Consider the following 43761-nt stretch of genomic DNA (forward strand, 5'->3'; position numbering starts at 1 on the left):
CGGTTTGCAAACCCCACTTCCGATACGTTCATGGTTGCAAAAGTGGATTACGCCACGTCGGCTGGGTCGTGAGTGGCAAATCGTGTTCTAACCCGAATCGCCACTCACCACCCGCTCGACCCACCACGAGCGTGCCGCGAAAGCCACTTTCGGGACACGTGACGTCCCGAAAGTGGCTTTCGCGACGTGGTCGAGACGCAGCGCCTCGTGAGTGGTTGCTGAAGGACTCTTTCCCCTCATCAGACGCGGTGAAAGCTCCCTTCACCGCGTCGCATGCGGTGAAGGGCCCCTTCAGCCCGGCTCGGGCGGCTGACGTGACAATCATCGGAGCTCCACCTCCGCGCCGCGGTACAGCGGTCCCACCAGCAGGCTCCCCCAGTTCGGCACCTGGTCCGGCGTCGTGCCCATCGCCGGCGACACGAGCAGGTCGATCAGCCGTTGTTCGTCCGGCGTGTTCACCACCGAGCCGCCCGCGTTCCCGCCCGCCGGAATGGTCCCGTTCGAGGGCAGCCTTCCGTCCGGGTCACGCGGAGGAGCGGGCTTCGAGGACCCGTCGTCGATCGCGCCGTCCGGCGGATACTGCGGCCAGCGGCCCGGCGGCGGAACCTCCGGATAACACCTCGGGCCACGTTTGTCGTTGTACTTGGGCTCGTCGACGCCGGGCAGGTATTTGCCGCGGCTCGGCGTGAACTCGATGGTCACCCGGCTGACCTCGGGATGTGCGGTGCCCTTGCCGAACGCGAGTTCCGCGCGGGGCACCGACCCGGCGAGCTGCTTGAGCAGGCACGGGTACTCCGGCGCGTACTTCGCGAGGACGTCCAGCGTGGGCTGGAGGTTGGTGGTGAGGCGGATCAGGTTGTCCTGGTTCACTTTCAGGAAGCTCGTCAGGTCGAGCGACGCGGCGGTCACGGTCGAGTAGACGTCGGCGAGCCCGCGCTGGCTCTCGACGAGCGTCTTGCTCGTGGTGGTCAGATCCGACAACGCGGCCAGCAGATCCGGCGCGGCCTTGTCGTAGATCTCGGCGGCGTCGGCCAGCCCGGAGATGTCGGCCTTGAGGTCGGGCAGCGACGGGTTCACCTTCCCGAGATAGTCCGAAAGTCCCGCCATCGTCGCGCCGAGCTGCTTGCCCTGACCGTCCAAAGCGGACGCGACGGCGTTCAGCGTGCTGGCCATCTTCTCCGGCTGGACGGCCTGCAGCAACGGCATCACGTTCCCGAGCACGGTTTCCAGCTCGATCGCGCTGCTGCTGCGGTCCTGCGGGATGACGTCGCCCTCGCCGATGTGCCGCTCGGGCCGCTCGGGGATCTGCAAGGCGACATATCGCTCACCGAACAACGTCTTCGGCAGCAGCCTCGCGGACACGTTCGACGGGATGACCTTGGTCTTGTCCGGTTGCAGCGCCAGGTCCATCGTCGCGTGGTCACCGTGGGCCTGGATCGACCGCACCTCACCGACGACCATCCCGCGCACCTTGACGTCCGCGCCCTCGCGCATCTGGTTGCCGATGCGGTCGGTCTCCAGTTTCACCAGGGTCACCGTGGTGAAGGCCTTCTGGTAGAAGGCGATGGTCGTGACGAAGAACAGCACGACCACCACGAGGAAGACCAGCCCCAGCACCTGATGCCGGAGCCGCCGCAGCAAAATCCCCCTGTTCACCCGGAAATCCTCACCGTCGTCGTCGCGCCCCAGATCGCGAGGCTCAGGAAGAAGTCGAGAACCGAGATCAGCACGATCGACGTCCGCACCGCGCGGCCGACGGCGATCCCCACCCCGGCGGGCCCACCGCTGGCGGTATAGCCGTAATAGCAATGGGAAAGGATGACGAGCACGCTGAAGATGATCACCTTGACGAACGACCAGAGCACGTCCTCGGGCGGCAGGAACAGCGTGAAGTAATGGTCGTAGGTGCCCGCCGACTGGCCGTAGAGCCAGATGGTGATCTGCCGCGAGGCCAGATAGGACGAGAGCAGGCCGACGGCGTAGAGCGGGATGACCGCGCTGACCCCGGCGATCACCCGCGTCGTCACGAGGTAGGGCAGGCTCGGCACACCCATCACTTCGAGCGCGTCGATCTCCTCGGAGATCTTCATCGCGCCGAGCTGCGCGGTGAACCCGCAGCCGACGGTGGCCGAGAGCGCGAGCCCCGCCGAAAGCGGCGCGACCTCGCGGGTGTTGAAGTAGGCGGAGATGAACCCGGTCAGCGCGGCCGTGCCGAGCTGGTTCAGCGCCGAGTAGCCCTGCATGCCGACGATGAGCCCGGTGAACAGCGTCATCCCGATCATCACGCCGAGCGTCCCGCCGATCACCGCGAGCGCACCGGTGCCGAAGCTGACTTCGGTCAGCAGCCGGAAGATCTCGCGGCCGTAGCGCCGGATCGTGCGCGGTGCCCAGGCCAGCGCCCGGAAGTAGAACGACAGCTGGCCGCCGAAGCCTTCCATCATCGCGCCGGGACGCGCGATGATCTCGAGCGTCCGGTCCGAAACAGCGGGTTCGCTCGCCATGTCACATCGCCTTCGGCGGCACGATCCGCAGGTAGATCGCGGTCAGCACGACGTTGATCAGGAACAGCAGCAGGAACGTGATGACCACGGCCTGGTTCACCGCGTCGCCGACGCCCTTCGGCCCGCCCGCCGGGTTCAGCCCGCGGAAGGCCGCGACCACCCCGGCGACGAAACCGTAGAGGAGCGCCTTGATCTCGCTGACCCACAGGTCCGGCACCTGCGCGAGCGCGTTGAAGCTGGCGAGGTACGCGCCCGGGGTGCCGCCCTGCATGACGACGTTGAAGAAGTAGCCGCCGAGCACGCCGACGACGCTGACCAAACCGTTCAGCAGCACCGAAACCACGATGGCGGCCAGGACCCGGGGCACGATCAGGCGCTGGATCGGGTTGACCCCGAGGACCTCCATCGCGTCGATCTCTTCGCGGATCTTGCGGGCGCCGATGTCTGCACAGACCGCGCTGCCGCCCGCGCCCGCCACCAGCAGCGCGGTGATCAGCGGGCTCGCCTGCTGCACGATCGCGAGCGCGCTCGCCGCGCCGGTGAACGACTGCGCGCCGATCTGCTGGGTCAGCGATCCGAGTTGCAGGGCGATGACCGCGCCGAACGGGATCGCCACCAGCGCCGTCGGCAGGATGGTGACGCTGGCGAAGAACCAGCACTGCTGGATCCATTCGCGGAATTGGAACGGGCGTTTGAAGATCGCCCGCAGGACCTCCCACGACAGGGTCGCGAGCCTGCCGACCTGTGTGAGCGCACCCATACCCGGGACGGACACCGTCGCTCCCACAGAACCTCCCAGTCGCCTGCCCGAGTTTCTACTCCACCTGTCAACGCCCCATTGCGTCGGCGGTGTTCACCTTGCTCTCGGCACCTCCGCGCTAAATCTTGAGGGCGTGCGTCGCGGTCGCGCCGCCGTCGGCGACGAACTCCGAGCCCGTGCTGTACGAACTGTCGTCACTGGCCAGGAACAGCACGAGTTTCGCGATGTCCTCCGGCCGCCCGACGCGGCCCAAGGCGACCTTCTTGCCAACCCACGACATGTCGATCTTCTGCCCACCGGCCGCCGCGGCGACCATCGGCGTGTCGATCGCGCCGGGATGGACCGAATTGACCCGGATGTTCTTCGCGCCGAGTTCGAGCGCGGCGACCTTGGTCATCCCGCGGATCGCGAACTTGCTCGCGGTGTAGGCGACGAGATACGGCATCCCGGCGAGTCCTTCCACAGAGGACACGTTGACGATGGAGCCGCCTCCGGCCCCGGTCATCGGTTCAACGACCGAGCGCATGCCGAGAAACGCCCCGATCTGATTGACCCGCATGACGCGTTCGTAGTCGGCGAGCGTGGTCTTCCCGAGTTCCGAGAAGTGCAGGATGCCGGCGTTGTTGACCAGCACCGTCGGCGGCCCGAACTCGGACCGCGTCCGCTGGATCGCGGCGTCCCATTCGGCCTCGTCACCGACGTCGAGATGCTGGTAGACGGCCGTTTCGCCGAGTTCGGCGGCGAGTTTCTTGCCGTCGAGGTCGTTGATGTCGGCGATCACCACGCGCGCGCCCTCGGCGACGAACAGCCGCGCGGCCGCCTCGCCTTGCCCGCGGGCACCGCCGGTGATCAGGGCTACCTTGCCGTCGAGCCTGCCCATCGTCATCTCCTCACGGCAGCGACATGATTTCGGATGCGGAGAACATGCGTTCCGGGTCGCGGTCGGCGAAGTAGCCGCCCACGCTTCCGGCGAGCTCGTCGACCGTCCAGGTCCCGTTGACCGTGTCGAACCGCTGCTCCACCGACGGCGGCCGCATGAGCGCGACCATCCCGCCGTAGACGAGGAAGACCTGACCGTTGACGCGGTCGGACTCGGGCGAGCAGAGGAAGGAGACGAACGGCGCGACGTGGTCGACCGAAAGCGGGTCGATCCCTTCCGGCGCGTCGGCGCCGAAGACGGCTTCGGTCATCGCGGTGCGGGCGCGCGGGCAGATCGCGTTGGCGCGGACGCCGTAGCGGGAAAGGCCGCGCGCGGTGGAGACGGTGAGCGCGGCGATGCCCGCCTTGGCCGCGCCGTAGTTCGGCTGGCCGGGGGCGCCGAGCAGGAACGACTCCGACGCGGTGTTGACCACGCGGCCGTACACCGGCGCGCCGTCCACTTTGGACTTTTCACGCCAGTACGCCCCGGCGTTGCGGGAAAGCAGGAAGTGCCCGCGAAGGTGGACCCGAAGCACCGTGTCCCATTCTTCGTCGGACATCGAGAAGAGCATCCGGTCGCGCAGCACGCCCGCGTTGTTGACCAGGACGTGGAGTCCGCCGAAGTGGTCGACGGCGGCGGAGAGCAGCGCGTCCGCGGTCGAGGACTCCGACACGTCGCCGGTGACCGCGACGGCCTTGCCGCCTTCGGCCTCGATCTCGTCGGCGACCACCTGCGCGGCGGTCGACACGTCGTTGACCACCACCGACGCCCCCGCCGCGGCCAGCGCCAGCGCCTCGGCCCGGCCGAGTCCCGCGCCGGCCCCGGTCACGATGGCCGTCTTGCCGTCCAAACTCACTCCAGGCCTCCTTGCCTCTCCGCACACACTAGAATCTGTTCTCGCTACATGCAAGGTCCAAATTAACGGTGCTAACCGCGTATGAGCAGGGCGTTTTTCGGACAGCTCGCTACGGCTTGAGTAACACGTTCTACTTGATTCTGCGGAACTTCGGCCGATTCGAGGACAAGCTCCTCGTCGTCGTCGAGATCGAAGACCTCGGGCGCGAAGCCGACACAGATCGCGTTCGCCTCGCAGAGCGAGCGATCGACGTCGATCTCCATATTCCCTCCTCGCCGCCACACCTGGTACAACTAGAACAGGTTCTACCCTACCGCCGCGAGCGGCCATGGCACCAGTAACGAGCACCGACGGCAGAGGTGACGGATGCGGATCGACTACACGCCGGAGCAACGGGCACTGGCCGGGGAACTCCGGGAGTACTTCGCCGGACTGATGACCCCCGAACGCCGTGAAGCCCTGGCCGACGACGGCGGCGAGTACGGCGACGGATTGGTGTACAAGGAAATCGTCCGGGACCTGGGCAGTGCGGGCTGGCTCGCGATCGGCTGGCCCCGCGAGTACGGCGGGCAGGACCGGCCGATGCTCGATCAGCTCATCTTCACCGACGAAGCGGCCGCGGCGGGGGTGCCCGTCCCGTTCCTCACGGTGAACACCGTCGGGCCGACGATCATGCGGTACGGCACCGAAGAACAGAAGGCGTTCTACCTGCCGAAGATCGCCGCCGGCGAGCTGCACTTCGCGATCGGCTACTCAGAGCCGGGCGCGGGCACCGACCTGGCGTCCCTGCGCACTCGCGCGGTCCGCGACGGCGACGACTACGTCATCAACGGCCAGAAGATGTGGACGAGCCTGATCGAGTACGCCGACTACATCTGGCTGGCCGCCCGCACCGACCCCGAGGCCCGCAAGCACAAGGGCCTGAGCATGCTGATCGTGCCGACGTCGGCGCCCGGTTTCTCCTGGACGAAGGTGCGCACGGTCGCCGGGCCCGGCACGAGCGCGACCTACTACGACGACGTGCGCGTGCCGGTGACCTCGCGGGTCGCCGGGGAGAACGAGGGCTGGCCGCTCATCACGAACCAGCTCAACCACGAACGGGTCGCGCTGACCTCGGCCGCGCCGATCCAGACGTCGTTGCGCGACGTGCGGACCTGGGCGCAGACGACCAAGCTGCCCGACGGCTCCCGCGTCATCGACCAGCCGTGGGTCCGGCTGCACCTGGCGCGGATCCACACGCACGCCGAGTACCTGAAACTGCGGAACTGGCGGATCGCCTGGGCGGCCGCGAGCAGCGACCTCGGCCCGGCGGAGGCTTCGGCGACCAAGGTGTTCGGCACGGAGTTCGCGACCGAGGCGTACCGGCTGATGATGGAGATCCTGGGTGCCGGCGCCGTGGTCCGCGAGGGCTCCCCCGGTGCCCTGCTGCGCGGCCGGATCGAACGGCTGCACCGTTCGTCGCTGATCCTCACCTTCGGCGGCGGCACCAACGAGATCCAGCGGGACATGATCGCCGCGACCGCCCTCGGCCTGCCCGTCACGCGCTAGGAGACACGATGGACTTCACGCTCACCGAAGCGCAGCAGGATCTCGCGTCGCTCACGCGCCGGATCCTGACGGACAAGGTCACGCCCGACGTGCTGGGGCCGCACGGTTCCGGCGGGTTCGACGCTCCACTGTGGACTTCCCTGGCCCAGGCCGGAGTGATCGACGCCGCCCTGCCACAGTCGGTCGGCGGCGGCGGGTTCGGGCCGCTGGAGCAGTGTTCGGTACTGGCCGAGATCGGCCGCGCGGTCGCGCCGGTCCCCTATCTCACGTCGGTCGTGATGGGCGCCGCGGCGGTCGCCGAATTCGGTGACGGGCGGCTTGCCGAGCGCTGGGTCGTCCCGGTGCTGCGCGGCGACCACGTCCTCGCGGTGGCGCTGCCGGACTACGGCGTGCCGTGCGGGTTCACCGCCGAGGCCGACGGCGACGGCTGGCGGCTGACCGGCGCGCAGACCGCGGTGGCCTCGGGCGCGTTCGCGCACGGGTTCCTCGTCGAAGCCGCCATCGACGGCGGCCGTCAGGTGTTCCTGCTGGACCGGGACGCGGTGACCGTCTCGGCGCAGCGGACCGTCGACCACGCCGACGCGGCGCTCGTCGAACTGTCCGGTGCCAAGGCCGAGGTCTCCTTGGGCGACATCGGCGAATGGCTGCGTCTGCGCGGCACGATCGGTGCCTGCGCGCAGCAGCTCGGCGTCGTCGAGCGGGCACTGGAGCTGACCGCGGAGTACGCGCGGGAACGCAAGCAGTTCGACCACCTCATCGGGAGCTTCCAGGCGGTGCGGCAGCGGCTCGCCGACGCCTACGTCGACGTCGAAGCCGTCCGGCTGACGTTGTGGCAGGCCGTCTGGCGGCTGAGCGAGGGCCTGCCGTCGGCCGAAGAGGTCGCGACGGCGAAGTTCTGGGCGGCGGAGGCGGGTCACCGCGTGGCGCACACCGCCGTGCACATCCACGGCGGGGTCGGCATCGACGTCGACCACACGCTGCACCGCTACTTCGTCGCGGCGAAACGGCTCGAGTTCACCTGGGGTGGCGCGACCGCGCAGCTGCGAGGTCTCGGCGACCTCCTGGCCGCGGACCCGGCATGACCCCCACGGTCACGGAGCTCCTGCTCGCCAGAGCGGAGGACCGCTCGACCGGGCTGCTGTTCGAGGACCGGCGATGGACCTGGGCCGAACACGTCCGGGCCTGCGCCGGACACGCGGCCGCGCTGAACGGGATCCTGCGGCCCGGCGGGCATTTCGGGCTGCTGGCCGACAACATCCCCGAGTTCTCGTTCCTGCTCGGCGGTGCCGCGCTCTCGGGGCACGTGCTGGTCGGCTTGAACCCGACTCGCCGGGGCGCGGCGCTGGCCCGCGACGTCACGCTGGCCGACTGCGAGCTCGTGTTCGCCGAGGAGAAGTACCTTCCCCTGCTGTCCGAGGCAGGCGTCCCGGTGCGGCCGCTGAGCGAGCTCGAACCCTCGCCCGAGACGGTCGTTCCCGTGGCCGCGAAGCCCGAAGACCTGCTCATGCTGATCTTCACCTCCGGCACCAGCGGCGATCCGAAGGCCGTCCGGTGCACCCACGACAAGGTCGCCTACCCCGGCGAGATGCTGGCCTCCCGCTTCGGTCTGTCCACAGAGGACACCGCGTACGTGGCGATGCCGATGTTCCATTCCAACGCCATCATGGCGGGCTGGTCGGTCGGGCTCTCCTCGGGCGCGGGGATCGCGCTGCGGCGCCGGTTCTCCGCCTCCGGTTTCCTTCCCGACGTCCGGAAGTTCGGGGCGACCTACGCCAACTACGTCGGCAAGCCGCTGTCCTACGTGCTCACCACTCCCGAGCGGGACGACGACGCCGACAACCCGCTGAAACTGGTCTACGGCAACGAAGGCGCGGAGGCCGACCTCGCCGTTTTCGCCAAGCGCTTCGGCTGTCACGTGGTCGACGCGTTCGGCTCGACCGAGGGCGGCGTGAACTTCGGCCGGGACGCCACCACCCCGCCCGGCTCACTCGGCCGGCTGCTCGACGGCGTCGCCGTACTCGATCCGGAGACCGGGGAACCCTGTCCCCCGGCGGAATTCGACGCGGCCGGGAAGCTGCTCAACGCCGCCGAGGCGGTCGGCGAACTGGTCAACACCGGCGGGCCGGGCTTCTTCGCCGGGTACTACGGCGATCCGGCCGCCGAAGCCGACCGGATGCGCGACGGGATGTACCACACCGGCGACCTGGCCTACCTCGACGCGGACGGCTACTGCTACTTCGCGGGACGGCTCGGCGACTGGCTTCGCGTCGACGGCGAGAACCTCGGCACCGCCCCGATCGAACGCGCGCTCCTGCGGCATCCCGCCGTCCGCGAAGCCGCCGTGTACGCGGTGCCGGATCCGCGCGTGGGCGACCAGGTGATGGCCGCGCTGGTCTGCCGGTCTCCGGTCGACGCCGGTGAGCTCGCCGCTTTCGTCGCGGCGCAAGGCGACCTCGGGCCGAAACAGCGCCCTCGGTTCGTTCGGGTGATCGAAGAGCTGCCACGCACGGCGACGCACAAGGTGCTCAAACGGGAACTGGCCGCGGACGGCGCCGGAGACGCCTGGGAGCTCCGCTACCCCCGGGACTGATCCCAGGGTCGGCACCGGTGATCTTCCCGATGCCCGGACAGCTGATCGCTCCCTAAGTTCGTTGCCATGAAACGAATTCCACAGAGGATGGGTGTACTGGCCACGGCTCTCGCCCTCCCCGCCGTCCTTCTCGCACCGACCGCTTCGGCGGCCCCTGTCCGCTTGAGCCTGCCGGCGCCGACCGGCCCGTACGCGGTCGGCAGTACCGACCTGCACCTGATCGACCACTCCCGCCAGGACCCGTGGGTTCCCGGCACCGTCAGGGAACTGATGGTCACCGTGCGGTACCCGGCTCTGCCGAGCGGGAAACCGAAGGCGCCGTACATGGCGCCGGGAGTCGCGAAGGTCGTGGCCGAGGGCGACGCCGTCGAACTGGGCGTCGAGGCGGACACCCTCGACTACCGCTTTCCCACGAATTCCCGGCTCGGCGCGCCCGCCATCGTCGGGAAGCGGCCTGTCGTGCTGTATTCACCCGGCGGCACCTTGTCCCGTTCGCACGGCACCGTCCTGCAGGAACAGCTCGCGAGTGAGGGGTACGTCGTCGTGGCGATCAACCACACCCACGAGGCGGAAGCGGTCGAGTTCCCCGGTGGACGCGTCGAGAAGAAAGCCCTGCCGCCGTCGAGCGTCGAGGTGTCGAAGCGCGTGATGGAGACCCGTGTCCAGGACACGCGGTTCGTCCTCGACAGGCTTCGGCTTTCCCGGGTCGGCATGTTCGGCCACTCCGCGGGCGGGTTCACCGCGGGCGAGACGATGGTGGAGGACCCGCGCGTCGTCGCCGGGGCGGATCTCGACGGCAGCATGGCGCACTCGCAGTCGCGGCGGATCTTCGGCCGCGTCGCCGACGAAGGTCTCGACCGGCCGTTCCTGCTGATGAGCGCGGGTGACCACAGCGCGGCGTCGGACGCGTCCTGGCAGGAGTTCCAGCGCAACCAGCGCGGCTGGACCCGCGAGACGCGCCTGCCGGACGGCGAGCACTTCAGCTTCACCGACTACCAGACCCTGTTGCCCCAGCTGGGCAACGCCCCGGCCGCGTTCGTCGGCACCATCGACCCGGCGCGGAGCGTCGCGGTTCAGCGAGCCGAACTGAGCGCGTTCTTCGACAGGTACCTGCGTCACCGAAGCAGCGACACGAGCGTCCGCTTCCTGCTAAACAAGGGGACAGACGTCAGAAGGGAGGACAGCGATGACCACCGAGGAGATCATCACGTCGCTGGAACGCGCCTGGAACGCCGGTGACGGTGAGGCGTGGGCCGCGAACTTCGCCGAGGACGTGGATTTCGTCGACGTCGTCGGCCGCATCCAGCGCGGCCGCGCGACGATCGCCCGCGAAAGCCAGAAGATCTTCGACACCATCTACCGGGGCAGCAGGCTGGAACTCCGCCAGGTGTCGAGCCGCCCGCTCGGCGGCGGATTCGACCTCGTGCACTCCGAGACGGTGATGTCCATCCCGGCGGGTCCCCTCGCCGGGGAGCAGCGCGCGGTGCAGACGATGCTCGTCCACGACGGGCGGGTCGCCGCCTTCCACAACACGATCAAGGGTGATATAGCGTCGTTCACCGGCCACGACCCGGATCTCGCCGCTCGCTCGCCCCAGGAGTGGGATTCCTGACCGGCGCCGTTCCCGGCAGACTGACGGTGTGACGCGCCTGAGGAAGCACTGGCGGACACCGGCGAGTTCGGGGTGTGGCCGGTGCTGAGCGGGGCGTCGGCGGTGCTGTTCGCCTTCCCGTCACGGCGGCGTTCGGGATCCTCGCGCCACTGGCCGTGAGCGTGTTCGGCGTGGTGCTGCCCGGACTCAAGCAGGGGCGTTGATCGGCCTCAGCCGTCGCGGTCCGGTGTCGGGGCGGGTCGGCGGCGGGCCCAGCACGATCCGGGCGTTGGCGACGAAGGCGCCGTCCGGCGAGGCCAGGATCGGGTCGAGCGTCATCGAGCGGACCTCGGGGTTGTCCTCGGCGAGCGCCGCGACGCGCAGCACCATGTCCTGGAGCGCGGCCAGATCCGCCGGTTCGTCACCGCGGTACCCGGTGAGCAACGGCGAGGTCCGCGGTTCGCGCAGCAGGGTGGCGGCGTCGACGTCGGTGAGCGGGACGGCGCGGTAGGCCCGGTCCCCCAGCAGCGTGCTGACCAGCCCGGAGAGCCCGAACGACACGAGCGAACCGAACGACGGGTCGTCCTGCAGCCCGATCACGCACGACAGGCCCTTGGGCGCCATCCGCTGGACGTAGACCTCGTCGTCGCCGGAGATCTCGCGCAGATCGAGGTACGCCCGGCGCACACCGTCCGAAGAGGACAGATCGAGCCGCACCCCGGCGAGGTCCGGCCTGCCGCGCAGCCGCTCGTCGACTGCCTTGAGGGTGACCGGGAACCCGAGGTCCTCGGCCGCTTTCACCGCCTCTTCCGCGGAGGTCACGACCTGGAACGGGACGACGTCGATGCCGTAGCAGCCCAGGAGCCGGACCACGTCGTCGTCCGACAGCAGCGTCGTCTTGCCGTCCTCGCCCGCCAGGAGTTCACCGACGATGACCTGTGCCTGTTCGGCGTGCAGACCGGCGGGCCGCACCAGGTTGCCCTGCGGTCGCTGCCGCCACGCGGCGTAGCGCACGACTCGCGCCAGCGCGTTCACCGCGCGTTCGGGGCTGGGGTACGACGGGACCGAACCCCGCGTCGGCACGCCGTCCTCGGACAGCACGGCCAATTCGTCCGGGACACCCTCGACGGCGAGGAAGGTCGACACGATCGGCTTGTTCTTGTCCATCTCGACGACGGCTTCCCGCAGCGCGCGGGCGTACGCGGTGCCCGGGATCGCGAGCGGGGGCACGAAGACCACCACGAGCGCGTCGGTCTCCGGGGAGTTGAGGGCTTCGCGCACGGCGGCGGCGAATTCCTCCGGGCTCGCCTGCGGCCCGACGTCGACCGGGTCCGAGGTCAGCCGGAGACCGTGCGCCCGCGCGGTGTCGGCGGCGAGCAACCCGATGGCGCTGGAGTTGCCCACGATGGCGATCCGCGGCCCGGCGGGCAGCGGCTGGTGGGCGAAGACCAGGGCGGTGTCGAAGAGTTGCGCGAGCGTGTCGACGCGGACGACGCCCGCCTGCTCGAACAGGGCCTGGACGCTGGACTCGTCGACCTCCGCCGAGGTCGCGGCGAGCTGCGGGCGGACCGCGTGCCTGCCGGATTTCACCGCCACGACCGGTTTCGTCCGCGCCAGCCGCCGGGCGAGCCGCGCGAACTTGCGCGGGTTGCCGAACGATTCCAGGTACAGCAGGACGAGGTCGGTCGCCGGGTCGGTCTCCCAGTACTGGAGCAGGTCGTTGCCGGAGACGTCGGCCCGGTTGCCCGCCGAGACGAACGTCGAAAGCCCGAGGCCGCGTGCCTCGGCGTCGGCGAGGATCGCGGTGCCCAGCGCGCCGGACTGGCAGAAGAACCCGGTGTGGCCGCGGGCGGGCAGGCGGGGTGCGAGGGTGGCGTTGAGCCGGACCGAGGCGTCGGTGTTGAGCACGCCCAGCGCGTTCGGGCCGACGACGCGCATCCCGTGCGCCCTGGCTTCCCCGACCAGCCTCAGCTCGGCGTGCAGCCCGTGCGGTCCGGCTTCGGCGAACCCGCCGGAGACGATCAAGAGAGTCTTGACGCCCTTGGCCAGCGCACCGTCCAAAACGGACTCGACGGCCTCGGCCGGGACGGCCACCACCGCGAGGTCGACGGCGTCGGGAATGTCCACGACGGACGGATACGCGCGGACGCCGCGCACGGACTTGTGCTCGGGGTTGACCGGGTAGACGGTGCCGGCGAAGTCGGCGCTCAGCAGGTTCGTGAGGGCGACGTAGCCGATCTTCGTCGGGTCGGTGGACGCGCCGATCACCGCGACGGACTTCGGATGCAGCAGGTTGTGCACGCTGCGCGCCTCGGCGGCCTGCTCCCGGGACCGGGCGACCGCGAGGGACTCCTCGGTCGGGTCGATGTCGAATTCCAGATGGAGCACGCCCTCTTCGATCTCGCGGCTGACCTGGTAGCCCGCGTCGCGGAACACGCGGACCATCGCCGCGTTCTCGGCGAGCACTTCGGCGACGAAACGGCGCAGCCCGGATTCCGAAGCGGCGGCGGCCAGGTGTTCCAGCAGGATCGACCCGAGCCCGCGGCCCTGGTGGGCGTCGTCGACGACGAACGCGACCTCGGCCGACGGCCCTTGGTCGAGCCGCTCGTAGCGGCCGACCGCGACGATGTCGTCGCCCAGCAGCGCGACGAAGGCGACCCTGTCGTGGTGGTCGACGACGGAGAACCGTTCGAGGTCCCGCTGCGGGATCCGCGGATAGGCGCCGAAGTACCGGAAGTACCGGGTGCGTTCGGACAACCGGCCGTGGAAGGCGACGAGGCCTTCGGCGTCGCTGGGGATCACCGGGCGCAGGTGCACCGTGCCGCCGTCGGAGAGCAGGACGTCGGCCTCCCACTCGCGCGGGAAGTCGTACGGGTCGCGCTTGGCATCCGCGGTGTTTCCAGTGGCCATGTCAGTCCCTCGGATCGTCCGGATCGAGGCCGTGCAGCGGGAAGATCGCGCGGCGGGTGTCGCGGATGGCGATGTCGACCGGTTCGTCCGCCCCGTCCCCCCACGGGACGAAGGTGGTGTCACGGCCGTCGGACATGCCGGGCGGGATCTCGGCTTTCGGCGCCGCCCGGGAGATCGACGCGACCCAGTCCGGCGGCAACGCCGTCGCCGGGTCGACGTCGCGATCGAGCACGGTGGCGAGCAGATGGGTCCAGGACCGCGGCACCACCCGGATCAGCTGGTAACCCCCGCCGCCCACGGCGATCCAGCGGCCACCGGCGTGCGCTTCGGACAGTTCCCGCAGCCGCCGGTAGATGGCGCGATGACCGTCCACCGAGAGCGAGAGATCCGCCAGCGGGTCTTCCTCGTGCGAGTCGACGCCGCACTGGGTGACGAGGATCTGCGGCTGGAACTGCTCCAGCAGCGACGGCACCACCGCCTCGAACGCCCTCAGCCAGCCGCCGTCGCGGGTACCGGGCGGCAGCGGGAGATTGACGGCGGTGCCCTCGGCCCCGCCCTTGCCGATCTCCGCCGAATAGCCCGTGCCCGGCCACAGCGTGAACGGGTGCTGGTGCAGCGAAACGGTCAGCACCCGGGGGTCGTCGTAGAACGCCGTCTGCACGCCGTCGCCGTGGTGGACGTCGGTGTCGACGTAGGCCACGCGGTCGAAGCCGTGGTCCAGCAGCCACGAGATCGCCACCGAGCAGTCGTTGTAGACGCAGAAGCCCGACGCCTTGCCCGGCATCGCGTGGTGCAGCCCGCCGGCGATGTTCACCGCCCTGGTCGCCTCGCCGTCGGCGATCTTGCGCGCGGCCAGCAGCGTCGAGCCGACGACCAGCGCGGAAGCCTCGTGCATGCCGGTGAAAACCGGGTTGTCCTCGGTGCCGAGCCCGTGCGCGAAATCGGCACCGGTCATCGGCGCCCGCCGCACGGCCTCGATGTACTCGTCCAGGTGGACACGGCGCAGCTCGTCTTCGCCCGCGGCGTCGGGGACGAGCAGCTCGACCCCGTCGAGCACGCCGAGTCCGGTGGCGAGCCGGATGGTCAGTTCGAGCCGCACCGGGTTGAACGGATGCTCGCCGCCGAGGTCGTAACCCAGCAGCGAGGAGTCCCATACGACGGCCGGTGCTCGCATGGTGCGAACTCTAGTGCCCGATCGCGGCCAGTGCCCCCGTTCCAGACGCCGCGGGTCAGCCGGGGAGGTCCCCCGTGGCCACCGGGCGCTCCGGATCGCGGGACCAGTGCGACCACGAACCCGCGTACAGCGCCGCGGGCTCCGGGTGACCGGAGACCTCGAGCGCGAGCACGACGGACGACGCGGTGACGCCCGATCCACAGTAGACACCGACCGGCGTCTCCGGTGTCACGCCGAATCCTTCGAACCGCTCGGCCAGTTCCGAGGCGTCGCGCCAGCGGCCGTCCTCCGCGAGATGCCCGGAGAAGGGGGCGTTGACCGCGCCGGGGATGTGCCCGGCGCGGGGGTCGATCGGCTCGGTCTCCCCCGCGTACCTCGGCTTCGCCCTGGCGTCGAAGAGCAGCCCGTCCCTGGCGAGCGTGGCGGCCCCGGTCGCGTCCAGCACCGGCATGCCACCGGGTTCGACGACGAGGTCCCCTTCCTCGGGCGAGGGGACCTCGGTGGTGAGCGGGCGCTCTTCCTCGGCCCAGGCGGCGAACCCGCCGTCCAGCACGGCGACCTCGGCGTGCCCGGCCCAGCGCAGCAGCCACCACGCCCGGGCCGCGACCGACCCGTCGGAGTCGTCGTAGACCACGACCGGGTGCCCGGCGCGGACCCCCGCCGCCCTCAGATGCCGCTGCAGGGTCTCCGCTTCGGGCAGCGGATGACGTCCGCCGTCACCCGGCTCTCCGGCGAGCGCCTTGTCGAGGTCGACGTACACCGCTCCCGGGAGATGCGCCTCACGATAGGAATCGGCGCCGGGCGGGCCCGCGAGCCGCCAGCGGACGTCGAGGACTACGGAGCGTGCAGAATCCGGGCCGGAGAGCTGCGCGGCGAGTTCGCTGGTGGTGATCATGGGGCGCATGCGGCCATCTTCCCGCGACTGACGGCTCCGCGCCCAGCTTGGGGGACTTTTCCCGGCACGGCGCTTGTTGTCCCCACGCCTGCGTCGCTGTCAGTGCCAGCGACTACGATGAGCAACGCGGACGAAGGGGACAGCGTGAACGATCTCATCGACACCACAGAGATGTACTTGCGTACGATCTACGAGCTCGAAGAAGAAGGTGTCGTCCCGCTGCGGGCCCGGATCGCGGAGCGGCTGCAGCAGAGCGGCCCGACCGTGAGCCAGACCGTCGCGCGGATGGAACGGGACGGGCTGGTCGTCGTCGCGGACGACAGGCACCTCCAGCTGACCGAGCACGGGCGCGAGCTCGCCATCGCGGTCATGCGCAAGCACCGGCTGGCCGAGCGCCTCCTGGTCGATGTCATCGGCCTGGAATGGGAGCACGTCCACAACGAGGCCTGCCGCTGGGAACACGTGATGAGCGAGGCCGTCGAGCGCAAGCTGGTCAAGCTGCTCGACCACCCCACCACCTCGCCCTACGGCAACCCGATCCCGGGACTGGACAAGCTCGGCGACGGCGATCCCGCCCCGCCGGCCGAAGCCGACCTCGTGCGGCTCGACGAATTCGCCCGGATGGGTGGCGGCGAAGTCGAGATCCGCCGCATCGCCGAGCACGTTCAGCTGGACGAGACGCTGATGACCGAGCTCAAGTCGGTCGGCATCGTGCCCGGCAGCCGGGTCAAGGTCGGCAAGGCGGCTCCCGGCGGGACCATCGAGGTCACCGGTGGCAGCAACACCGCCCTGGTGGCCACTTCGGCCCTGCACGCCGTGCTGGCGCAGGCCCGGTGAGCGCCGCGTCCGACGCCGCGGCGACCTTCCGGACCCTCCACGGCCGGGCTCCGGCCGGGGTCTGGTCGGCGCCTGGCAGGGTGAACCTGATCGGCGAGCACACCGACTACAACGACGGGTTCGTGCTGCCGTTCGCCCTCCCGCACCGGCTCGCCGCCGCGGCGACCCCGCGCGAGGACGGCGTGCTCACCGTGGCCACGCTCGGCTCGGACGGCCGGGTCCAGGAATCGGGCCCGCTCACCATCGGCGATCTGAAGCCCGGCTCGGTCGAGGGGTGGGCCGCGTACCCGGCGGGTGTCGCCTGGGTGCTGCGAGACCAGGGCCTCGGCGCCGGCGCGGACGTGGCGATCGCGGGGGACGTGCCCTCGGGGGCGGGACTGTCCTCCTCCCACGCTCTCGAATGCGCTGTCGCTCTCGCCCTCCTCGGGCTGGCGGGCATCACCCCGGGGACCGGCGCGGGGGCGCCGAGCCTGCACGAGGTGGCCCGCTGGGTGCAGCGTTCGGAGAACGACTTCGTCGGGGCGCCGACCGGCCTGCTCGATCAGACCGCGTCCCTGTGCTGCACGGAATCGAACGTGCTTTTCCTCGACGTCCGTTCCGGCGAGCTGGAACAGGTGCCGTTCCCGCTGGAGGAGTCCGGCGTCCGGATCCTGATCATGGACACCCGCACGAAGCACTCGCACGCCGAGGGCGGCTACGGCGAACGCCGGCGGGGCTGTGAACGCGCCGCGGAACTGCTCGAAGTGAAAGCGCTGAGGGACATCGGCGTCGACGGGCTCGACACCGCGCTCGCGAAGCTGCCGGACGAGCTGGTGCCGCTGGTGCGCCACGTGGTGACGGAGAACCAGCGGGTCCTCGACACCGTGGACCTGCTGCGCGCCGGCCGGATCACCGAGATCGGCCCCCAGCTGGACGCCTCGCACGTCAGCATGCGCGACGACTACCGGATCTCCACCCGCGAACTCGACCTCGCCGTCGATTCGGCCCGCGAGGCCGGGGCGCTCGGCGCGCGGATGACCGGCGGCGGTTTCGGCGGCTCGGCGATCGCCCTCGTCCGGGAGTCCGATGTGGACGTCGTCGGACGCGCGGTGAAGGCGGCGTACGAGGCGGCGGATCTGCGCCACCCCAGGCTTTTCACCGCGGTGCCCTCGCGCGGCGCGGGCCGCGACGAGCTGTAGGGCTCGCGGTCGCGAGACCCCCGGGCGTGCCGTGTGCCCGGGGGCGAGGACACTGGGCCGCGACCGGATCCGCAGTAGAAAGGCGCCAACGTGACCGACGAACCGACCAAGACCCTGAAGCTGATGGTGACGGGCGGAGCCGGTTATGTGGGCAGTGTCTGCGCGGCCCGTCTCATCGAGGCCGGGCACGACGTCACCGTGGTCGACGACCTCTCCACCGGGCACGCCGACGCGGTGCACCCGGACGCCACCTTCATCGAGGGTGACGCCGCCGAGGTCGCTCGGCGCCTCCTCGGCGACGGTTTCGACGGCGTCCTGCACTTCGCCGCCAAGTCGCTGGTCGGCGAGTCGATGACGGATCCGGCGAAGTACTGGGAGGGCAACGTCCTGACCACGCTTCGCCTGCTCGAAGCGATGCGCGACCACGGCACGAAGCGGCTGGTGTTCTCCTCCACCGCGGCCACCTACGGCGAGCCCGAGTCCTCCCCCATCCCGGAGACGGCGCCGACGCGGCCGACGAACACCTACGGCGCGACGAAGCTGGCCATCGACCACGCGATCACCTCGTTCTCTCGTGCCCACGGCATCGCCGCCGTCAGCCTGCGCTACTTCAACGTCGCCGGCGCCTACGGCTCCTTCGGCGAGCGGCACACCACCGAAACCCACCTGATCCCCCTCGTGCTCCAGGTCGCCACCGGGGACCGCGAGCGGATCCAGGTCTTCGGTGACGACTACCCGACGGCGGACGGCACCGCCATCCGCGACTACATCCACGTGGTCGACCTCGCCGACGCGCACCTGCTGGCCCTGCAGCACGCCGTCGACGGCGAGCACCGCATCTACAACCTCGGCAGCGGCACCGGCTTCTCCGTGCTCGAGGTGATCGAGGCGTGCCGCCGCACCACCGGTCACGAGATCCCCGCCGCGGTCGCGCCGCGCCGCGAGGGTGACCCGTCGGTGCTGGTGGCCTCCAGCGAGCGGGCGGGCGAAGAACTCGGCTGGAAGCCGGAGCGCACCGACCTCGACGGCATCGTGGCCGACGCGTGGGCGTTCACTCAGTCCCGCCAGGCGGTCTGAGCCAGAACGCGGGCGGCTCTTCGTCCTGTCGCCGCAGCACCATTTCGGCCACTTCGGACGGAGGCAGCATCCCGTCCAGAGCGGCTGTCAGCAGTCTGACCATCCGGTGTTCCGGATCGACTTCGCGGGCCCTGGCCAGCGCCATGTTGGCGATGGTCAGGTCACCGCGGACGTAGGCCGCGTGCCCCTTCAGGCACAGTGCCTCGGCGGATTCCGGTTCGGGCAGCTCGCGTGCGAGACGGAGCCAGAGGTCCTCCGCGGCGCGCGCCAAGGGTGAGCCCACAGGGGCCGCGGTGAGCAGGCAGGCGTCCCGGACCTCGACGAGGGAGAGCGCCCACGCCAGCCGGACGGCCTGCTCGTCGGTGATCACCTCGTCGCCCCGCCCGGCACGGGCCAGCGCGGCGCTCACCTCGGCGAGCCCCGCCTCGACGAGGTCGTCCTTTCCCCAGGGCGGATCGGCCATCCTGCTCAGGATGTCGCCACGGCGCGCGAGCGTCTCCGGTGGACCGGCCGCGAAAAGGCGCTCCAGATCCGCCCTGCTCTCGTGGGTGACCTGGCCTTCGCTGGTGGTGACCGCGGCGGCCATCGACTTGCGAGGGTCGGGCAGGACGCCGCCGCAGTCCGTGTCGCGATAGCACCGCCATCGCGCGCCCTCGGTGATGGACGGTGCCCACAGCGAGTGCAACAACGGGATGCCATATTCGGCGAGCGAGGATTCCAGGCGACGGAGGAAACGGCGGCGAGGTGGCCGCCCGGACGGGTTCGGGGAACCGCCGCCGACGACGGCCACCGTGGCACCGGTGTGATCGGTGACGGCGAGCCGGACAGCGAGGTCTCGCGCCTGGTCTCTCTCCAGGCCGGGCGGTGGAAGGTCCACGCGCATCGTGAGGCCTTGGCTCTTGCGGTCCGGCCCCTTCTGCCCGAAGACGACGACGGAGTTCTCGGGGTGGAACCCGAGGATGTACGGGATCGCGGCGAGCAGGTCCGCCGGATCCTTCAGATCGACCTTGGTCCTGCCGGTCGTGGTGGTTGTGGTCATGCCCCCACCCTGCGGCGGGAATGGGGCCGCTGGGTGGGGGCGGGACACATCTGTGGACAGCCGGGACCGTTGTGGACAACCGCCACCGGGACCGGCCCCGGGGGCGCCGGATTGTCGGTGGGGTGATCTACAGTGCCCGGCCCCGCGGGGTCAGTCGCAGTGTTCGAACGGGCTCTCGTAGGCGTTCGCCCCGACCGAGCCGCCCCACTTGACGCAGGTCGAGGCGGCCGTCTTCTTCACGGGTCCGGCGTAGTAGGTGAAGCTGCCGGAGTCGGTGGTGCGAGCCGAACCTTGGACTTCGAGGAAGGCCGACACCGGCGACGCGGTGCCGAGCGAAACCGCCTTCAACGTGGTCACGCAGTTGGACTTGGTCGAAGCGTTGTAGAGCAGGTACGCGGTGCCGGAGCCACCGGCGAGCGCCTGCGAGTCGACGACGGAGAACCCGCTGCCGCACACCTCGGTGGCCTCGTACGGGTTGCCGCCGCACGAGTTCTTGCTGGTGAAGTTGGTGTGGCCGTAGTAAGGCACCGCGACGCCGTTCAGCTTCGCCTTCTGGGCGACACCGTTGAGCCGCTCTTCGAAGTGCAGGTGCGGACCGGTCACACCGCCGGTGGCGCCTGCCGTGCCGAGCTGCTTGCCGAGGCTGACGGCCTGGCCGACCGACACCGACTGCGTCGAAAGGTGCGCGTACCGGGTGGTCCAGCCGCCGCCGTGGTCGACCTCGACCCAGCGCCCATAGCTCGTGCTGCCTTCGTTGGCGACCCGGCTGACGGTGCCGCCCGCCGCGGCCACCACCGGCATCCCGGTGATCCCCGACTTCTGGAAGTCGACCGAGTTGGCCGGGCTGTGCCCGCTGAACGTGGCGGCCGTGACCGTGACACCGCATTTGAACGGGACCTGGAAGTTCGGGGCGGCCGACGCCTGCGTCGTACCGGCGAGGGTCAGGCCGAGCGCGGGGACGACAGCCGCCGCGGCGAGCACTGCGAAGCGGCGCAACCTGGACATGGAGACCTCCATCGGGTGGGGAAGCCGGACTCGCCGAGCAAAGCCGGAGGAAATACATTTTCCATACAAGCGCGAGGTCCGGTCGGCATTTTCCCCGAAAACGCCGGATGCCACGCCCCGGGCGGGACGTGGCATCCGGAGGACGGACGGACTCAGCCGAAGGCGGCGCGCAGCGCGGGCTTGCCTCCCGCCACCGGCAGCACCAGCGAAGTCCGGTTCAGCTCGACCGAGACACCCGCGCCCGGCTTCGGCCGGAGCGTGTAGTCGTGGTCGCTGGAGGCCACCAGGAACTCGATCTTGTGCCCGGCCGCGAGCAGGTAGTCCTTCGCGACCAGTTCCACCTCGACCTTGTAGTTCTCACCAGGGGTGATCGGGTCGGTCTTGGCGGGGTCGCGCCGGTTCTGCGGGTCGGTCCAGCCGCGGGTGATCACCTTCGCCGACCCGTTCGGGGCCCGGTCGACGAGCACCGCCGTCACGTTCGCGGCCGGCTTGTCGAAGGACAGTGAGAGGTCGGCCTTCACCGTGCCGGAGAGGCGGACGGGCTGGCTCGCCGCGGTGGTCGAGTACAGCAGCCGGTTGCCCGACGAGGCCGCGTTGGCGAGCTGTTCGACGGTCTTGCTCGCGTCGTCGGCCAGCTTCTCGACGGTGGCCTTGCCCGGCACGGGGTTGCGGGTGTCGAGCTTGCCCTTCGAGGAGCCACCGGGCCACGGGTAGAGCTTCACGTCCTGGGTGCCGGGAAGCGGCCACTCGGGCTCGTCCACCCACGACTTGTCCTCGCGCTGGATGGTGGCCTTCGGCTCGCGCTCGATGCCGTTGTCGATGCCGTAGAGGTAGTGCGACATCCACTTGTTCAGCGTGGTGAGCCAGACGTCGCGGCGGAGGCTCATCGGGTCGGCGTGCCCGGCCTGGTGCAGCCAGATCTTGTGCTCGACGCCGTGCGCCTTGAGCATTTCGTACCAGCGGGTGCCCTGGTCGGTCTTGACGTTCCAGTCGCCGAGGCCGTGCACCACGAGCACCGACGCGCGCACCTTGCTCACGTCGTTGCGGTAGTTGCGCACGTCCCAGAAGGGGCTGTAGTCACCGGTCACCCGGTCCTGGTCGACGGCGATCTTGTCGATGAGGGGACGGCAGACGGCGCGATCCTGACGGGTGTGGACGTAGTCCGCGAGCACGTCGGCGTCCTCGCCCTGGAAACCGCCGGCCGCGACGACGGCGCCGTCGTTGCGGTAGTAGTCGTACCAGCTGGAGATGGCCGCGATCGGGACGATCGTCTCCAGTCCCTTGACGCCGGTGCTGGCCACCGCGTTGGGCAGCGTCCCGTTGTAGGAGACGCCCATCATGCCGGTCTTGCCGGTGCTCCAGTCGGCGACCGCGGCCTTGCCCGCCGCGTCACGCGCCGTCGCGCGGCCGTTCAGCCAGTCCACAATGGACTTGGCGCCGATGGTCTCGTTGACGTCGCCAGTGCTCGGGCAACCGGTGGACTGGCCGCTGCCGAGCGACTCCCCGTACACCACGGCGAAACCGCGGGCGACGAAGTAGTTCTGGTAGCTCCAGTTGATCGGCGCCGGGTTCGGGCCGACGGTCTTGGTCGCGATCTTCGGGCCCGCGGGGGCGCGCTTGGCGCCGGGCACGTACAGCTCCACGTCGACGTTGTGGTTCGCGACGTCGTTGCCGCCCGCGTAGTACGGGCTGGCCTGGTAGACGACCGGGACCTTCATGCCCTGCTGGGTCGCGCGGGGCCGCACGACCTCCGCGTGCACGAGGTCGTCCTTGCCGTCATGGTCGCTGTCGACCGGTGCGGTGACCCACACGTTCTCCCGGATGACGTCCGCCGGGTCGAACACCGGCTGCGCCTGGCCGTCCTTGAAAACCGGCGTCGGCGGCGCGTCGGCTTGAGCGGGCAGCGCCGTCGCCGGGAGGACCAGGACGGCGGTGAACAAGGCGGCGAGTCTGGCGACTCTCACGTGACCCCCAAAGGCGGGCGGGCAAGACCCAGCTGAGGTTTCCGGCCCCCCGAACGGGTGTCAAGAGACTAACGTCGGAGGCATGCCGAGCACCGTGGAAGCCCCGATCGTCGCCGTCACCGTCTATCCGCACCATGCCCGGATCACGAGGCGGGCGTCGGCACGCCTCGACGGGGAAACCCGCTTCGCCTTCGCGGGCCTGCCGTGGAACCTGGACACCGATTCGGTCCGGGTCACCGGTTCCGGACCGGCGATCATCGCCGGGGTCGACGTCACCGTCGAGCGCCACCCCGTGCCCGCGGACGCGTCGCTGCGCACACTGACCGAGCGACGGCGGACCGATCAGGCCGTGGTCGACGAGGTCGCGGACGCGGTCTCCGCGGAAACCGCGAAAGTCGATCTGCTGACCGGGCTGGCGACGCGCAGCGGGAAGAGTTTCGCGAAGGCGCTGGCCGCGGGCACGGCGGAACCGCCCCGGGTCGCGGAGGTCACCGACGCGCTCGGCACCCAACTGGCCGAGGCACTGGGGAAACGCCGAGAACTCGGCATCCGCCTCGCCCGGCTCCGTGACGACCTCAAGGCGCTGGACCGGGAGATCGAAGCGAAACAGGGGACGTCCGAAGTGGACAGCGCGACGGTCACGGTCGAGCTGGAAGGCCAGGAGGAGGGCGCGGAAATCGGGCTCGAACTGTCCTATGTGGTCGCCAACGCCAGCTGGGAACCGGGTTACGACGTCCGCGTGCGCGGGGAAGACGTCGCGGTGACCTGGTACGGGCGGATCACCCAGCACACCGGGGAGGACTGGCCGGAATGCGAGCTGGCCCTGTCGACGGCACGGCCGGCGAACACCGTGGAGGTGCCGGAACTCGAACCGTGGTTCCTCGACCGCGTGCGGCCAGTCCAGCCGCTGATGGCGCGCGCCGCGTACGGCGGAGCGTCGCCCGCGGGCGGCGGGATCCCGGAGTCGGTGGGCATGGCGGCGCCGGCCGCGCCCGCGATGGCGGTGCGGACCGCGTCCGTCGAGCAAGGCACCACCGCGGTCACCTACCGGCCGGGACGCCCGGTGGCGGTGCCCTCGGGCGCGCAGGGCCACCGCACGACGCTCGCGCAGCTGGACTTGACGGCGAAACTGGGCTACATCACCGCTCCGGCGGCGTCGCCGGAGGCGTTCCTGCGGGCGACCGTGGTCAACACCTCGGAGCACACGCTGCGGCCGGGGAAGGCGTCGGTGTTCCATGAGACGGAGTTCGTCGGCACCACGCGGCTCGACGTCTGGGCGCCGGGCGAGGAACTCGAACTCGCCCTCGGCGTGGACGACCGGATCCGCGTCGACCGCGAACTCACGCACCGCACGGCGAGCAAGGCGACGCTGTCCGGCGTCCGCAAGCGGGAGGCCGCCTACACCACCACGCTCACCAACCACAGCCCGCGCGAAGCCGTCGTGACCGTGCTGGACCAGGCGCCGGTCTCCCGGGACGACGCGATCACGGTCCGGGACGTCCGCACCGTGCCGGATCCGGTGGAGCGGACCGAGCTGGGTGAGTTCACCTGGCGGCTGACGCTCGCTCCGGGCGCGAAGGGCGTCGTGACGCTCGGATACCGAGTGGACGTCGCGAAGGGCGTGGAGCTTTCGGGGTGGCGCGAGTAGCCCCCTCAAGTGCAATGAAGGGGCCTTTCATAGCAAATTTTGCTATGAAAGGCCCCTTCATTGCACTTGAGCGAGGTGGATCAGCCCTGCGAGATGTAAGCCTCCAGCTGTTCCTGGCTCTTCTCCAGCTGTTCCATCCGCGTCTTCACGACGTCGCCGATGCTCACGATCCCCGCGAGCCTGCCGTCCACCAGGACCGGGACGTGCCGGATCCGGCGTTCGGTCATCAGGACCGACAGCTGGTCGACCGAGTCCTCGGGGGTGCAGCTGGCGACCAGTTTCGTCATGATCGCGGCCACCGATCCGTCGAGCAGCTGGGGCCCGCGCTCGTTGAGCCGGCGCACCACGTCCCGTTCGGAGACGATCCCGACGATCCCGCCCTCGGCGTCGACGACCACCAGCGCGCCGACATTGTGCTCCGCGAGTCTCTCGAGCAGTTCGGTTACGTTCGTCTCCGGCGAGACGGTCGCGACGGCCGCCCCCTTGTTCCGCAACAGATCGGAAATCCGCATACGCGCTCCTCCCGGATGGGTGACCTGAGTCACTCCAGGTTATGGCCTCACCGGCCCGCGCGAAAGTCCGGAGAGTCCGTTTCGATACCCAGCCGGGTGGCGAGCGCGCGATACGCCTCGATGATCCCCAGGCCGTAAGGGTCGTCACCCAGCGCGCCGAGGGTCCCCCGCCCGAGCTCCAAGTGGGTCTTCGCGGCCTCGTGATCACCCAGTTTGCGGTAATCCTCCGCGAGGTTCAGGTGCAGCGACGGATAGAACCCGCGCACGGCCAGGGTCGCGTGATACTCCTGGGCGCGTTCGTCGGTGAGCGAATCGGCCGCCGCGAGCGCGCGAAGGTCCCAGGAGAGTTCGTCGGCCGGGTCGTCGCAGACGTCGGCCATGTAGTGCGCGAGCGCGCACCGGTGCAGCGGGTCTCCGTCCTCGCCGATCCGCTCCCACAGCGCCGCGAACTTCTCGCGCGCGCCCGCCCGGTCACCGGAGATGTGCAGCTGGAGGCCGGTGTTGATCTCGGCCATCACGTCGTCGGTCATTTGACATCCGTAGCAGGAGCGGCCCAGGTGTTGCACGCCGACGTCGTCTTGCCGGAGAACCCGGCCTTCGCCCATTTCAGCTGGTTACGGCGGCTGCCGTGGGTGTCGCTGTCGTCGGCGCGGCCGTAGTCGGCGAGCGCCGCGTCGGCCAGCGACCTGCTGATCGAACCGCGGCCGGCGGCGGCCGCGAGGGCGAGCGCGCCGAAGCAGTTCGCCTGGAGTTCGATGCGGCGGACCAGTTCCTTGTCCGCCGGGGAGTCCTCGTCCGGCGACGACATCTTCTCCGCGGCCGCCGACAGGATCCCGCTGGAGCGCTGGACGTGGTGCCCGTATTCGTGGGCCATCGTCGCGAGGTGCCGGGACCGTTCGAGGCCCGCGTCGCCCAGCATCCACTGGGTCGGCGCGTAGATCGTGGTGTCCCCGCCGCAGTAGTAGGCGACGGCCTCGTTCTCGCTCGGCGCCTTCCCGCAGGCGCTGGTCTCGGGCAGCGTCACCTGCACGGTCGCCGTCAGGTTGGGCTCGTTCGCCTGGTCCAGCGCGGGTTTCCAGGCTTCGGCGAGACAGGAGGCGAAGGTCTTGTAGTACGTCTCCAGCTTCGCGGGGTCACGGCTGATCGACGGCAGGCGGCAGGTGACCGCGCCGAGGGCGATCCCTTCGGCCAGCAGCGGGTTCGTCTCCAGTTCCCGCACCTCCTTGGGCGCGGGCCGCGCGGTCCCGGCCGGGGCCTTGGCCCCTTCCGAGGTGAACGCGCCGGACACCGGGAGCGCCTGGCCGTCGATCTTCCGGGGTCCGCCCGCCATCGCCATCCCGGTGGTGGTCAAGGCCGCGACGATGAGCAGGCCGATCACCGCGGCGCCCGTGTTCCGGGGGCTTTCGGGACGAGGCGGCGATGGCGCGGTCATGATGTCCCCCAAACGTGCGAGCCATCAGCATACGGAGCGGGGCCGGGCCAGGCGAAGACACGCGCCGAAACGGGCACTTGGTGGCGCCGGGACGGAAGTCCCGGAGAGACTGTCGGCATGAGTGACGAGGACCCGTACCTGTGGTTGGAAGACGTGACCGGCGAGGAAGCGCTGGATTGGGTGCGAGCCCGCAACGACGAGGCCCTGGCGGAACTGTCCACCGGTGACCGGTTCGCCGGGATCCGCGACGAGGTCCGCGAGGTCCTCGACGCCGACGACCGGATCCCGTACGTCCGGCGCCGCGGCGAATACCTGTACAACTTCTGGCAGGACTCGGCCCATCCCCGCGGCCTGTGGCGCCGCACCACCCTCGAGCAATACCGGCTCGACACGCCGGAGTGGGAGCTCCTGCTCGACGTCGACGCGCTGGCCGAGGCCGACGGCGAGAACTGGGTGTGGCAGGGCGCGGCCGTCCTCCGTCCGGGTTATCACCGCGCGCTGGTGGAACTGTCGCGCGGCGGTGCCGACGCGACCGTGGTCCGCGAGTACGACCTCGACGAGCGCCGTTTCGTCGAGGACGGGTTCTTCGTCCCCGAGGCCAAGACCCGGATCGGCTGGATCGACCGCGACCACGTCTACATCGGCACCGACTTCGGCACCGGGACGCTGACCAGTTCGGGCTATCCGAGGCTGGCGAAGGAATGGCGGCGCGGCACCCCGCTCGAAGAGGCGACGGTGGTCTTCGAGGGCAAGCCGGACGACGTTTCGGTGTCCGCCCACCACGACCCGACCGAGGGCTGGGAGCGCGACTTCGTCTACCGGTCGATCGACTTCTACCGCACGGAGCGGTACCTCCGGACGCCCGGCGGACTGGAGCGGATCCAGGTCCCCGAAGACGCGCAGACGTCCTCGCACCGTGAATGGCTGCTGATCCGGCTTCGTTCGGAATGGACCGTCGAAGGCACGACGTATCCCGCCGGCACCCTGCTCGCCTCCGGCTTCGACGCGTTCATGGCGGGCGAGCGCGCCTTCACGACCGTCTTCACGCCGGACGCGCACACGTCCCTGGAGTACTGGGTGTGGACGCACAACCACCTGCTGCTCTCGACGCTGTCCGACGTCCGGACCGAGCTGCGCGTGCTCACGCCGTCCGACGGCTGGTCCTCCCAGCCGCTCGCCGGCGCCCCGGACCTGGGCACGGCGCAGATCACCGGCACCGACCCCGACGTCAGCGACGAGTACCTGCTCGACTCCAGCGGCTACACCCAGCCGTCGACGCTGAAGTACGGGCACGTCGGCGGCGACGTCGAAGTCCTCAAGCGTGCCCCGTCGTTCTTCGACAGCGAAGGCATGACGGTCTCGCAGTACTTCGCGACGTCCGAAGACGGCACGAAGATCCCGTACTTCGTCGTACGTCCCTCCGGCGCCGAAGGCGGGCCGACGCTCCTGACCGGGTACGGCGGCTTCGAAGTCTCGCTGACCCCCGGCTACAGCGGCGTGATCGGCCGTGGCTGGCTCTCGCGCGGCGGCACCTACGTCGTCGCGAACATCCGCGGCGGCGGGGAATACGGGCCGGACTGGCACACCTCGGTGACCAAAGCCAAGCGCTACAAGGTCTACGAGGACTTTTCGGCCGTCGCCGCCGACCTCGTCGAGCGCGGCATCAGCGAGCCGTCCCGCCTCGGCATCCAGGGCGGCAGCAACGGCGGGCTGCTGATGGGCGTCATGCTCACGCGCTATCCGCACCTGTTCGGCGCCATCGTCAGCCAGGTGCCGCTGCTGGACATGAAGCGCTACCACAAGCTCCTCGCGGGAGCGTCGTGGATGGCCGAGTACGGCGACCCCGACGACCCGGCGGAATGGGACTTCATCGGGAAGTACTCGCCGTATCAGAACGTCCGGAGCGGAGCCGGGTATCCGCCGGTCCTGTTCGTCACCTCCACCAGGGACGACCGGGTGCATCCCGCGCACGCGCGCAAGATGGTCGCGCGGATGCTGGAGCAGGGCCACGACGTCCGCTACCACGAGAACATCGAGGGCGGGCACGGCGCGGCGGCCGACAACGAGCAGCTGGCGTTCAAATGGGCGCTGATGCTGGAATTCCTGTGGGAGAAGCTCGCCTGATGACGACGTGTCATGAAGGGTCCCCATAGGACACTTTTCGTCCCATGGGGACCCTTCATGACACCTGAGCCTCACTCCGCCACCTTCGCCAGCACCACCCCTCCCACGATGAGCGCCAGCGCGGCGAACCGCCCGAAGCTGAGCGGGTCCTTGTGGATCACGATGCCGAACACGATCGCGCCCACCGCGCCGATGCCGGTGAACACGGCGTACGCGGTCCCCACCGGGAGCGTGTCCATCGCCTTCGACAGCAGGTAGACAGCCGCGACACCGAGCACGAAGCACAGCACGGTCGGCCAGAGCCGGGTGAAGTTCTCCGTCGGCTTGATGCTCTGCGACCAGGCGACCTCGACGACTCCGGCCAGCAGCAGGATTCCCCAGCCCATTACGATTCCCTTCCGTTCGCGGCCAGCTTTTCGGCCGTCAGGAGCGCTTGGTCCCGCGACGCGATCCGATCGGGGTCGCGCGGGCTCAGCCGCGGGTCGACGAGGGCGTTCGCGAGTTCGGAATGCAGGAAAGTGACGTCGCGGACGTCGTAGTGCCCGGCGAAGAAGTCGCGCAGGTAGCGCTCGTGATGGTCGACCGGCTCCCGGGGCGTGCCCGGCAGGTAGGTGCCGCCACGCGCGCCCGCGACCACGAAAGCCTTGCCCGCCAACGACATCTTCGGGAACGTCACCTGGTCGATCCAAAGTTTGAGCGTCGCGGGGATCGAGAAGTTGTACATCGGCGCCCCGATCAGGACGACGTCGGCGGCGAGCAGTTCGGCCAGCAGCGGCTCGATGACCGCCCAGGCCTCACGCTGCTCCGGCGTCTTCACCACCGAGGCGTACCCGGCCGGATCGGTGATGCCTTCGGTGAGGAGGGCGTCGCAGATCTCGGTCCAGGCCTGGCCGATCGGCGGCACCGGAGCGGCCGCGACGTCGCGATAGGTGTACTCCGCGCCAGGGTGCGCGGCACGCCAGACTTCGGCGAAGCGAGCGCTCAGCTCGCGGGAGAACGACGCGCTGCGGGCGCTGGAGTCGAGGTGGAGAAGGTGGCTCATCGGGGCCTCCCGGACCAGGAAGTGGACACGGCGTCCACTTGCTTCGCCGGGTACAAGTGGACGCCGCGTCCGGATATTCCCTAGGCTGCGGACATGCCGACGGAAGATCTACTCGGAGGCGGCCCGGGGCGGGAACGCTCGGACGCCGCCCGTAACCGCGCGAAGATCCTGAAGGCCGCCGAGGAGCTCTTCGCCGCACGTCCGGCCGCGGACGTCACCATGGAGAACATCGCCCAAGCCGCCGGAGTCGGCCGCGCCACGCTGTACCGGCGCTACCCGGACCGCTCGGCGATCGCCGTCGCCCTGCTGGACGAACACGAGCGGGAACTTCAGGAGCGACTGCTCACCGGCCCTCCCCCGCTGGGCCCCGGCGCGCCGCCCGCCGAGCGGCTGGCCGCGTTCTACGCGGCGATGATCGATCTGCTCGCGCGGCACGCGCATCTCGTCCTCGGCACCGAGGTCGGGCATTCGCGGTTCACCACCGGCGCGTACCGGCTGTGGCGCACCCATGTCCGGCTCCTCGCCGGGCAGGCGGGGGCGAAGGATCCGGACGCGCTCGCCGACATCCTGCTGGCGCCGCTCGCCCCGGAGGTGTTCCTCCATCAGACGGGCGAGCTCGGCCTGAGCGCCGAGCGGATCACCGACGCGCTGAGCGAGCAGGCGCGGCGAGCGCTGTCCTGATCAGCCGGCGAGACCGTCGACGACGACCTTCATCACGGCCTGCCAGTGCTCCCACTGCGCGGCCCGCTCTTCCGGGCCGGCGAGCCGCTCCTGATGGAAGACCACCGTCGTCTTGTCCGGCCCGGCGGGGCGGAGTCCCACCTGGACCGTGCTCTCGTGGTCCCAGTCCCTCGGCCGCCAGGTGAGACGGATCTTCTCGCGTTCGCGGTAGCCGCGGACCTCGCCCACGGTGCCCTCGGCCGTCTCGTACGGCGCGCCCTTTTCCGGCTCCAAGCGCACCTCACCCAGCCAGGCCGCGAGGCCCGGACCCGAGAGATAGTCCCAAACCCGCTCCAGCGGATAGGCCACCGTCTTGGAGACGCCGATCTCCCAGCCCGCGTCCTTCGTCTTCCCGATCATCACGCCTCCGCCGTAACCGTCTTACCTGGTTTCCGAAACCGACTATAGTGGTTACATGACTCCGGGAACAAGACTGCTCGTCAACGCCCAGGGTGAGCGGTACCGGTTCGATCCGGGCAGCCTCAGCCTCGAACTGATGCTGACCGGCGGACCCGGCCCGTACGAGCGCTACGAGATCGCGCATACGCCGTCCGACCTCGCCGACTGGTTCACCGGCTCCCGGCTGGGGCTGACCGCTCCCCTGACCGACGTCCGGATCCGGCCCGCCGAACTCACCGCGCTCAAGGAGCTCCGGGACACCCTCTACCGCGTGGCGCCCGCCCTCGCCCGCGGCGAAGCGCCGTCGGACGACGACCTCGCCTTGCTGAACAGCGCGACCGAGGCGACCCCCAGGCCGCTCGTGGACCCGCAGACCCGGAAACTCGCCTGGGCGCCGCCCGTCACCGGCAAGCAGCTCCTCGGCGCCGTCGCCCGCGACGCCATCGACCTCGTCGCGGGCGAACGGTCCGGTCGCGTCCGCGAATGTTCGGCGGACGACTGCCATCTGCTGTTCTTCGACACCTCGCGCTCGGGCAACCGCCGCTGGTGCTCGATGGAGCGCTGCGGCAACCGCGCCAAGATCCGGGCCTACCGCGCACGCGCCGAAACCGCCTGATCGCTAGGATTCCCGGCGATGCAAGGTGAGGCGAAACTCGAACAGCGCGTCGTCGAGACGGCGGAGAAGCTGCTGTCCAAGCGAAAAGCGGTGACCGCGCTCGACGTCCTGACCGGGATCGGCTGGCTGACGGACAACGTCGTCGACGCCTGGCACCGCGGCCGGGTCCCCGTGCTGACGGCGGCGCTGTCGGTGCCCCCGGAGAAGCTGACCTTCGCCCTGAACGCGCTTCAACGCTGGGCGAAGGGAAAAGCCCTCGAAAGCACGGAGATCGAGCACGTCGGGGCGACCCGCGACCGGACTCCGCTGAAAGCCGCGTCGGGCGAGCTGGCCGGTCTCGAACCCCTGTTCCGGACGCAGTGGATCATGCCGGGGCTGTCCGAGGCCAAACGGGCGCAAGTCGTCGCCCGGCAGAAGAAGGCGCCGGATCTCATCGTCTCCGTGGCGCTGAAAGACTGGCTTTGCGCCGACTGCGGTGGCACTGGCGACCTGCTGTTCTTCGAGAACGAAAAGTCGTACTGCCTCGACTGCGCCGACCTCGGCCACCTGGTCTTCCTGCCCTCGGGCGACACCGCCCTGACCCGCCGGGCGAAGAAAGCGAGCCGGCTCTCCGCCGTCGTCATCCGGTTCAACCGCTCACGGAAACGCAGTGAGCGGCAAGGACTTCTGGTCGAGGACGCGGCGCTGCGCAGCGCCGAGGAACAGTGCCTCGCCGACGAAGACGTCCGGGAACGCCGCCGCGGCCGTGATCGCGAGCGGCGCGCGCGGGAGGACGTCGAGTTCACCGCCCGGTTCTTCGCCGCGATCACCGCGATGTTCCCCGGCTGCCCGCCGGAGCGGGCGCGGGCCATCGCCGAACACGCGGGCCTGCGCGGCAGCGGCCGGGTGGGCCGCTCCGCCGCCGGACGGGAACTGGCCGAACGGGCGGTGTTCCTCGCCGTCGTCGCCTCGATCCGGCACCTGGACACCGACTACGACGATCTCCTCATGGCGGGTGTCGAGCGCCAGGCCGCGCGCGACCGGATCCATCCCGCCATCGAAGCCGTGCTCGACCGCTGGCGTTCCTGACCGCTGTCACGTTCCGGGCGCGGGCTTCGTCCGGGAAGCATGAATTCCGCCTATCTCACCGTGGCCATCGTGACGATCGTGCTCAACGCCGGGATCGCCGCCGCCGACTTCGCGCGGGTCCCGTTCGTGCTCAAGAACTCCGGCGAAGTCGACGTGCCGCCGTCCTGGATCACGCCGCTGGCATCGCTGAAGGCGGCGGGCGCGGCCGGACTGCTGCTCGGCCTTCTCGGGGTGCCGTTCGTCGGGACCGCGGCGGCCGCCGGGCTCGTGCTGTTCTACGTCGGCGCCGTGATCACCCATGTGCGCGCCCGCGTCCTCTACAACATCGCCTTCCCCGGCGCTTTCCTCGCGCTGGCCGTCGCGACCTTCGTCCTTGACCTAGCTCAAGCCAGGTAAGGACCGAAATGCCCGGCGACGACGTCCGCGACCGCTTCGGCGTCCCGCGAGCCGTCGACCTCCAGCACCCGGACGCCGAGCCTCTTCGCGACGCGGACGGCGTCTTCGGCGACGAGCCGGTCTCGCTCGATCCGGTTGCGCCGCGCCCGCTCGGGGTCGCTGACCCGGTGCACCACCGCCGCGGCGCGGGGCAGCACGCGGAGCTGATGCTCGCGGAAGTCGTCGGTGGGCACCATGACGATCATCCGCCGCGGCGAATCCAGGAGCGGCGCGACGAGCTCCGGGCGCAGTCCCCAGCCTTCGGCGAGGATGGGGCGCCCGGAGACCAGCGCGCGCAGATCGTCCAGAGCCCACTCGAAGCGTGCCGGGAACCCGGCGATCGTGTCGGCCGCCATCCGCCCGGGCGTGGTGTCCACCCAGACGGTGTCCGGGTCGGGGTCCGCGGTGGGCAAACCGTTGCCGACGCGATGGGCGACGCGACGGTCCTGGTGAGCGCGCGCGTCGTGGAAGTCGTAGTGGTAGACGGTGATCCCGTGGCGACGCGCCAGCAGCCGCGACACGGTGGACTTTCCCGCCCACTGGCCGCCGCAGATCCACAGCGCCTGGCCGAGGGTGCCGAAGGGATCGAAGATTCCGCCGTCAGTGGTCACCGGGGACTCCATTCCCGATCGCGAGCAACGACCCTTTCGTGAGCAGGACCAGTCTCGACGGCGCCTGACCACGAAGGTCCCTGATCCGCTGCGTGACCCGGACACGCTCCCGCACAGCGCCTTCCTGGTCGATCCGGAACAGCGTCCCGCCCCCGTCGGCGATCGCGAACCCGCCGTCGACGGACGCGACCGAGGGCACGAATCGCCGGTCGTGATCGATCCTCCACCGCACGGTCCCGTCCGACTCGTCGACCGCTGTGCAGCCACCCCGCAGATGGGCCAGCCACAGCAGGCCGCCGCACCGTTCGACCGCCCTGGGGATGAGATCGTGCTCGGCACGGAACAGAGTCTCGGCTTTCCTTTCGGACGAACGGATCCGGACGACCGAGCGATCACCGCACCGCACGAGGACGCCGCCCGAGCCGTCCGGGACGAAGGCGGGCCCGGCGTCGGGTCCGAGGAGCGGCCCTGGGAGGGACCACTCGGCCAGCTCCCGGCCGTCAGCCCGGTCGATCAAGCGCACGGATTCGCCACCCGGTTCCCCGACCAGGAACCCGGCAGCGGTGGCGACCGGAAGTGCCGTGCGGCGGCGATCCTTCGCCCGCCAACGCAGATCACCGGTGCGGAGGTCCACTGCGGACAGTGGCGTGTAGCCGCGCCAGCCGCCCACGAGTACCAGGCCTTCGTGCGCCACGACGTGACCGGCGAAAGCCCCCGGCTCCCTCTGCCAGACGTCTTCCCCGGTTCCGACGTCCAGGCAGAGAAGTCTGCTGACGTTCTGGGGGATCACCAGGCAGTACCGGTCTTCGATCACGAGGTTCCGTGGCCACGTCCCGACCGGGACATCCCAGCGCACCGAACCGTCGGCCGGATCGAGAGCGACCACTCTCGTGCTCCGCTCGTGCACCACCAGATGATGCGCGGTGGCCGCCAGCGCGCACGGCGAACCGGCTTGATGCAGCGGCCGTTCCCAGCGGACGTCGAACACGGGACCAGTTCAGCAGCCGCCCGGCCGCCGCGCAATCGAGTTCGCCGAGCCGGCCAGTTACCTAAACTACGAGCCTCGATTCCGACACTGGAGGTTCCATGCCCAAGGGCTACTGGGTCAGCGTCTACCCCACCATCACTGACCCTGAGGGGCTGGATGTCTACAACGAACTGGCCGGTCAGGCCGTCAAGGCCGCGGGCGGGCGGGTGCTCGCGCGCGGCGGCGGCAGGGTCGTCGCACACGAAGCCGGAATCGCCGAGCGCGTCGTCCTGATCGAGTTCGACAGCTTCGAACAGGCGACCGCCGCATACGAGAGCGCGGCCTACCAAAAGGCGCTGGCCGCACTCCCCGACGGCTTCGAGCGCGACTTCCGCATCATCGAGGGAATCGGCTGACCGAGGGGGAGCCCGTCTCGACGGCGGGCTCCCCTCGTTCTCAGCTACAGCCGGAGGTCGCTCCGCACCCTTCACAGGCGTAGCACGAACCGGCGGGCCGCATCTTGGTGCCGCACGTCATGCAGAGCGGCGCGTCGGAAGCGGTGCCGAGGTTCAGTTCCACCAGTTCCGCCGTCGAATGCGCCACCCTGGCGGGAGCCGCGGGCGATGAGTCCACTGTGGACCGAAGGGCGTCGATGTCGACGTTCTCCGGTTCCGCGGCGGGAGCGGTGCCGTAGTTCGCCTCGACCTGCGCCGAGCGCTCGTCGGCGGTGAAGATGCCGAGCTGCGAGCGCTTTTCGTACGGCAGGTAGTCCAGCGCCAGCCTGCGGAACAGGTAGTCCATGACGCTGGTGGCGATCCGGATGTCCGGGTCGTCGGTCATGCCGGCGGGCTCGAAGCGCAGGTTGGAGAACTTCGAAACGTAGAACTCCAGCGGGATCCCGTGTTGCAGGCCGACCGAGATCGACATCGAGAACGCGTCCATCACGCCGGACAGCGTCGAACCCTGCTTGCCGAGCTTCACGAAGATCTCGCCGAGCCCGTCGTCCGGATAGGACCCGGCGTGCAGGTAACCCTCGGCGCCGCCGACGGTGAACGACACCGTCTGGCTCGGGCGCTTCTTCGGCAGGCGCTTGCGGACCGGCCGGTACTCGACGACCTTTTCGGCCTCGGGCTCGGCCTTCTCCTTCTTGCCGGTGGACAGCGGCTGGCCGACCTTGCAGTTGTCGCGGTAGATCGCGAGCGCCTTGAGGCCGTACTTCCAGCCCTGGAAGTAGATCTCCTCGACCTCTTCGACGGTCGCCGACTCGGGCATGTTGACCGTCTTGGAGATCGCGCCGGACAGGAACGGCTGCACCGCGGCCATCATCCGGACGTGCCCCATCGGCGCGATGGACCGCTCCCCCACCGCGCAGTCGAACACCTCGTAGTGCTCCTCACGCAGACCGGGGGCGTCGACGACGTGGCCGTGCTGGGCGATGTACTCGACGATCGCTTCGACCTGCTCGGTCTGGTAACCGAGCGCGGCCAGTGCGCGCGGGATGGTCTGGTTGACGATCTGCATCGACCCGCCGCCGACCAGCTTCTTGAACTTGACCAGCGAGAAGTCCGGCTCGATGCCGGTCGTGTCGCAGTCCATCATGAACCCGATGGTGTTGTGACTGACGAAACCATTGGCGACGTAGGTGACATTGTCCGGCACCGACAGGTCATAGGTGGGCTGAACGCCACCGTCCTCATTGGATTTGGCGGCCTCGAAGAGATAATCGAGCGCCCGGCCCAGCCGAGGGTCGAAAGTCTCGGAGTAGATCCGGCGCGCCAACATCCGCGCCACTCCGCCAGTCCTCCGCAACGACTGCACGACCGCATCGCGGTACTCGTGTCCGGAGGGCACGAGCTCGTCCCACACGGACCGCGGAAGACGCACCCGATCTCCCTTGGCAGACCCGTCCGGCTCCAGGCATACCATCGACCGCGCCTTGCGCTCACCGATGAAACCGACGATCTCGTCGAAGGTCATGGCGTGGTCGACGTTGCGCAACCGGATCTGCAGAACCTGCCCGCCGAACCCGCTGGTCGTCCGGCGGGTCGTCGTCACCAGGCCCAGAGCCAGCAGCATGGTCCGGAGATCCTCACCAAAGAGCTCCGAGGAGGTCGAGACACTCGGCACTCCTTCGAGCACGGTGCCGTCGGCCTCGAAAACTCCGCGAAGGAACGCTGCGTAGACCTCGGGGTCGTTGGTCTCCCGGATACTCGCGGGAACCCTGGGAGTCCAGCCTTTACCAGTGTGGTCGGAACCAGGAAGTTCCTTCGCGAACCCAGCCGCCTTCCACCACCGGGCGAGCCGGACGGACTGGAGGGTTACCTCCTGATAGCCCTGACGCTCATGGACCACGGGTTCGAGGCCGAAAAGGGCCTTGCTCAAGATCCGCAAGCGTTCGGCGACATCGAGATCGGTTTCGGCCACGCAGAGCCGGATGCCCTTCGCGTGCAGGCTGCCGTCGCCTTCGAAGTACCCCACCAGTTCCGCGAGGTCGGCGGTGACCTCGTCCGGCACCCGGATGTCACGGTCGCCCGCGTAGTACGCCTGGTCGAGCACAGGAAGCGGAACCCGGCGGGGGGCACCGACCAAACCACCCAGCTGCAGGGGCACCAGGTCACCGGACCGGATGTCGGCGAGTCGCTTCCAGACCCAGGCCCCGGTCTCCGGTTCCACCACCTTGACCCGATGGGCGAGGGTCCCCTGGATCCGATATCCGCCCTTGGTCTCGATCCGGCGAGTGGGCTCCTCACCGTTGACGAAGAACTTCGCGGCTCGGCGCGGGCCTTCGTCGGTCGCGACCGTGAATCCGACATCCTGCCAGCGGTCCCCGTACAACTCACCGAGTTCGGAAAGCCGGGCCAGTCCGCGGTCGGTGGTGACCAGGGTGTCCGCGGTGAGGCATCCGGTGGGCGCGAGCACCGAGGCCTGCGCGTTGCGCCAGCCGCTGGTCTCGCCCAGTTCGATGCCGCGCTTCCACTCCTGGGTCGCGAGGGCGCGTACCGAGGCGTCGTTCGAGTGATACGTCCGCACGAGGTCGTTGGCGGCGGCGTGCTTGCGCATCACCCGCTGGTGCGCCTCGGCGTTGCGCGCGTAACCCTCGTACGGCCCGACGACCGCGGCGAGCTCGGCCGAACGCCGGTACGAGACGCCGGTCATCAGCGACGTGATCGCGGCGGCGAGCGCGCGGCCGCCGTCGGAGTCGTAGGCGTGCCCGAGCGCCATCAGCAGCGCTCCGAGGTTCGCGTACCCGATGCCCAGCTGGCGGAACTTGCGGGTGGTGTCGCCGATCGCCTCGGTCGGGAAGTCGGCGAAGCAGATCGAGATGTCCATCGCGGTGATGACCAGCTCGACGGCCTTCGCGAACAGCGGCGCGTCGAAACCGCCGTCCTCGGTGGCGAACTTGAGCAGGTTCAGCGAAGCGAGGTTGCAACTGGAGTTGTCCAGGTGCATGTACTCCGAACACGGGTTGGACGCGGTGATCCGGCCCGATTCGGGGCAGGTGTGCCAGTCGTTGATCGTGTCGTCGTACTGCAGGCCCGGATCCGCGCACTCCCAGGCGGCCTGCGAGATGGTGCGGAACAGCTTCTTGGCGTCGACCCGGTCGAGGACCTCGCCGGTCATCCGCGACCGCAGGCCGAAGTCACCCTCGCTCTCGACCGCGCGCATGAACTCGTCGGAGACGCGGACCGAGTTGTTCGCGTTCTGGTACTGGACGGAGGTGATGTCCGAGCCGGAGAGGTCCATGTCGAACCCGGCGTCACGGAGGACCTTGATCTTCTCCTCTTCGCGGGCCTTGGTCTGCACGAACTCCTCGACATCCGGGTGATCGACGTCGAGGACGACCATCTTCGCCGCGCGCCGGGTGGCACCGCCGGACTTGATGGTGCCCGCGGAGGCGTCGGCGCCGCGCATGAAGGAGACCGGACCGGACGCGGTGCCTCCGGAGGACAGCAGCTCACGCGAGGAACGGATGCGGGAGAGGTTCAAGCCTGCCCCGGAGCCGCCCTTGAAGATCAGGCCTTCCTCGCGGTACCAGTTGAGGATCGACTCCATGGTGTCGTCGACCGCGAGGATGAAGCAGTTGTGGACCCGGAGATTGCCGGACAGGTACTCCCCGGACTCGGTCTGGATGTCGTAGACGGGCATCTCGCCGCGGCTTTCGATGGCGGCGATCTGCAGGCGTTTGGTGTCGAGCGCGGGACGTCCCGGCTTCTCGAACGACGCTTCGAGCTTCGCGGCCTTGACCGGGTCCAGGAAACCGATGGCGTCGGCGAAGATCCGGCGGTCACCCGCGTTCTGGATCCGGATTCCCCACAGATCGTGCCGGTTGTCCCGCTTCTCCGCCTTGCGACCGACCCGCGCGAAGATGCCGAACCTGGACAGAAGGTGCTGGATCCCGCGGATCAGGTCTTCGCTGATCATGTCGAGCCCGACCAGCGTCGACCGCTCACGTTCGGATACGTAGCCTTCGGCCTGGAAGATGCTGCGGAGATAGGCCGCCACCACGGGCAACGGCGCGGTGTTCAGATCTTCGGGGACCGTCATGTCGAGGCCGCGAGCACGCAAGCCCCAGTCGCTCACGAAGGCTTCCAGCCCGGTCCCGTAGAGACGGGTACGGCGGCAGTCCAGCGTCGGGTCCTGTGTCTCGACTTTCCGCTCATGCCGGTGGACATCGGGGAAGACCTTGTCGAGAGCGCGCTGCACCCACGCGAGCTCGGCGTCGGTGACCGTCATGGCCTCGATCGTCAGCGAGCGATTGGTCCCCTCGTACTGGCCTACGAAGCCATCCGATTGCAACCAGCCCGCGAGGGCGGCCTCGGCCACGTCCCGCTCGTTGATCTCCGTCTCGCCGAAGGCATCGCGCCGGTGCCATTCGAGGGTGTCCCCGACCCGGAGTTCCCCTGCGGGTACGAAGGAACCGCCACTTCCTGTCGAACGCCAGACGAGGTGATCGGCTGTCACATCGAGACGGTGACCGGATTTCGTCGTGAGGCGGAGGACCTCTTTGATCCCGTTCGCTTTGGTGGCGATCACCTTGGTGAGGCCGTGCGCGTCGTAGACCTTCGCGCCCACCGCGTTCAGCTCGACGATGCGCCCGATGGGCACCGCGCCGGCGGGAGTGTTGACCAGGGCGTCGTACGGCTGGCAGGCCGAGACTTGCTGCTTCGACGTCGTGCCGACGTTGAACCACACCGGGGAGTTGAAGCTGAACACCTGGTGCAGCAGCATCCAGGTCAGCTCGTGCTCGAAGACCTCGGCGTCGGCGGGTGTGGCGAAATAGCCGTGTTCACGGCCCGCGTTGACGTAGGAGTGGACGACGCGGTCGATCAGCTGCTTGAGGCTCTGCTCGCGCTGGGGTGAGCCGACGGCGCCGCGGAAGTACTTGCTGGTGACGATGTTCGTCGCGTTGACCGACCAGAAGTCGGGGAATTCGACCCCGCGCTGCTCGAAGTTGACCGTGCCGTCGCGCCAGTTCGTCATCACGACGTCCCGGCTCTCCCAGGTGACCTCGTCGTACGGGTGGACGCCTTCGGTGGTGAAGACGCGCCGGACGGCGAGCCCACCGGCATGCTGTTGCTTCTTCTTCCCACTCGTCCGCGTTGTGGCCGGGTTGCCTGTTCCCACGGTCTCGGTCATGGGTCTTCCCTCACTCCCACGCGGGAGGCGGCATCAGCCGTCTTTCGCGTCTTGATCGCTCTCGTCCGGTGCGGCAGCCATGGCCTCACGAAGGTCCGAGATCTCCTTCTCGAAGTCCTCGACCGAGGAGAAGGAGCGGTAGACACTGGCGAACCGGAGATAGGCGACGCCGTCGAGTTCGCGCAGGGGGCCCAGGATCGCCAGGCCGACCTCGTGACTCGGGATCTCCGCCAGGCCCGCCGACCGGATCGACTCCTCGACCCGCTGCGCGAGCTGCTGCAGCGCGTCGTCGTCGACCGGCCTGCCCTGACAGGCGCGGCGCACCCCCCGGACCACCTTGTCCCGGCTGAACTGCTCGGTGACCCCGGACCGTTTGACGACGGCGAGCACCATCGTCTCCGAAGTGGTGAAGCGCCGGCCGCAAGCGGCGCACGAGCGCCTCCGCCGGATCGCCTGACCCTCATCCACCTCTCGGGAGTCGACGACCCGAGAGTCCGCATGCCGGCAGAACGGGCACCTCATCCGCCGATCACCTTCCCCTCCGCGCCGGCCGGTCCCGAATGGACGCCCGCCCCGTCGCCACGCAACGACGGAAAAGATCGACATGTGGATCGATCTGTGGACATCCGGTGGGTGAACACCGGCCAGCTGTGGACAACTGGTACCGAGTCTACCCCAAGCTATGGACCAACTACAGCCATGTAACTACTACATATAGCGGTGGAGACTAGATCGCAGGTGAGACGCGCGCAAGCGCGACGACCGGTCCGATCAGACACGAAAGGGGAGCTCACCCACGGCGGGTGAGAGCGGCCTCCGGCATCACCTCCCACCCTCCGCGACCCCTGTCGCGACCGGGACCGTGAGCGGCAGTCCGGGCACGAGAACGGCGTCTTCCAGGGAATTGAGTTCCTTGATCTTGTCGACGACCGCGCCGGTGTCACTGCCTGGCGCGAATCGAGCCGCGAGATCCGCGAGGGTCTCCCCCTCGGAAACGGACACCGTCGTGGTCTGTTCGGGCACCGCGGCGCCCGGGACACCGGTCAGGAACAGACCCAATCCGGTGACGACACCGGCGACGAGCAAGGCCATCCCGACGAGGGACGGCCACCGGAGCGGGAGCCGCCGGGGCGCCGGGCACGCCGGGGAGGAGGTCGCCACACCGGGACGACGGCCCGCCACGACCCGCGCCCTGGTCGGCGGGCGCAAGGGCTCGGCACGCCTGCCCCGCACCACTCGCACGGGCCGGGTGACCCCTGCCGGAACGGGCCCGGGGGAACTGGGTCGCACCAGTCCTCGATCGGCCAGAATCGACATCGGAACCTCCTCGCAACTCCTGCTGCACTCGGCGCCGGGCCGGAACCCGGCGATCAAGATCGAACACGCGTTCTATCGAACGCCCGTGCGAATGTGTACCACCTCCCACCGACAAAAATCGAGCGACACGGCGTGTCCATCGAACAGATGTTTGAAATCGTCGCCCCGGCGGGCTAACGTCGTTGACCAGGGCGTCTGCTGCGCGGACGCCGCCGGTGCCGTGGGCGGGGAAGATCGTCCGCCACCGGCGAAAACACGCGAAGTCGGTCCGGGGGAACCGGACGCACTGGGAGGCGACGCAGAGATGAAGGAGCGAGACGGTGGCTAAGGAGAGCAAGGCGGGGAACGCGCCTAGGGGCTCGGGCAAGGTGCGCGCCTTGCCCGAGGTCTACGAGGTGGACGAGACCCTGACCGTGCGTCAGCAGCAGGTTCTCGACGTGATCAAACTGTGGGTCAGCCGCTTCGGCTACCCGCCGAGTGTGCGTGAGATCGGCGAGGCGGTCGGGCTGACCTCGACCTCGTCGGTGTCGCACCAGTTGCAGGCCCTGCAGCGCAAGGGTTATCTGCGACGCGACCCGAACCGCCCGCGTGCGGTGGGGGTGCTCGCCACGACGGACGACAACCCGATGGGCATCGACGTCGAGCAGCCGCAGTCGGCCGCGAAGGCCGCGTACGTACCGCTCGTCGGCCGGATCGCCGCCGGTGGACCGGTGCTGGCGGAGCAGGCGATCGAAGACGTCTTCCCGCTGCCGAGGGAGATCGTCGGTGAAGGTGAGCTCTTCCTGCTCAGCGTCACCGGTGACTCGATGGTCGACGCCGCCATCACCGACGGCGACTGGGTCGTCGTGCGCCAGCAGCCGACCGCCGACCCCGGCGAGATCGTGGCGGCGATGATCGACGGCGAGGCGACGGTCAAGACCTTCAAGCGCAAGGACGGCCACATCTGGCTGATGCCGCACAACGAGGCGTACGAGCCCATTCCGGGTGACGACGCCACGATCCTCGGCAAGGTCGTCGCCGTCCTCCGCAGGCTGTAGTCCGGAGCCGCCCTGGTCCAAAGCCGGAGCGCGCCGGGATCCCGGGTCGTCCAAGACCCGGGTCAGACTCGGCAAGCTTCGGTCAGGCGCGTCGTTTGCGGAGCTTGCCGACCAGCAGCAGGCCGCCGATCACGACGATCGCGGCGATACCGACCTGTAGGTAAGGGAAATCGGATCCCTGGCCCGTGCCACCGGCCGCGGACGTCCCGCCCGACGTGCTGCCTTCGGCTTTCGCCGCGTCCACGGCGAGTGCCGCCGCGCCCTTCACCGCGCGGATCTGCTCTCCGACGCCCTCCCCGCCGGACAGCAGGGTCCCGTCCGGTTCGAAGGCGATCGCCTCTCCCTGCTTTTCGTTCGGCAGAGGCACCCGCACGGGCTCGCGCTGCAACGCGCTCTTCAGATCTCCGTCGGTGACGGCGTAGAGATAGGCGTCGGTATAGGTCCTCAGCGCGACCACGGAACTGTCGGCCATCGACGCCGCACCGGTCACCGTCATCGACCCGATCGACCCGACGGGCCCACCCGGTGTCGAGGTCTCCTTGATCTGCAGGGAACCCACGTTCTCCAGCGGGGTCGGGCCGGGGCTGGCGAGCGGCCCCGTCGGCCGGTACACCTTCGAGTCGCCGAACATGTCCTTGGTGATCAGGTACGGCGTGCCCGACCGATCCATGATCAGCGCCTCGACGTCGTGCTGCCCATCGGGATAGGTGAGCCGGTGGATCTTCGCTTCGCCCTGCGGAGTCAACGAGATCAGCGCGACGGTGTCCCGCCGTTTGCGGTTGTCGCCGGTGTCGGAAAGCCAGAAGGTGCCGTCGGCGGTGCGGGCGAGATCTTCGGGATCGTAAGGATCCGTGGAGGACGAGATGACCTTCTGGACCTTGCAGTCGCGGCCGAGCACGAAAACCTGTGTCTTGGTGCCGCCGTCGTTGAGCGCGTACAGGTGGTCGCCGTCGGAGACCAAGCCGGAAAGTTCACTGAGCCGGGAGTCGCCGTTCTTGCACACCGGCTGCGGGGCCGGGACTTCCTGTGCCACGGCGGGAGTCGTCCCGCCGATGAACGCCACCAGCACGACCGCCGCCGCGATAAGCCCCCGCACATCCACCTCCGTAGTGTGGAACCCCTGAAGTCCCACACTACGGAGACGTCCGGGGCGGCGTGCAGTTCGGTGCGAACGCCGAGATGGAGCGGAATGTCGCGTAGGCCACTTCAGCCGCGAACGGCTCGTAAGCGATGAAGCGGAGACGTGATCCGCGTGTTCCAACACCGAACTCGCGTGCTTGAAGGCGGAACTCGCGTGCTTGAGGGCGGAACTCACGTGACTGGAGGCCGCACTCGGGTGTTCGGCGTCTGAT

40 protein-coding genes are annotated in these 43761 nt (G+C 69.4%); 16 read left to right on the plus strand and 24 right to left on the minus strand.

All coding sequences use genetic code 11. The annotated features are described in order from the left end of the window. Positions 1–321: 321 nt before the first annotated feature. The 6 genes from ACFWMR_RS26150 to ACFWMR_RS26175 form a co-directional block, all read right to left on the minus strand. Complete coding sequence (locus ACFWMR_RS26150; protein ID WP_378274385.1) at positions 322–1656, minus strand: MCE family protein; 1335 nt, start codon at positions 1654–1656, stop codon at positions 322–324. Then, positions 1653–2501, minus strand: coding sequence for an MlaE family ABC transporter permease (locus ACFWMR_RS26155; protein WP_378380260.1), 849 nt, complete (start codon positions 2499–2501; stop codon positions 1653–1655). Before ACFWMR_RS26155 ends, ACFWMR_RS26150 begins: the two co-directional genes overlap by 4 nt. A 1-nt stretch (position 2502) precedes the next feature. Further along, complete coding sequence (locus ACFWMR_RS26160) at positions 2503–3261, minus strand: MlaE family ABC transporter permease (protein WP_093938001.1); 759 nt, start codon at positions 3259–3261, stop codon at positions 2503–2505. Between the two features lie 118 nt (positions 3262–3379). Then, positions 3380–4141, minus strand: coding sequence for a glucose 1-dehydrogenase (locus ACFWMR_RS26165; RefSeq protein WP_378380261.1), 762 nt, complete (start codon positions 4139–4141; stop codon positions 3380–3382). A gap of 10 nt (positions 4142–4151) precedes the next feature. After that, entirely contained in the window at positions 4152–5036 is an 885-nt protein-coding gene (locus tag ACFWMR_RS26170; protein ID WP_378380262.1) for a 3-oxoacyl-ACP reductase, read from the minus strand. A 71-nt stretch (positions 5037–5107) separates the two neighbouring features. After that, positions 5108–5299: a ferredoxin gene (locus ACFWMR_RS26175; protein WP_378274381.1), complete on the minus strand. Its 192-nt coding sequence runs from the start codon at positions 5297–5299 to the stop codon at positions 5108–5110. 103 nt (positions 5300–5402) lie between these two features. Here ACFWMR_RS26175 and ACFWMR_RS26180 point away from each other — a divergent pair, with 103 nt between their 5' ends. The 5 genes from ACFWMR_RS26180 (at position 5403) to ACFWMR_RS26200 (ending at position 10786) form a co-directional block, all read left to right on the plus strand. Then, entirely contained in the window at positions 5403–6584 is a 1182-nt protein-coding gene (locus ACFWMR_RS26180; protein ID WP_378380263.1) for an acyl-CoA dehydrogenase family protein, read from the plus strand. An 8-nt stretch (positions 6585–6592) separates the two neighbouring features. Beyond that, on the plus strand, positions 6593–7666 hold the full coding sequence (locus tag ACFWMR_RS26185; RefSeq protein WP_093937997.1) for an acyl-CoA dehydrogenase family protein: 1074 nt from the start codon (positions 6593–6595) through the stop codon (positions 7664–7666). Next, entirely contained in the window at positions 7663–9174 is a 1512-nt protein-coding gene (locus ACFWMR_RS26190) for a long-chain-fatty-acid--CoA ligase (RefSeq protein WP_378380264.1), read from the plus strand. The genes ACFWMR_RS26185 and ACFWMR_RS26190 overlap by 4 nt, the downstream gene beginning before the upstream one ends. 66 nt (positions 9175–9240) lie before the next feature. Further along, the gene (locus tag ACFWMR_RS26195; RefSeq protein ID WP_378380265.1) at positions 9241–10413 is read left to right on the plus strand and encodes an alpha/beta hydrolase family protein; all 1173 of its coding nucleotides are present in this window, start codon (positions 9241–9243) and stop codon (positions 10411–10413) included. Next, positions 10361–10786 (plus strand): SgcJ/EcaC family oxidoreductase, encoded by a 426-nt coding sequence (locus ACFWMR_RS26200; RefSeq protein WP_093937994.1) that lies wholly within the window; start codon positions 10361–10363, stop codon positions 10784–10786. The genes ACFWMR_RS26195 and ACFWMR_RS26200 overlap by 53 nt, the downstream gene beginning before the upstream one ends. A gap of 186 nt (positions 10787–10972) precedes the next feature. On the opposite strand, the gene ACFWMR_RS26205 is transcribed toward ACFWMR_RS26200, so the two are convergent. Genes ACFWMR_RS26205 through ACFWMR_RS26215 form a run of 3 tightly spaced genes read right to left on the minus strand, consistent with a single transcriptional unit; the run spans position 10973 to position 15753 of the window. Beyond that, positions 10973–13675: a bifunctional acetate--CoA ligase family protein/GNAT family N-acetyltransferase gene (locus tag ACFWMR_RS26205; protein WP_378274376.1), complete on the minus strand. Its 2703-nt coding sequence runs from the start codon at positions 13673–13675 to the stop codon at positions 10973–10975. 1 nt (position 13676) lies between these two features. Beyond that, a complete protein-coding gene (locus ACFWMR_RS26210) occupies positions 13677–14849 on the minus strand; it encodes an acetoin utilization protein AcuC (protein ID WP_093937992.1) in 1173 nt (390 codons plus the stop codon). Positions 14850–14904: 55 nt separating this feature from the next. Beyond that, a complete protein-coding gene (locus ACFWMR_RS26215) occupies positions 14905–15753 on the minus strand; it encodes a sulfurtransferase (RefSeq protein ID WP_378380266.1) in 849 nt (282 codons plus the stop codon). 108 nt (positions 15754–15861) lie between these two features. Between ACFWMR_RS26215 and ACFWMR_RS26220 the strand changes: the two genes are divergently transcribed. The 3 genes from ACFWMR_RS26220 to galE all read left to right on the plus strand — a co-directional run bounded on the left by ACFWMR_RS26220 (position 15862) and on the right by galE (position 18836). Then, positions 15862–16581 (plus strand): metal-dependent transcriptional regulator, encoded by a 720-nt coding sequence (locus ACFWMR_RS26220; protein ID WP_093937990.1) that lies wholly within the window; start codon positions 15862–15864, stop codon positions 16579–16581. Beyond that, positions 16578–17759 carry a galactokinase gene (galK, locus tag ACFWMR_RS26225; protein ID WP_378380267.1) on the plus strand — a complete coding sequence of 394 codons (1182 nt, stop codon included), beginning with the start codon at positions 16578–16580 and terminating at the stop codon, positions 17757–17759. Before ACFWMR_RS26220 ends, galK begins: the two co-directional genes overlap by 4 nt. Before the next feature lie 123 nt (positions 17760–17882). Then, positions 17883–18836, plus strand: a complete 954-nt coding sequence (galE, locus tag ACFWMR_RS26230) for a UDP-glucose 4-epimerase GalE (RefSeq protein WP_093938038.1) — start codon at positions 17883–17885, stop codon at positions 18834–18836. Here galE and ACFWMR_RS26235 read toward each other — a convergent pair. From ACFWMR_RS26235 to ACFWMR_RS26245, 3 genes are all read right to left on the minus strand, one after another. Further along, entirely contained in the window at positions 18811–19875 is a 1065-nt protein-coding gene (locus tag ACFWMR_RS26235) for a DUF4192 domain-containing protein (RefSeq protein ID WP_378380268.1), read from the minus strand. The genes galE and ACFWMR_RS26235 overlap by 26 nt on opposite strands. Before the next feature lie 150 nt (positions 19876–20025). Next, positions 20026–20880, minus strand: coding sequence for a M23 family metallopeptidase (locus tag ACFWMR_RS26240; RefSeq protein WP_093937987.1), 855 nt, complete (start codon positions 20878–20880; stop codon positions 20026–20028). Between the two features lie 152 nt (positions 20881–21032). Then, positions 21033–22844, minus strand: a complete 1812-nt coding sequence (locus ACFWMR_RS26245) for a Xaa-Pro dipeptidyl-peptidase (RefSeq protein WP_378380269.1) — start codon at positions 22842–22844, stop codon at positions 21033–21035. An 82-nt stretch (positions 22845–22926) separates the two neighbouring features. Here ACFWMR_RS26245 and ACFWMR_RS26250 point away from each other — a divergent pair, with 82 nt between their 5' ends. Next, positions 22927–24492, plus strand: coding sequence for a DUF4139 domain-containing protein (locus ACFWMR_RS26250; protein WP_378380270.1), 1566 nt, complete (start codon positions 22927–22929; stop codon positions 24490–24492). A gap of 80 nt (positions 24493–24572) precedes the next feature. On the opposite strand, the gene ACFWMR_RS26255 is transcribed toward ACFWMR_RS26250, so the two are convergent. Genes ACFWMR_RS26255 through ACFWMR_RS26265 form a run of 3 tightly spaced genes read right to left on the minus strand, consistent with a single transcriptional unit; the run spans position 24573 to position 26436 of the window. Continuing rightward, a complete protein-coding gene (locus ACFWMR_RS26255; RefSeq protein ID WP_378275358.1) occupies positions 24573–25004 on the minus strand; it encodes a CBS domain-containing protein in 432 nt (143 codons plus the stop codon). 47 nt (positions 25005–25051) lie between these two features. Further along, the gene (locus ACFWMR_RS26260) at positions 25052–25534 is read right to left on the minus strand and encodes a hypothetical protein (RefSeq protein WP_378275357.1); all 483 of its coding nucleotides are present in this window, start codon (positions 25532–25534) and stop codon (positions 25052–25054) included. Next, entirely contained in the window at positions 25531–26436 is a 906-nt protein-coding gene (locus ACFWMR_RS26265) for a neutral zinc metallopeptidase (protein WP_378380271.1), read from the minus strand. The genes ACFWMR_RS26260 and ACFWMR_RS26265 overlap by 4 nt, the downstream gene beginning before the upstream one ends. Before the next feature lie 117 nt (positions 26437–26553). Between ACFWMR_RS26265 and ACFWMR_RS26270 the strand changes: the two genes are divergently transcribed. Beyond that, positions 26554–28560, plus strand: a complete 2007-nt coding sequence (locus ACFWMR_RS26270) for a prolyl oligopeptidase family serine peptidase (protein ID WP_378380272.1) — start codon at positions 26554–26556, stop codon at positions 28558–28560. 71 nt (positions 28561–28631) lie between these two features. On the opposite strand, the gene ACFWMR_RS26275 is transcribed toward ACFWMR_RS26270, so the two are convergent. Next, the gene (locus tag ACFWMR_RS26275) at positions 28632–28946 is read right to left on the minus strand and encodes a DMT family transporter (protein ID WP_093938405.1); all 315 of its coding nucleotides are present in this window, start codon (positions 28944–28946) and stop codon (positions 28632–28634) included. Beyond that, complete coding sequence (locus tag ACFWMR_RS26280; protein WP_378380273.1) at positions 28946–29602, minus strand: FMN-dependent NADH-azoreductase; 657 nt, start codon at positions 29600–29602, stop codon at positions 28946–28948. Before ACFWMR_RS26280 ends, ACFWMR_RS26275 begins: the two co-directional genes overlap by 1 nt. Positions 29603–29695: 93 nt before the next feature. Here ACFWMR_RS26280 and ACFWMR_RS26285 point away from each other — a divergent pair, with 93 nt between their 5' ends. Continuing rightward, positions 29696–30283, plus strand: coding sequence for a TetR/AcrR family transcriptional regulator (locus tag ACFWMR_RS26285; protein WP_378380274.1), 588 nt, complete (start codon positions 29696–29698; stop codon positions 30281–30283). On the opposite strand, the gene ACFWMR_RS26290 is transcribed toward ACFWMR_RS26285, so the two are convergent. Further along, complete coding sequence (locus ACFWMR_RS26290) at positions 30284–30682, minus strand: SRPBCC domain-containing protein (RefSeq protein ID WP_378380275.1); 399 nt, start codon at positions 30680–30682, stop codon at positions 30284–30286. A gap of 55 nt (positions 30683–30737) precedes the next feature. Here ACFWMR_RS26290 and ACFWMR_RS26295 point away from each other — a divergent pair, with 55 nt between their 5' ends. From ACFWMR_RS26295 to ACFWMR_RS26305, 3 genes are read left to right on the plus strand one after another with little or no spacing between them, the layout of a single operon-like run. After that, on the plus strand, positions 30738–31337 hold the full coding sequence (locus ACFWMR_RS26295) for a CGNR zinc finger domain-containing protein (protein WP_378380276.1): 600 nt from the start codon (positions 30738–30740) through the stop codon (positions 31335–31337). Positions 31338–31355: 18 nt separating this feature from the next. Further along, positions 31356–32405: a DUF2293 domain-containing protein gene (locus tag ACFWMR_RS26300; RefSeq protein WP_093938400.1), complete on the plus strand. Its 1050-nt coding sequence runs from the start codon at positions 31356–31358 to the stop codon at positions 32403–32405. A gap of 39 nt (positions 32406–32444) precedes the next feature. Continuing rightward, positions 32445–32801, plus strand: a complete 357-nt coding sequence (locus ACFWMR_RS26305; RefSeq protein ID WP_378380277.1) for a DoxX family protein — start codon at positions 32445–32447, stop codon at positions 32799–32801. Here the strand turns inward: ACFWMR_RS26305 and ACFWMR_RS26310 are convergent. Further along, positions 32789–33451, minus strand: coding sequence for a hypothetical protein (locus tag ACFWMR_RS26310; protein WP_378380278.1), 663 nt, complete (start codon positions 33449–33451; stop codon positions 32789–32791). The genes ACFWMR_RS26305 and ACFWMR_RS26310 overlap by 13 nt on opposite strands. Continuing rightward, the gene (locus tag ACFWMR_RS26315) at positions 33441–34439 is read right to left on the minus strand and encodes an outer membrane protein assembly factor BamB family protein (RefSeq protein ID WP_378380279.1); all 999 of its coding nucleotides are present in this window, start codon (positions 34437–34439) and stop codon (positions 33441–33443) included. Before ACFWMR_RS26315 ends, ACFWMR_RS26310 begins: the two co-directional genes overlap by 11 nt. 98 nt (positions 34440–34537) lie before the next feature. On the opposite strand from ACFWMR_RS26315, the gene ACFWMR_RS26320 reads away from it, so the two are divergent. Continuing rightward, positions 34538–34834: a DUF1330 domain-containing protein gene (locus tag ACFWMR_RS26320; protein ID WP_378380280.1), complete on the plus strand. Its 297-nt coding sequence runs from the start codon at positions 34538–34540 to the stop codon at positions 34832–34834. A gap of 40 nt (positions 34835–34874) precedes the next feature. On the opposite strand, the gene ACFWMR_RS26325 is transcribed toward ACFWMR_RS26320, so the two are convergent. The 3 genes from ACFWMR_RS26325 to ACFWMR_RS26335 all read right to left on the minus strand — a co-directional run bounded on the left by ACFWMR_RS26325 (position 34875) and on the right by ACFWMR_RS26335 (position 41372). Continuing rightward, positions 34875–40055, minus strand: coding sequence for an adenosylcobalamin-dependent ribonucleoside-diphosphate reductase (locus ACFWMR_RS26325; RefSeq protein WP_378380281.1), 5181 nt, complete (start codon positions 40053–40055; stop codon positions 34875–34877). Between the two features lie 33 nt (positions 40056–40088). Next, positions 40089–40577, minus strand: a complete 489-nt coding sequence (gene nrdR, locus ACFWMR_RS26330) for a transcriptional regulator NrdR (protein ID WP_037304189.1) — start codon at positions 40575–40577, stop codon at positions 40089–40091. Positions 40578–40877: 300 nt separating this feature from the next. Continuing rightward, positions 40878–41372, minus strand: coding sequence for a LysM peptidoglycan-binding domain-containing protein (locus tag ACFWMR_RS26335; RefSeq protein WP_378275348.1), 495 nt, complete (start codon positions 41370–41372; stop codon positions 40878–40880). Between the two features lie 320 nt (positions 41373–41692). Between ACFWMR_RS26335 and lexA the strand changes: the two genes are divergently transcribed. Then, a complete protein-coding gene (gene lexA / locus ACFWMR_RS26340; protein WP_037343289.1) occupies positions 41693–42409 on the plus strand; it encodes a transcriptional repressor LexA in 717 nt (238 codons plus the stop codon). 82 nt (positions 42410–42491) lie between these two features. Here lexA and ACFWMR_RS26345 read toward each other — a convergent pair whose 3' ends face one another. Beyond that, complete coding sequence (locus ACFWMR_RS26345) at positions 42492–43505, minus strand: hypothetical protein (protein ID WP_378380282.1); 1014 nt, start codon at positions 43503–43505, stop codon at positions 42492–42494. Positions 43506–43761 lie beyond the last annotated feature (256 nt).

It is taken from the genome of Amycolatopsis thailandensis (genome assembly GCF_042723255.1).
Classification (GTDB): Bacteria; Actinomycetota; Actinomycetes; order Mycobacteriales; family Pseudonocardiaceae; genus Amycolatopsis; species Amycolatopsis thailandensis.

Coding starts and splice junctions, on each gene's coding strand:
- ACFWMR_RS26155 (WP_378380260.1), bottom strand. CDS start 2,501: ATGGCGAGCGAACCCGCTGTTTCGGACCGGACGCTCGAGATCATCGCG.
- ACFWMR_RS26160 (WP_093938001.1), bottom strand. CDS start 3,261: ATGGGTGCGCTCACACAGGTCGGCAGGCTCGCGACCCTGTCGTGGGAG.
- ACFWMR_RS26165 (WP_378380261.1), bottom strand. CDS start 4,141: ATGGGCAGGCTCGACGGCAAGGTAGCCCTGATCACCGGCGGTGCCCGC.
- ACFWMR_RS26175 (WP_378274381.1), bottom strand. CDS start 5,299: ATGGAGATCGACGTCGATCGCTCGCTCTGCGAGGCGAACGCGATCTGT.
- ACFWMR_RS26180 (WP_378380263.1), top strand. CDS start 5,403: ATGCGGATCGACTACACGCCGGAGCAACGGGCACTGGCCGGGGAACTC.
- ACFWMR_RS26185 (WP_093937997.1), top strand. CDS start 6,593: ATGGACTTCACGCTCACCGAAGCGCAGCAGGATCTCGCGTCGCTCACG.
- ACFWMR_RS26190 (WP_378380264.1), top strand. CDS start 7,663: ATGACCCCCACGGTCACGGAGCTCCTGCTCGCCAGAGCGGAGGACCGC.
- ACFWMR_RS26195 (WP_378380265.1), top strand. CDS start 9,241: ATGAAACGAATTCCACAGAGGATGGGTGTACTGGCCACGGCTCTCGCC.
- ACFWMR_RS26200 (WP_093937994.1), top strand. CDS start 10,361: ATGACCACCGAGGAGATCATCACGTCGCTGGAACGCGCCTGGAACGCC.
- ACFWMR_RS26205 (WP_378274376.1), bottom strand. CDS start 13,675: ATGGCCACTGGAAACACCGCGGATGCCAAGCGCGACCCGTACGACTTC.
- ACFWMR_RS26210 (WP_093937992.1), bottom strand. CDS start 14,849: ATGCGAGCACCGGCCGTCGTATGGGACTCCTCGCTGCTGGGTTACGAC.
- ACFWMR_RS26215 (WP_378380266.1), bottom strand. CDS start 15,753: ATGCGCCCCATGATCACCACCAGCGAACTCGCCGCGCAGCTCTCCGGC.
- ACFWMR_RS26220 (WP_093937990.1), top strand. CDS start 15,862: ATGAGCAACGCGGACGAAGGGGACAGCGTGAACGATCTCATCGACACC.
- galE (WP_093938038.1), top strand. CDS start 17,883: ATGGTGACGGGCGGAGCCGGTTATGTGGGCAGTGTCTGCGCGGCCCGT.
- ACFWMR_RS26235 (WP_378380268.1), bottom strand. CDS start 19,875: ATGACCACAACCACCACGACCGGCAGGACCAAGGTCGATCTGAAGGAT.
- ACFWMR_RS26240 (WP_093937987.1), bottom strand. CDS start 20,880: ATGTCCAGGTTGCGCCGCTTCGCAGTGCTCGCCGCGGCGGCTGTCGTC.
- ACFWMR_RS26250 (WP_378380270.1), top strand. CDS start 22,927: ATGCCGAGCACCGTGGAAGCCCCGATCGTCGCCGTCACCGTCTATCCG.
- ACFWMR_RS26255 (WP_378275358.1), bottom strand. CDS start 25,004: ATGCGGATTTCCGATCTGTTGCGGAACAAGGGGGCGGCCGTCGCGACC.
- ACFWMR_RS26260 (WP_378275357.1), bottom strand. CDS start 25,534: ATGACCGACGACGTGATGGCCGAGATCAACACCGGCCTCCAGCTGCAC.
- ACFWMR_RS26265 (WP_378380271.1), bottom strand. CDS start 26,436: ATGACCGCGCCATCGCCGCCTCGTCCCGAAAGCCCCCGGAACACGGGC.
- ACFWMR_RS26270 (WP_378380272.1), top strand. CDS start 26,554: ATGAGTGACGAGGACCCGTACCTGTGGTTGGAAGACGTGACCGGCGAG.
- ACFWMR_RS26275 (WP_093938405.1), bottom strand. CDS start 28,946: ATGGGCTGGGGAATCCTGCTGCTGGCCGGAGTCGTCGAGGTCGCCTGG.
- ACFWMR_RS26280 (WP_378380273.1), bottom strand. CDS start 29,602: ATGAGCCACCTTCTCCACCTCGACTCCAGCGCCCGCAGCGCGTCGTTC.
- ACFWMR_RS26285 (WP_378380274.1), top strand. CDS start 29,696: ATGCCGACGGAAGATCTACTCGGAGGCGGCCCGGGGCGGGAACGCTCG.
- ACFWMR_RS26290 (WP_378380275.1), bottom strand. CDS start 30,682: ATGATCGGGAAGACGAAGGACGCGGGCTGGGAGATCGGCGTCTCCAAG.
- ACFWMR_RS26295 (WP_378380276.1), top strand. CDS start 30,738: ATGACTCCGGGAACAAGACTGCTCGTCAACGCCCAGGGTGAGCGGTAC.
- ACFWMR_RS26300 (WP_093938400.1), top strand. CDS start 31,356: ATGCAAGGTGAGGCGAAACTCGAACAGCGCGTCGTCGAGACGGCGGAG.
- ACFWMR_RS26305 (WP_378380277.1), top strand. CDS start 32,445: ATGAATTCCGCCTATCTCACCGTGGCCATCGTGACGATCGTGCTCAAC.
- ACFWMR_RS26320 (WP_378380280.1), top strand. CDS start 34,538: ATGCCCAAGGGCTACTGGGTCAGCGTCTACCCCACCATCACTGACCCT.
- ACFWMR_RS26325 (WP_378380281.1), bottom strand. CDS start 40,055: ATGACCGAGACCGTGGGAACAGGCAACCCGGCCACAACGCGGACGAGT.
- nrdR (WP_037304189.1), bottom strand. CDS start 40,577: ATGAGGTGCCCGTTCTGCCGGCATGCGGACTCTCGGGTCGTCGACTCC.
- ACFWMR_RS26335 (WP_378275348.1), bottom strand. CDS start 41,372: ATGTCGATTCTGGCCGATCGAGGACTGGTGCGACCCAGTTCCCCCGGG.